Origin of the sequence: Pseudomonas laurylsulfativorans, from assembly GCF_002906155.1 — a bacterium.
In the GTDB taxonomy this organism is placed as follows: domain Bacteria; phylum Pseudomonadota; class Gammaproteobacteria; order Pseudomonadales; family Pseudomonadaceae; genus Aquipseudomonas; species Aquipseudomonas laurylsulfativorans.
The window spans coordinates 395758-453428 of sequence record NZ_MUJK01000005.1 but is presented as its reverse complement, the minus strand read 5'-3'; the positions used below and the strand labels follow the sequence as shown (position 1 = coordinate 453428).

General features: G+C 53.8%; 52 protein-coding genes (1 of these 52 running past the window's edge). 24 read left to right on the top strand and 28 right to left on the bottom strand.

From position 1 onward, the window contains the following. Positions 1–275: 275 nt before the first annotated feature. Complete coding sequence (locus B0D71_RS18860; protein ID WP_103396101.1) at positions 276–473, bottom strand: hypothetical protein; 198 nt, start codon at positions 471–473, stop codon at positions 276–278. Between the two features lie 190 nt (positions 474–663). Beyond that, the gene (locus B0D71_RS18855; protein ID WP_103396100.1) at positions 664–1005 is read right to left on the bottom strand and encodes a hypothetical protein; all 342 of its coding nucleotides are present in this window, start codon (positions 1003–1005) and stop codon (positions 664–666) included. Positions 1006–1148: 143 nt separating this feature from the next. Between B0D71_RS18855 and B0D71_RS18850 the strand changes: the two genes are divergently transcribed. Then, complete coding sequence (locus tag B0D71_RS18850; RefSeq protein ID WP_103396099.1) at positions 1149–2891, top strand: hypothetical protein; 1743 nt, start codon at positions 1149–1151, stop codon at positions 2889–2891. Positions 2892–3231: 340 nt separating this feature from the next. Here the strand turns inward: B0D71_RS18850 and B0D71_RS18845 are convergent, their stop codons facing one another. Then, entirely contained in the window at positions 3232–4560 is a 1329-nt protein-coding gene (locus B0D71_RS18845) for an anti-phage deoxyguanosine triphosphatase (protein WP_103396098.1), read from the bottom strand. A gap of 319 nt (positions 4561–4879) precedes the next feature. Here B0D71_RS18845 and B0D71_RS18840 point away from each other — a divergent pair, with 319 nt between their 5' ends. Next, positions 4880–5620 (top strand): DNA adenine methylase, encoded by a 741-nt coding sequence (locus tag B0D71_RS18840; RefSeq protein WP_240635714.1) that lies wholly within the window; start codon positions 4880–4882, stop codon positions 5618–5620. After that, a complete protein-coding gene (locus B0D71_RS18835; protein ID WP_103396097.1) occupies positions 5620–6453 on the top strand; it encodes an 8-oxoguanine DNA glycosylase in 834 nt (277 codons plus the stop codon). The genes B0D71_RS18840 and B0D71_RS18835 overlap by 1 nt, the downstream gene beginning before the upstream one ends. On the opposite strand, the gene B0D71_RS18830 is transcribed toward B0D71_RS18835, so the two are convergent. From B0D71_RS18830 to B0D71_RS31265, 4 genes are read right to left on the bottom strand one after another with little or no spacing between them, the layout of a single operon-like run. Continuing rightward, positions 6388–7068, bottom strand: coding sequence for a nitroreductase family protein (locus tag B0D71_RS18830; RefSeq protein WP_165798730.1), 681 nt, complete (start codon positions 7066–7068; stop codon positions 6388–6390). The two genes, B0D71_RS18835 and B0D71_RS18830, sit on opposite strands and share 66 nt — an antisense overlap. After that, the gene (locus tag B0D71_RS18825) at positions 7046–7651 is read right to left on the bottom strand and encodes a 7-cyano-7-deazaguanine synthase (protein ID WP_103396095.1); all 606 of its coding nucleotides are present in this window, start codon (positions 7649–7651) and stop codon (positions 7046–7048) included. The genes B0D71_RS18830 and B0D71_RS18825 overlap by 23 nt, the downstream gene beginning before the upstream one ends. Then, positions 7648–8859: a PfkB family carbohydrate kinase gene (locus tag B0D71_RS18820; RefSeq protein ID WP_103396094.1), complete on the bottom strand. Its 1212-nt coding sequence runs from the start codon at positions 8857–8859 to the stop codon at positions 7648–7650. The genes B0D71_RS18825 and B0D71_RS18820 overlap by 4 nt, the downstream gene beginning before the upstream one ends. Before the next feature lie 20 nt (positions 8860–8879). After that, a complete protein-coding gene (locus B0D71_RS31265) occupies positions 8880–9200 on the bottom strand; it encodes a hypothetical protein (RefSeq protein ID WP_133160948.1) in 321 nt (106 codons plus the stop codon). 217 nt (positions 9201–9417) lie between these two features. Here B0D71_RS31265 and B0D71_RS18810 point away from each other — a divergent pair, with 217 nt between their 5' ends. Beyond that, positions 9418–9816, top strand: a complete 399-nt coding sequence (locus tag B0D71_RS18810) for a hypothetical protein (RefSeq protein ID WP_103396092.1) — start codon at positions 9418–9420, stop codon at positions 9814–9816. A gap of 170 nt (positions 9817–9986) precedes the next feature. Here the strand turns inward: B0D71_RS18810 and B0D71_RS31885 are convergent, their stop codons facing one another. Beyond that, positions 9987–11123, bottom strand: a complete 1137-nt coding sequence (locus B0D71_RS31885; protein ID WP_240635713.1) for a hypothetical protein — start codon at positions 11121–11123, stop codon at positions 9987–9989. 237 nt (positions 11124–11360) lie between these two features. Between B0D71_RS31885 and B0D71_RS18800 the strand changes: the two genes are divergently transcribed. Then, positions 11361–11783 carry a hypothetical protein gene (locus tag B0D71_RS18800; RefSeq protein WP_103396091.1) on the top strand — a complete coding sequence of 141 codons (423 nt, stop codon included), beginning with the start codon at positions 11361–11363 and terminating at the stop codon, positions 11781–11783. Between the two features lie 87 nt (positions 11784–11870). After that, complete coding sequence (locus B0D71_RS18795; RefSeq protein WP_103396090.1) at positions 11871–12440, top strand: hypothetical protein; 570 nt, start codon at positions 11871–11873, stop codon at positions 12438–12440. A 130-nt stretch (positions 12441–12570) separates the two neighbouring features. Here the strand turns inward: B0D71_RS18795 and B0D71_RS18790 are convergent, their stop codons facing one another. The 5 genes from B0D71_RS18790 to B0D71_RS18770 form a co-directional block, all read right to left on the bottom strand. Beyond that, positions 12571–12780 carry a hypothetical protein gene (locus B0D71_RS18790; protein ID WP_103396089.1) on the bottom strand — a complete coding sequence of 70 codons (210 nt, stop codon included), beginning with the start codon at positions 12778–12780 and terminating at the stop codon, positions 12571–12573. Between the two features lie 157 nt (positions 12781–12937). Continuing rightward, positions 12938–13651, bottom strand: coding sequence for a hypothetical protein (locus B0D71_RS18785; protein WP_103396088.1), 714 nt, complete (start codon positions 13649–13651; stop codon positions 12938–12940). Positions 13652–13778: 127 nt separating this feature from the next. Further along, positions 13779–14972 carry a hypothetical protein gene (locus B0D71_RS18780; RefSeq protein WP_103396087.1) on the bottom strand — a complete coding sequence of 398 codons (1194 nt, stop codon included), beginning with the start codon at positions 14970–14972 and terminating at the stop codon, positions 13779–13781. Between the two features lie 82 nt (positions 14973–15054). Continuing rightward, a complete protein-coding gene (locus B0D71_RS18775) occupies positions 15055–16086 on the bottom strand; it encodes a helix-turn-helix transcriptional regulator (protein ID WP_103396086.1) in 1032 nt (343 codons plus the stop codon). A gap of 149 nt (positions 16087–16235) precedes the next feature. Then, positions 16236–18344 carry an AAA family ATPase gene (locus B0D71_RS18770; RefSeq protein WP_103396085.1) on the bottom strand — a complete coding sequence of 703 codons (2109 nt, stop codon included), beginning with the start codon at positions 18342–18344 and terminating at the stop codon, positions 16236–16238. Positions 18345–18533: 189 nt separating this feature from the next. Between B0D71_RS18770 and B0D71_RS18765 the strand changes: the two genes are divergently transcribed. Further along, positions 18534–18725 (top strand): hypothetical protein, encoded by a 192-nt coding sequence (locus B0D71_RS18765; RefSeq protein WP_103396084.1) that lies wholly within the window; start codon positions 18534–18536, stop codon positions 18723–18725. Between the two features lie 248 nt (positions 18726–18973). Here B0D71_RS18765 and B0D71_RS18760 read toward each other — a convergent pair whose 3' ends face one another. Beyond that, entirely contained in the window at positions 18974–20515 is a 1542-nt protein-coding gene (locus tag B0D71_RS18760; RefSeq protein ID WP_165798729.1) for a tetratricopeptide repeat protein, read from the bottom strand. A gap of 248 nt (positions 20516–20763) precedes the next feature. Between B0D71_RS18760 and B0D71_RS18755 the strand changes: the two genes are divergently transcribed. Next, positions 20764–20994 (top strand): hypothetical protein, encoded by a 231-nt coding sequence (locus B0D71_RS18755; RefSeq protein ID WP_103396082.1) that lies wholly within the window; start codon positions 20764–20766, stop codon positions 20992–20994. A gap of 11 nt (positions 20995–21005) precedes the next feature. On the opposite strand, the gene B0D71_RS18750 is transcribed toward B0D71_RS18755, so the two are convergent. From B0D71_RS18750 to dnaA, 14 genes are all read right to left on the bottom strand, one after another. After that, positions 21006–22052, bottom strand: a complete 1047-nt coding sequence (locus B0D71_RS18750; protein ID WP_103396081.1) for a reverse transcriptase family protein — start codon at positions 22050–22052, stop codon at positions 21006–21008. Positions 22053–22127: 75 nt separating this feature from the next. Further along, positions 22128–22382 carry a hypothetical protein gene (locus B0D71_RS18745; RefSeq protein ID WP_103396080.1) on the bottom strand — a complete coding sequence of 85 codons (255 nt, stop codon included), beginning with the start codon at positions 22380–22382 and terminating at the stop codon, positions 22128–22130. Positions 22383–22791: 409 nt separating this feature from the next. Then, positions 22792–27672: a DEAD/DEAH box helicase gene (locus B0D71_RS18740; protein WP_103396079.1), complete on the bottom strand. Its 4881-nt coding sequence runs from the start codon at positions 27670–27672 to the stop codon at positions 22792–22794. Positions 27673–28010: 338 nt separating this feature from the next. Further along, positions 28011–28523 carry an HAD domain-containing protein gene (locus B0D71_RS18735; RefSeq protein ID WP_103396078.1) on the bottom strand — a complete coding sequence of 171 codons (513 nt, stop codon included), beginning with the start codon at positions 28521–28523 and terminating at the stop codon, positions 28011–28013. Between the two features lie 958 nt (positions 28524–29481). Continuing rightward, complete coding sequence (locus tag B0D71_RS18725; protein ID WP_103396076.1) at positions 29482–30243, bottom strand: SIR2 family NAD-dependent protein deacylase; 762 nt, start codon at positions 30241–30243, stop codon at positions 29482–29484. A gap of 244 nt (positions 30244–30487) precedes the next feature. After that, positions 30488–30715: a BPSL0761 family protein gene (locus tag B0D71_RS32195; RefSeq protein ID WP_338066721.1), complete on the bottom strand. Its 228-nt coding sequence runs from the start codon at positions 30713–30715 to the stop codon at positions 30488–30490. A 29-nt stretch (positions 30716–30744) separates the two neighbouring features. Further along, a complete protein-coding gene (locus B0D71_RS18715) occupies positions 30745–32622 on the bottom strand; it encodes a TniQ family protein (RefSeq protein WP_103396074.1) in 1878 nt (625 codons plus the stop codon). Between the two features lie 80 nt (positions 32623–32702). Next, positions 32703–33644 (bottom strand): TniB family NTP-binding protein, encoded by a 942-nt coding sequence (locus B0D71_RS18710; protein ID WP_103396073.1) that lies wholly within the window; start codon positions 33642–33644, stop codon positions 32703–32705. Next, positions 33631–35595: a DDE-type integrase/transposase/recombinase gene (locus tag B0D71_RS18705; protein WP_103396072.1), complete on the bottom strand. Its 1965-nt coding sequence runs from the start codon at positions 35593–35595 to the stop codon at positions 33631–33633. Before B0D71_RS18705 ends, B0D71_RS18710 begins: the two co-directional genes overlap by 14 nt. Next, a complete protein-coding gene (locus tag B0D71_RS18700) occupies positions 35576–36214 on the bottom strand; it encodes a transposase (RefSeq protein ID WP_103396071.1) in 639 nt (212 codons plus the stop codon). The genes B0D71_RS18705 and B0D71_RS18700 overlap by 20 nt, the downstream gene beginning before the upstream one ends. An 899-nt stretch (positions 36215–37113) precedes the next feature. Continuing rightward, a complete protein-coding gene (gyrB, locus tag B0D71_RS18695) occupies positions 37114–39531 on the bottom strand; it encodes a DNA topoisomerase (ATP-hydrolyzing) subunit B (protein ID WP_095943029.1) in 2418 nt (805 codons plus the stop codon). A 5-nt stretch (positions 39532–39536) separates the two neighbouring features. Then, positions 39537–40640 (bottom strand): DNA replication/repair protein RecF, encoded by a 1104-nt coding sequence (gene recF, locus B0D71_RS18690; RefSeq protein WP_103396070.1) that lies wholly within the window; start codon positions 40638–40640, stop codon positions 39537–39539. 20 nt (positions 40641–40660) lie between these two features. Beyond that, positions 40661–41764: a DNA polymerase III subunit beta gene (gene dnaN, locus B0D71_RS18685; RefSeq protein WP_007969885.1), complete on the bottom strand. Its 1104-nt coding sequence runs from the start codon at positions 41762–41764 to the stop codon at positions 40661–40663. A gap of 39 nt (positions 41765–41803) precedes the next feature. Further along, positions 41804–43327 carry a chromosomal replication initiator protein DnaA gene (dnaA, locus tag B0D71_RS18680; RefSeq protein WP_103396069.1) on the bottom strand — a complete coding sequence of 508 codons (1524 nt, stop codon included), beginning with the start codon at positions 43325–43327 and terminating at the stop codon, positions 41804–41806. Between the two features lie 566 nt (positions 43328–43893). Here dnaA and rpmH point away from each other — a divergent pair. The 16 genes from rpmH to atpG form a co-directional block, all read left to right on the top strand. Further along, the gene (gene rpmH / locus B0D71_RS18675; protein WP_003213577.1) at positions 43894–44028 is read left to right on the top strand and encodes a 50S ribosomal protein L34; all 135 of its coding nucleotides are present in this window, start codon (positions 43894–43896) and stop codon (positions 44026–44028) included. A gap of 16 nt (positions 44029–44044) precedes the next feature. Beyond that, the gene (rnpA, locus tag B0D71_RS18670) at positions 44045–44446 is read left to right on the top strand and encodes a ribonuclease P protein component (protein WP_015097448.1); all 402 of its coding nucleotides are present in this window, start codon (positions 44045–44047) and stop codon (positions 44444–44446) included. After that, entirely contained in the window at positions 44439–44684 is a 246-nt protein-coding gene (yidD, locus tag B0D71_RS18665) for a membrane protein insertion efficiency factor YidD (RefSeq protein ID WP_010207715.1), read from the top strand. The genes rnpA and yidD overlap by 8 nt, the downstream gene beginning before the upstream one ends. A gap of 2 nt (positions 44685–44686) precedes the next feature. After that, the gene (yidC, locus tag B0D71_RS18660) at positions 44687–46366 is read left to right on the top strand and encodes a membrane protein insertase YidC (RefSeq protein ID WP_103396067.1); all 1680 of its coding nucleotides are present in this window, start codon (positions 44687–44689) and stop codon (positions 46364–46366) included. Between the two features lie 79 nt (positions 46367–46445). Next, positions 46446–47816, top strand: a complete 1371-nt coding sequence (mnmE, locus tag B0D71_RS18655; protein WP_103396066.1) for a tRNA uridine-5-carboxymethylaminomethyl(34) synthesis GTPase MnmE — start codon at positions 46446–46448, stop codon at positions 47814–47816. Between the two features lie 549 nt (positions 47817–48365). Then, positions 48366–50264, top strand: a complete 1899-nt coding sequence (mnmG, locus tag B0D71_RS18645) for a tRNA uridine-5-carboxymethylaminomethyl(34) synthesis enzyme MnmG (RefSeq protein WP_103396065.1) — start codon at positions 48366–48368, stop codon at positions 50262–50264. Next, complete coding sequence (gene rsmG, locus B0D71_RS18640) at positions 50261–50905, top strand: 16S rRNA (guanine(527)-N(7))-methyltransferase RsmG (protein ID WP_007969895.1); 645 nt, start codon at positions 50261–50263, stop codon at positions 50903–50905. Before mnmG ends, rsmG begins: the two co-directional genes overlap by 4 nt. Before the next feature lie 18 nt (positions 50906–50923). Continuing rightward, positions 50924–51721, top strand: a complete 798-nt coding sequence (locus B0D71_RS18635) for a ParA family protein (protein WP_007969897.1) — start codon at positions 50924–50926, stop codon at positions 51719–51721. Positions 51722–51730: 9 nt separating this feature from the next. Then, entirely contained in the window at positions 51731–52603 is an 873-nt protein-coding gene (locus B0D71_RS18630; protein WP_103396064.1) for a ParB/RepB/Spo0J family partition protein, read from the top strand. Between the two features lie 148 nt (positions 52604–52751). After that, the gene (locus tag B0D71_RS18625; protein ID WP_007985054.1) at positions 52752–53159 is read left to right on the top strand and encodes a F0F1 ATP synthase subunit I; all 408 of its coding nucleotides are present in this window, start codon (positions 52752–52754) and stop codon (positions 53157–53159) included. 16 nt (positions 53160–53175) lie between these two features. Further along, positions 53176–54045, top strand: coding sequence for a F0F1 ATP synthase subunit A (gene atpB / locus B0D71_RS18620; RefSeq protein WP_103396063.1), 870 nt, complete (start codon positions 53176–53178; stop codon positions 54043–54045). A 133-nt stretch (positions 54046–54178) separates the two neighbouring features. Then, positions 54179–54436, top strand: a complete 258-nt coding sequence (atpE, locus tag B0D71_RS18615; RefSeq protein WP_003097235.1) for a F0F1 ATP synthase subunit C — start codon at positions 54179–54181, stop codon at positions 54434–54436. 58 nt (positions 54437–54494) lie between these two features. Beyond that, complete coding sequence (locus B0D71_RS18610) at positions 54495–54965, top strand: F0F1 ATP synthase subunit B (RefSeq protein ID WP_008064601.1); 471 nt, start codon at positions 54495–54497, stop codon at positions 54963–54965. A gap of 12 nt (positions 54966–54977) precedes the next feature. Beyond that, a complete protein-coding gene (locus B0D71_RS18605; protein ID WP_103396062.1) occupies positions 54978–55514 on the top strand; it encodes a F0F1 ATP synthase subunit delta in 537 nt (178 codons plus the stop codon). A 21-nt stretch (positions 55515–55535) separates the two neighbouring features. Then, positions 55536–57080 carry a F0F1 ATP synthase subunit alpha gene (gene atpA, locus B0D71_RS18600; protein WP_030132553.1) on the top strand — a complete coding sequence of 515 codons (1545 nt, stop codon included), beginning with the start codon at positions 55536–55538 and terminating at the stop codon, positions 57078–57080. Positions 57081–57130: 50 nt separating this feature from the next. Beyond that, positions 57131–57671, top strand: partial view of a F0F1 ATP synthase subunit gamma gene (gene atpG / locus B0D71_RS18595; RefSeq protein WP_008045673.1) — the 5' portion only. 320 nt of this gene lie beyond the right edge of the window; the window shows 541 of its 861 coding nt (coding positions 1–541); the start codon lies at positions 57131–57133; its stop codon lies beyond the right edge, outside the window.

Genomic DNA, 57671 nt, shown 5'->3' with positions numbered 1-57671 from the left:
AGTCCCTTTATGAACGTAGTGAGCAATTAGTGACAGGTCTGCAGTTACGCGACAGGGCGGCGGATGTATTGCCGAACACAGCACCATGAACCACCCTAGCCTTTATGCAAAATCACCTTATCGAGTATCAGCCCGCCATTAAAGTGGAATTCATTCAGCTACGTGGGCGATTATGCATAATTGACCAAATTACATAGAGCAGATGTCCCACGCCCAGAACCTCAATACGAGCTGAGGAAGTATCTATGAAATCAGGGGCGATTTACTATTCGCCTCTATTGGCGACGTTTGGCTCCTTCAAGATCGCGCTCGCACTGAGCAATGTCCTCGCGTAGCGACTGCTGATGTTCCTCACGGCGGCGTTCTTGAGCGCCACTTCCGTCACGACGCTCACAATCGCGCTCCAACTCATTCAGGTAGGCAGCATTCGCAGCTTTCAGTGCGGCCTCAGCTTGTTCGACGGTTTTACTCATGAGTATTTCCTTCTCTTTTGGGGTCGCGAGAATCGCGCCTCTCCTACTGACGAAGCCCGCACATGGCGGGCAGAAGGGCAGCGATTTTTCCTAGTTGCTCGCACTGCGTGCCATAGCCGCCAATTTTTCACGGGCCTCTTTAACATCATCAGCCAACGTTGAAGGCGCGCTATGGCATGATCGTCCCTATTTAGGATGAAACCTTTTGTTTATCGCTACTCAGAGAAGCCGCCACCTCACCAAGCGTCGTCATCGCTTCAACGGCCTTGTCGACATAGGGAACAGCCCGGTAGCTCCCGTACCCAAACGTGCTGGCCGATTTCAGCCTGCGACCGCGCTCCATCGTAATGCTCAAATTGACATCGTTCTGAAGATTTTCCAGCTCCTCAATCGGAACAATGTGGTGTTTTTCGTTGAGCTTTCGCAACGTTTCATCGACGTCTACTGCGAGGCCCGTGCCTTCGAGGGCAATTAAATCCCGGGAAATTCTGGTAATTGCCGCATCCAGAAACACCCCTTTCAACTTTTTCATCTAGGTACGCTCCACGAGCTAGTTTTGCTGATTTTTCCCGCCAGCCACCGGCGTTGGGGCTTCCTTCGTCGACTTAGGCGAGCTGGGTTATGATGCTGTAGGGTATCCAGCTCGTCTCGCCGGATTTTCAAGGAGCCGCTGTCATGGACCGATCACCAGGGGAATTTCCCGAGATCACACTTCCCACGGTTGATGAATTCGTAGAGACCATCAGCCTGCTTTTTTGTGTAGGGCGTAGCCAGTCGGAAATGCTCTCAATTGCCCGCAGTTATTCTGCCAAGCAAGACCGCTACAAAAAGCTCGTTTCGGGTCATAGCTCTCTGTTCCGAGCCATGTCGGGTAACTCCATATACGAAACGGAAGACGACGAGTATTTGATCAAACTGTTCGACCGTTATTTCGCGAATATGCAGCAGTTAGTCTCTTGGCTGCGATCAAGTTTTGTATATCGCAGTAATAGTCAGGGTGAGCTTTATGAAGAGCTTAGCGTTATGATTGCCGCACCACAACTAGCCCAGCTTTTACTTGAAATAGAACAGCACCTTGAAACCTACAGCCCCTTGAAGCATGTACCTTTATGCTTGCAAGCATTAAAGATATACGGGAATGAGCCAAACCGGGCCTGCAAAATACTTCTGCGCTGCCTGCTTAACTATTCAATACGGAATAAGAAATCCCCTGAGTTAAGCTTCAGGAAAAGTCTAAACTCACTAGACCAGTCGTCGTCAAAGTTTACCGCCACGCAAACTGCCGAGCTTAAGACACTAGATTCAGAGCTGACCCAAACTCTCGATTATTCTGCGCGAAGACGTCTTATTGACAGCGTGACGGGAGTATATAGTGCCATGATGATTTTTAATAGATTAAAAAAAGTTATGGATGAATGGTCACCAAGAGCGTTTGAGTCATTTACCATAGCACTGTCAGATAGGATGTTCGGCTATAATTTTTCAGAGGGCGCTATAAATGAAATTTCCGCATTGAATGAGTACCTTCTTTTCGAACTCTACAAAGCAGAAGACATTAGGTATGGCATCCATCATGGCCCACTCACTAGCCCAGCATATCAGGGACTGTTGGATAGTACCTCAGCCTATTCTCCGCCTGAAAATACTTATCATTTGGATAGATTTTTAAAAAAAGGGGCGACCGGCTATCTGGGCAACGTGGAATTAATCGAGCTACATGAAGAATTGAAAGATTTCAGAAATGAGCCTTACTTCGAAGGGGTTAATGCGTTTTTAAAAGGCTTGCTGGCATTACATAATGGTGATAGAAATCTCGCCGACTTGCATTTTGCTAGGTGCCTGTCAGAAGCTGAAAAATGGCCATTAGGAATTTTAGAGCATCATGCTGCATTGTTTCGTATCGGTCTCGATATGTCAAAAGACCCGGGGGGCTCATCGACAAGAATAAATCCTCTGCTATCAACTTACCTAAAAAGCATGCCACAACTCCACACAATACAACCATATGATTTCTCTAGGGATATTGAGAACTTTAATTTATGCACGGCAATTTCTATATACAATGAATATTGCACAAAAATAGTAAAAAACCACTCTGCGCTTCTTTTTAACCCACTAATAAAAATAGAAAAGTACTTAAAAAAAATATTTGACTGGCTGGATAAAAACAAGCTAGACACCAGCGTACAAAGCCTTGGAAAAGCAACTCGTGCGGTGACTACCAAGCGAGACGTACAACGTGTCAGGCCTTATCTAATCAAACAGAATTTATTGGGATGGCTAACATCCGACTCACCCTGTGACCTGTTAGTTTATTTTCCTTCCACAGAGTCTTTGTTAACTATCCCTTCGACCTGTCGTTTGCTAGAGCTCGGTGACAGTCATCGCTTCGCCATAGCTCAAGCACTTAGAATCTAGTCGAGGAAAGCACGAATTGTTATTCGCTCAAAGCGCATCTACAACGGGCGAAACCGTCCCTATTGATGGCAGCTTGTTAGCTGCTGATGCAGTTTTGAGCCAGGCCACTTATTTAGCTGACCTATATGCAGCCTCTGAAATCTCGTGCAAGACCATTACTTGCTGAGCATTCGAATGGTCAATAATACCCGGCAGCTTGGGTCAAAACTGCATCAGCGCCTACAATTATACCAACTGCACCGTCCAAGCCAGCCATAAATACCCACTCAAATGTGCCCCCGGCAGATCCAAAAATCTAGCGGGGGTTCTGTCAGCAGAGAAAATCTAGCTGCGCACCAATTTACAACCTGTCAAAAATCGACCCTTTATGAGGGTAATAGATCTTTTCGTACAGTCGGGTTGCATATTCATCTGTCATACCAGAGATATAGTCACAAATAACTCGATTCTTTTGGCTGGCACTTTCTCCGCTGACATATCGTTTCCGCGTAGAAGATGGCAAAAGCCGCTCTGGATCAGAGCTCAGCGCATCAAAAAGTTCGATTACCAGTTTCTGACCTTTAAACTCCAACTGCTGAACATTTGGAGTCTTAATTACCTTAGTCTTTACTAGATCGAAGATATGATCCAACAGTGCTCTATGATCGTCATCCATATAGGCATTCCACTTGATAAGCGCTGTGGTCGCTAATGACATTCTGGATGGTTTTACCTCTGTATTGAGAATGAATTTGTGAACTAGACCACCGATTGCTTTCTTTCGCTCGTAACTTTCCTCTGAAAACAGTCTGTTCGCTAATTCATTGTTATCCAGTTCACAATTACTGAACAGATATTCTTTATCTTGATTCTGATCATCCCATGATTTTCTGGTGATCATTCCTAAAGAGATAGCATCTTCAAAGTCATGCAGGCTGTACGAAATATCATCAGCCAACTCCATAATCGACGTATCTAGCCCCTTGTATATTGGCTTCTTATGACCAGATTTGTGTTCTTTAAACGTTGTGAATTCAGTTTTTTCCGCCTCAGTTAGAGGTGCTAAAACCCAGTCCACCACATCACGCTCATCATCTAGATAACACTTTGGCGGGTGCTGCTCTTGAGCCTTACACAGCCAGCGCTGGGCTGGGACTTGGCCGTACGCAGTCGCGCCCACAAGTTCACTATACGGTGCGGGATATTTCAGGATGCCTAAAAGAAGGCGGCGAGTCGGATTTAAACCATGATGGGCAGTGTATTTATCCAATTTTGATAGGATGCGTAATGTCTGACCATTCCCCTCAAAACCACCGAAGTCTCGCATACACAAATTCAAGGCAACTTCGCCACCATGCCCAAAAGGGGGGTGCCCAATATCATGTGCCAAGCAAATAGAACTCATAAGCGCTGAACGAGGCAGAGCGTTGATGACTTCGTCGTCATCCTGATGGTGATCTTGAAGCCATCGCACAATCCCAACACCAATCTGCGCGACTTCCATCGAATGGGTAAGGCGCGTGCGGTAGAAATCGCTCTCCCCCAAGCCCAAGACCTGTGTTTTTGATTGCAAACGACGGAATGCCGATGAGTGAATCAGGCGTGCGTAATCACGCTCCCACTCCGAACGAACTTCACCACTACGGCGAGGATCTTCAGAGAGACGCATTTCCCAAATATTTTCAGTCATCAAAAACCTTCCCTGTCAGTTAATTTGAACTCTGCGATTGTCAACTGAGATTATTGCCGATCTAAGGAATTTTCTGGCCTCGATTGTACCAATGGCGCCCAACTGAATTAAATCGCCGCGGGTTAGTAGAGACCTCTGTTGGAGCTCATCGGAAGTTGCCCCCACTCTGCCGTTTGATATTCGACCCAAGGCAAGTTACTGACTCCGTATCTGATCAGCCTACGTTCTCCTGCTCAAAAGCTGAGCATGACCCGTTGAAAAGCTGGGGCAGGCCTGCGGGCCCCATCTACATTTCGTGACTACACCTTAACCGAATTCCATGCATGCTGGCCGTTCGGCGCTTCGCCTTGACATCATCGTCATTTCTGACGATGCTTGGCGCATGAGATATCCAGGCGGAAAAGGCAAGTGCTACCAGCGCTTGATCAACCTGATGCCACCGCATCAGACATACATCGAATCCCACCTTGGTGGCGGGGCCGTCATGCGCAACAAAAAGGCTGCGCAACGGAACATTGGCTTGGACCTCGACGCCCAAGTCATTGAGCGTTGGCGAACGGAGTGTCCAGATACCTGCGAACTCCACCAAGTCGACGCGGTTGCGTTCCTCGAAGGGTACTTGTTCGAAGGCCAGGAGCTGGTCTATGTCGATCCACCCTACGTTCCGGAAACCCGCCGTCGAGCGAAGGTCTATCGCTGTGATTACTCGGAAGAAGACCACACCCGCTTGCTGCGGTGCTTGGTCGCATTACCTTGCAAAGTAATGCTTTCTGGCTATGACTGTGATCTCTACAACCGCGAGCTCATCGGGTGGCGCAAGGTGAGTTTTCCGGCTAAGACCCATGTAGAGCTGCGCGAGGAGACGGTGTGGATGAACTTCGAACCTCCCAGCCGTTTGCACGACAGTCGATACATGGGCGAAACATTCCGAGACCGCCAAACCATTCAGCGTCGCCAAACCAGGCTCCGCACTCGTATCGAGAGCCTAGACCCCATTGAGCGACACGAGTTACTGCAATGGATGCAGGAACACTACGGCATTGCCGAGGAGGTAGCCTGATGCAATTAGGCGCTATTTTCATGGACCAAGCGGTCTTCAATGTCGAGCTGCCCACAGCAGACGCAGAAGTTATTCCGGGCGTCCCGTGGGGAGCCATGGAGGCGTTCCCAACTCCTGCCTACTGGGCCTACCAAGTGTACGCACGCCGTCTCACTGGCGATCGGATCAACTACAAGCTCGGGGCAACGCTGAAAGAAGAAGTTGGCGCGTGCTTGTTGGGGGGGCATGGCATCCCCGCTAGCGTCGGGCTCGCCGCCTTTCACCACGTCAAAGAACGCGGTGCCTTTGGTGACCAACCACCTTCAGAAGAAAGCCTTCTCGAGTGGCTGAAAGAGCCGCTAACTATCGATGGTCGCCAAGTGCGGTACCGCTTCGCCACACAGAAGGCTCGCTACCTCTGCGCGGCTCTTCAGAAGCTGTCTGCTGAACGGCCTCCATTAGGCTCCGGCAAAGCGCTGCGCGACTGGCTGCTGGATATTCCAGGCATTGGTTACAAAACCGCATCATGGGTTGCCCGTAACTGGCTGGATGCGGACGATGTGGCAATCTTGGACATCCACATTCTCCGTGCCGGTCTACTGGGTAGGTTCTTCGAGAGCAACTTGACCGTTGAGCGCCACTACTTGGAGCTCGAAGAGCAATTCATCCGCTTCAGTAAAGGACTTGGCGTCAGGGCATCGGAGCTCGATGCCTTGATGTGGTTGGAGATGATGTCATCGCCCGCAACGGTGCACAGCATCATGGGCATGGGGCACCACGCACCTGATTCAGGTTCTCGTAGCAGACCCAAGAAGAGCAAGGCCAACCCCAGCCAACTTTCCCTGATCGGCTAGGGTACTGGCCCAAGGCTCACCGGTGATGCCCAGCGGACAGAAGTTGAGTCCTTGGGCTGTCGCAGTTAATGCCATGACCGCGAGTAGCACCCCCGCGTCACGCCAAACAAGGCTGCAACCATCTTGGTATTTACCCAATGTTTTTCCGGGCTCGGCCAGAAACAGAATGCGTGTTGCCTCATCACCGCCCAGAACCCGCAGACTGAGCTCATAAAGGCCTGCAAGCTTGCCGGTCGCATGTCGGAGCTCCACCAGTTGGTGGGCCCTGGGCTCATACATCCACCATCGATCATCTTCGGGCCGCTTAACGACGATGTGTATAGGGTGGATCGCGCCAGCCGAGGGGGCCGCTCGATGCTCCAGATCAAAACCCAGGTTTGACGTACCGGATCCTCGAGTTCTGCAGGCATGCCAGAGGAAGGCTCCGAGCTGCTGGTCATGGACGACGCCGAACTCGCGATGCGACGCACGCGCATCCAAAACCTCGCCGAACGGCCAGTCTAATGCCTCCGAGGAAGCAGGGAGCGGGCAGACATCACCAATTTCCCACTCGAGAGGCTCATACCGCTCAGGAGCCAGCCTTGGAATAGGGTCACCCAAGTCGATCCAAGTCATACCCCACCTCTTGAAACACCTCCATGTATTTGTTGCAGCCACGGCAGTTGCCACACGCAACATGCGACTTGTGGCAGCTGTGCGCCCAGGCCAGAAGACTCGCAGGGATGCCAGATTTACGGACAAGCTCGGCAGTAGAAAGCTCAATTGCAGGTGCCTCCACCACCATGCCGCCCTCTTGCAGGGATAGCAGATGGCTGATCGCCGACATGAACTCGGGCGAGCCATCCCTATGGAAGCCATCCGATTTCACGGTGCCCAACCACAAGTGCGTCACGCCGAACGAGATTGCCTTCATCGCTGCCAGCGTAACCAGCATCTGGTTCCGGTACGGCCACCAATCCGAGGCTGGAGCCAGGCTGTCGGCTTGGCTACCTGCCATGTCTCCCGAGCCCAGCTGGCGGCAGTCAATCTCAATCACATGATGAGGGATTTCCAACTGTTGGCAGATCGTCCTAGAAGCCTCGATCTCGGCCTGCGCCGCAAGCTGACCGTAGTTCAGGGTGAACGCGATGTCCGGGCGCTTCCACCAGGCAATCGTCAAAGAGTCCATCCCACCAGACAACAATAATCCTGTCTTCATAGCACTACCGCTTCCCAGACCGTCTGATAGATCGCACTGACGTAGTCATCGGTGATGCAGCAGTCGGAGCCTTCCATCATTTTCTTGTCCTGTTCGGACTCATTTTCCGCGTAGAAAACGACAGGTTTGTTCAATGCCCGAGCGTAGCCAATCTCGTAGATGGTGCCCGAGTCGAGCCCATCACCAATTGCAAACAGAACGTCGCAATCGCGCACCCCTTCAAGGTCCTTTTCGACCACGTCCTCAGCAGAGCCAAGACCGACGTCATGGTATGGGGAAAATACATCCAGCCCCATTGCCAGCAGGTCTCTGCGAGCCTGCCCAACCATCCACAGCTCTGCGAGGGTGAAGAATGGCCCTGCAAGGTACACCTTAGGGGCGTAGCCATCGCGATACCGAGCTGACGGTTGCAGTGGGTACGGCTTGAAGCCAGCAAGCAAAGCCTGGTCGGGGAAGCCTTGATTTTCGCAATAAAAGGCCGTCGCAATGGAGGCAACCGAGGCTGCATCGTGAGCCGAAAGGCCGTTATCCATCCAGCCCAATGCGAAGTGGGCGGCGAAGGTATCTCCCGAGCCGATCTTCCATACCCGCTCAGTGCGGTATGCAGGTACCGTCGAGATTGCGCCGTTGTCATACACCAAGGCACCCAACGGCCCCATCTTGATGACAACCACCTCCGCGTTCTCCTGCTCGGCAAGCAAGATTGCGAGCTCTTGTGCGGTCAACCCACTGGAAGTGGGCACCAACAGATTGGCCTCGTGGCGGTTCAAGACCAGAGCCAGGTGCTTTGCTTCAGAGCCATTGGCCCTGAAGGACTCCGTACCGTCGGCATTCTGTGGATCAAATACCGCGTACTCAGCATCAACTACTGCCGTTCCATCGATCATGCCGAATCGAAGCACCTTCTCGGCGCTAACCTGCAGTTCCGATTTGACGTGAGTACCACGTCGAATATCTGGATTGGCGAGACCATGGATGTACTCGAAAGTCACCCCCGCCGGCGCAGCTGTGGCATTGAACTGGAAACCTTCCGCAGCTGCGCGGGCATCAACGACGATCTGGGTGCTGATATCTACATAAGCGTGTAATTCCGCCTGTCCACCGAAACGGGCAATCGCCGTTGCTGCCCTCCCTGCCGACCCATAAATATCGTCCCACGCCGGGCGCATGCACCGCTCTCGGTAGACCCCTCCTACGATGGTGATCATAGAGCTCTCCTTGCTCGCAATTAGATGTGGTAGACCCGAAGGCGTACTTGTCCGCCACCAACGTGCAGCACACGTGCCTGGTACTGTTCGCCCTGACTCATGCAGCTTCGCAATTGATTCAGATGGGGGTCGACAATCCCTCCTGCCTCAGCGCCGTTCCACAGTGCGGAGACGACCTGTTGATTGCCAGACTGCGAAAAGACAATGTCGAGGATGTCATTGACGCTCAACTGCCCAACTACCTGCGCCTTTGGTGAAGCAAGTTGGGTATCAAACTGAAGGGCCGCGCAGGAAGTGGTGGGTGTGGATGGACCCAGATAGCTACCGCCAGAACCAGACATTCGCATTTCCTTTCGCTAGTCAAATTGAGAGCAAAGCAATATCACATCCGAAAGGCAAAAGGCCATTCTGAATCGCCCTTCGTTTTTCTGGGCACATCCACCAGCATGGCTCGCCCCCTTCAAAAAAACTCCTCAACCACTGGTTAAATAGACAGGTAGCCCCCATCTTGTGTTGAAGGGCCAGCGCACCGCTGTCCCCCACACTGAGGAAAAATCTATGCGTTTGATGCTTCAGGCCGTGTTGTCGTTGGCTGTTCCTCTGGCTATGCTCGCTGGCACCAGTGAAGCGAGCGAAATCGCACGTGTTGAGTTTCCAGCGAATCAAGGGAATTACGTTCAGGCCTATGAGAGCGGTGGGACCAAATGGATCGAGCTTGTAATTGTCGATGCCAACGGCCACCGTCGTACTGCTAAGGGGACGGTTTCTCCCGGACAGGGTGCTGACTTTTCCAAGCGGCTTTACGAGGTCTCAGCTGATTTTGGTCCATGTGGTACAGGGAAACTGATGCAGCCGGACTACGTCAGTACAACTGTTTACTTTCAGGGCTTTAAGAATGGGACTGGTGAATGTGAGATCCAGAATCCTCCCTATGAACTCCAGCGGATCATCCGTTAAGTCGACTGAGAACTCCCCAGCTTCACTGACGAGAGTCGCTGACGGTTTGGGAACTTTTTAGTCAATAGCGACAAAGAGAAAGGGCGCAGCTTATAGGCGAACTCTTTCTCCTCGAGGCACGTTAGGCGCACATCGGAGCGACTAACGTGCCTTGCAGAAGCACACCTTGCCTATCGAGGAATCACAATCTCTTCGTCTAACACGTCCACCACATCCGGTTTGAGGGGATCAATCCAGTCCGCTTTGGCGTGTCCCCAACGGAGTAGTTCGAGTTGCTCCATAGAAAGCTCCTGCCGTTCGGCGCTTTGCTCCAGAGCATTGAGATACTCACGAATGACTTGCGCACGCTTCCAGTTCTGCGCATCAATTTCAAGTTTCGCCAACCGCTGCTTTTCGGCGTCCTGTCGACGTTTTCCCTCCAACGCAATGTCACGAACTCGCTGACGCTCGGCGTCTTCAACTGCCTGACGCTCTTCGCGGACTAAAAACTCCACCGCTCTGGCGGCCATTAGCCCAACCAGTTTATTGAGCTGCAGCTCCACTGGCCGGCTGTCTGAGTCAACAATTTTCCCTCCGTAACCTTCATTGACCAAAACCTGCAGCCTGCCGGAGGGTGTGAACTGCCATTTCGCCCAAAAGCTCCATTCCCCTTTGGCCTGGGCCGCTAGCTCCTTGGCGGTAGGCTCATATTGGGAGCGCAGTGACGCTTCAAACAAGCGCAAATGCAGGACATGGCCAAATATCAGAATCTCAACTCGGTGCTGCCCTTGTTGAACGGTATACCCCCGCTTCTCCAAGGCTTTTAGCAGCGTGTCCACCACTTTCAGTGCGCGACTCTGTAGCGCGGGAGAAACTGAAATATTCAGCCCGTTGCCGCGCGTCTGCGGCATGCCGCGCTGATCGATGAATGGTCGCAATAATGCCTCGCGAGCAGCAGTCACCACCGGATGCCATACCTTGATACGCTCGGGTACCACTATCTGGTTTTCCGGCTGCTGCTCAAAACTCAGCACGCGCTGAAGTCGGCTATCGACGACTCCGGCGGCCGGATCCTGAACAGAAGGTTGTGCGGAGGGGCGATATAAATAACCGGGATAGCCGGTGTATTCGCGCAGTTTGGGGCGCGGGGATACGCGCTTACTCGCCTTGACCTTGGCCCAATGACCGCGCGGCGGGGTGGGGATTTGCAGGCGCGTGCAGAGCTTTTTCAGCCCCACGTCGGACAGCCCGTAGCGGGGCGCCACCACCTGAACAGGCTCAGACCAAACCTCCTCCAGCAGCGTTGCCCGGTCATAGCGTTCCACCATTTAACCGATCCTCGATTATGCGCAGCGCGGTTCGACTCTGCCGGCCCCACCCAGAAGCGCACCGAGACAGCGGTCGAGCCCTCGGATCACACGCTAGGGCCCAAGCCTGCCTCGCACGTCACAGGGTAACCACTACACAGGTGTAAACCAACATGTTGATAAACAAGTGTTGACACACACCAACAGCTAAAGTACCGTGCCGACCATATCAACACTTTACCCAACAGGATAAGCCCCATGGTCGACACCATCCAAGCCGCACTGAGCCAACTCACCACCGAGGGTGACCTGATCCATGGCACCGCCGCATTGGTCGAGAGCATCAAATCTCACACCCACCTCTCCTACAAAAAAATCGGCGAAGAGGCAGGTGTCACCGAACAGGGCGTGCGCCGCTGGCGCGAAAACAACTCGGGCCAAGCCTCACGGGTCCAAGCCCTGGTGAACTTTGCCCAGACCCTCATCACTGCACCGGCGGGGGCTGCCGTCCGGCCCGCAGGCAACGCCGCCGATGCTTTGCGCGCCGTGACCCCATTGGCGGTGCAAACCTGTGTCAAAGAGGGACTGGAGGCCCTGTTAGGTATCGGCCTCAACGCTTGCACTATCGTAAAGCTTGAGACCTCCGATGGTAAAGTCACCATTGAGCTGGCCCTGGAATAGCCCATTCGCTCTCGGCACGGTGACCCGCTCACACTAAAGCGCGGTTGAACCGTGCTGCCTCACTCAACACCCTCAACGGAATGCGCCATGGCCCGTACATTGCTGGATATCCAACTCTCCCGACTGCTGTATCCGCTGCTCATTGAACTCGCCACCGCCCAGCAGATCCTGACCTACGGCCAGTTGATCGAGCGCGCTCAAGCCCGTTACCCGGATGATCAGCGGGTGGCCAATCTGATTCCGGTGCGGATGGGACGAATTCTCTGGGTGATCTACGATTTTGTGGCGGAGCGCGACCTGCCGCGTTTGACCTTGATCATCGTCAGCGCCGGAAATCAGTACCCCGGCAGTGCCATGTGGCAGCACGATTGCCCCGCCGAACAACATCGCTGTTTTGCTTTCGATTGGTCCACGGTCGATCAAGCGTTTGACCTATACGGCCAGCACAGCGAAAAAACGGTCACGCCCCTTCGTCGCATACCCCGTGAAAAAGCCAAACAGCTGATGGCTGCCCATTTCCACGACCCGGCGAACGTTTATCCGAGCGGCATTCGCACCCTGCGAGAGGCCATCATAGAAAACATCATGAACGGCTTGTCGGTGGAGGAGGCGTTTCAAATCGAAACGCAGTTGCTGACGCCGACAACGCAGGCGTGAGCCACGCGCCTTCGGCGTCTGAGTGCGCCCATCCGCTGCCTGTCGCGCGACCATAGGACGAACAGCCTTCTACTTGCGTGTCCGGCCTACCAAATGGACTGCTCTTCGGATCCGTTCGCGGAGAATTCAGTCACTCTGATGCCAGAGTCACAGCGAGCGTCATGTTGATGAACTCTTCGTTTCGGTCTATCGCAGCGAGAGCGCTGCGGATATTGTCCGCTACCTCAGCAGATCCGCGCTTCTCTACCCAATTTGTAAGCTCCATGATGGCCGCTTCCAGTGCGAGCTGATTTTCGTTGATCTTGAACAGCATTGAAGCCAGTAGGTCTGAGTTGGGCATTGTGCTTCCTCCGTGGAGGAAGCCGTAGGCACTCGGCAGTCTGCCGAGGAAGGGGGCGAACGACCAGCTGTTGAATCGAAGTACCGCCCGGCGCTAAAGCGCCGAGGAGCAGACACTGGATGGATAAGTCCCGAGCTGAAACACACAACACCATGCTTTATGCAGATTCATACTCTTGAAAAAACTCGTAAGCGTCCAAGACATCTTCAGTAACCGTTCGGGCCCGGTTGCCTTGTCCAGTAGCCTGCACGACGAACTGAATAGAATCCTCCAAGGTAACCGACGCTCCCTTGTAATCATCGCCAATCACAAAGGTTTTCGAAAAGGGGCTGAGGGCAGAAGCCAACTCTCCAATTACATTGTCCCGGTCACCAAAATCCTCGTCGTCCAACTCAAGCAGCGCGGCCATAATTGAGCAGTCAATCATGGTGCCCGTGAGCCATTCGCAACTGGAGGCATAACCTGCGCACCATTTAATGTTTGTGCCTTCGATGCAAACTTGAATGGATGTCGTTTCTTTTCCGACAAAACATGAGCCCAGCATGATTCCGGTGATATTGCTGGATTTCGAATATTTCCCAATTTCCAATAGCAAATCAAAGATATCAATACCCGCAATTTTCTTTTTGTAGCCGTGGGCTGCAATATATACCACGGTGCTCTCAAAGCGGCACTTGCACAGATATGCTAAAGCTTTCTTAAAACTACTCTTATCGTAAAAATTTGCGTGATAGACTTCAGTATCGCCGGCATACTTAGCAATCCCTTCGACAAAGGGCAGCACACTACTCCGGTTCGAGTCATCAGTGTCCAACTCCCATGGGCACTCTAATACCAGAATTGCACGATTTGACTTATGTTGCCGCTTCATAGTTAAAGCATCCTTTTGGAACCTACCAAAGTAATCTATGGTCACTTAATATAATACTGAGGCCGTTGATCTAGAGTACGATCAAGCCCAGCCTAACGAACCTAAAGGGTCTTAGAGTCGTGACACGTCATGTTGTAACAAAATCCTCAGGAAAGGCTTCCCGTATCCCCATCCACAGTAACAACCAACTGGTTTCTCTGGAGTCACTTTTTGACTTCGCCCGGCGTCGCGTCAGGATTTTCAACTCACTTTCTTTACGTTGCTTGGCTTCCACAGGAGAGACTTTCAACCACACAGGTTTCGAGTCACCCCACGGGGTTTTCCACTCAAGCGTGGTCTCCAGCTTGGCGGCCCGTATTGACACATGGGCAGGTGCGGAGTCTCGTCTGAGTAACAACCATGCCTTTAATGCTTTTCGGCACTCCACCTCGAGAGTCTTGTAGTTGTCGATTGTGAATTCGATGGCATAGTCATCCGCATCGACCAGGCGGACACGAAACCGTCGCGGTTTTCCTTCAGTCAGTCTGTGCTCACTATCTTTCTCGACATCCTGTGTAACAGGAGGTTGGTACTGCTCTGCCCAGGACAAACGCTTGCTACGGAGTTGCTGCCGGTGGCTGTACAGATAGCGGCCCAGAGCGACAGCCTGTTGCCGAACCTTATGCAGGTCGCGCTGCTCGCTGTCGACCGACACTTGGTCTTCCCGCAACATGTCGCCCTGAATGAGCAAGTCTGGCGTTTCGATACCCGCCATATTGGCATCCGCCAATAGCTGCGCGGCCCAAGCCATGTTGGCTTCACTGATGAGCCCCACATGCAGTGGAGTGTTGCCCCACATTGCATGGTTTTCATGGCCTTCACACGCCGAGTAGGTGAAACAACCTACCGCAGACAACCCTTTGACCAGCAGGGCAACATGCGTGTCGAGTACGGCGACAGAAATCTTCTGGCCATGCATACGGCGTTTGAAGTTACTTGGTCGTACCTCGAACAGATTACCGCCGGACTCCCGCTGAACATGCCGAGAGCAAAACAGCTTCTCGACTTGCCAAGGCACGAGGCGCTGATCACCTGCATCCAGACGTAACGGCCGGTTGGCGGACGATGTTCTTTTTAGGCCACCCAGATCGAGTTGTTCGAGCATTTCCCGAAGAAACTCACTATCCGACTGGTCGTGGCCGGCTGGAAGACTAAGGCGACTGCCGCTCTTGTAGTCGTGCAAATACGCATTATCAGTCAGGTAAATATCCTGTCCGACGGTTTCGATTAAAAAGCCCCGATCCAGTAGTGCAGACGAGAGGAAAGAGAAGAGTTCACTCATTGGACGCTCCAGAAAAAAGCCTTATGCCGCAGTAGAACGTATGGATCGCTGAAAGCGAGCCAATCGTGGCTGTACGTTAGGTTCAGGTTTCCAAGCTCACCTGGTGAGCGCACTCATACTGTGTCGACGCTTGCTTGAGTTTTTCGGCGATCTGCTGACGCAGACTTTGCGGTGCTTCAATTATCAAGGCGTCGCCTTGGGAAAGAATCCACCACTGCAATTGCCACGTATCACTGATCGTGGCCCGCAGACGGTAACCCTCCGGGAGTTTTTCCAGGGTCATATCGGACGACAAAGGCGTCTCCCGAAGCAAGCGCGCTAGGCTGTCACTAAGCCGGGCCTGCAGGCTGATTTTGACCGTACTGCCGAACTGCAAGGCATTGCTGGCCAGGTACTTCTGCAGATTGAAGTCATCCAGGCCCAGGGCAGGGCTCGGCAGAGTTTCGGCTTGGCGAAAACGATGGACAGCGTACTGGCGGACATCGGCATAGGGTGGCGACGTACCGATTAGATAGGTGATGGGGCCCCGCTGCACCAAGGCCAGAGGATTGAGCACCAGCTCCCGTTCCTTATCGTTGTGGGCCGAGTAATAGCGGCATTGCAGTTGTTTTTCCTGCAACAAAGCAGCCTGCAAGGTTTCCAGAATTTTTTCCGGCGTATTCGGTGGCAGCAGGCTCAGATCGGGGCTGACACTCGCTACTTTGCCCAGCCAGCGTATTGTCTGGTTGTCCTGCGCCAGGCTTTCCAGTTTTTTCCTGGCGAACCGAAAGCGCGGCTCCAATGCCCTCAACATGCTACTTGGCAAGAGCGGTCGGATCGCATCTTCGACCAAGACAAGACTCAGGGCCTCGCCCATGCTTATGCCTGGCAAGCTCACACTGGCCCCCTCGGCCCAATACCATCCATAAGGGGTGCCTTTATCGTTACACTGCAGGGGGAATAGTCTGGATAGCGCGACCAGGTCACGCTCGATGGTGCGCTTACTGACTTGGTAACCAGCCTCCTGCATTCCATCCAGCAATTCCGTCGTGGTAAGCCCAGGGCTACGAGAAGGGATTTTCTGCAGCAGATCCCATTGCCGGGTTGTGGCGTCGTGTACTGATGAAGATGGCAAGACTGGCTCCCTGTCAGTTGTAGTGAGGCAAGCATGATGATCCTCACCAATATACGTGGCAATTGGACATTATGGCGACCAGCTAACGCGGACATCCGCTCGCTCGACCATTCAACCTTTCCCAGTGGCAGAAGACCGGGTAGAAACAGCTAGTTCACGAAGCCGATAGGACGCTGCACAGGCATCTTGAGGCGGCTTTCCGCAAGCAGGGCTTGAGCAAGCTCTTCTGCGCTGGCAAATGGCTTGAAGCGCGCACGCCGAGCAATCAGGGCGAAATCACCTGGAGTCAGGTTGACCTCCCTCGAGAGCCGCAAGCCGCTGGTCTTGGCGGGATCCTTGAGTTTTAGGGTTTGTAGATGTGCATTGAACAGCGTCTGGATCTGAAGGGGTTTCAGAAAGCCAAAATGAATCTTCAAATCGAATCGGCGCAGCGAGGCTTCGTCGAGGTCGCGCATCAGATTGGTGGAGGCGATGAACAGCCCTCGATAGCTCTCCATCTGCGTGAGCATTTCATTGACCGCCGTGACTTCCCAGCTCTGGGTGGCTTTCTTCCGATCCTGTAGGAAGCTGTCCACTTCGTCGAGCAGCAATACCGCCTGCTCATCGCTGGCTTTCTCGAAGGCCTTGGCCAAGTTCTGCTCAGTCGTGCCCACAAAAGGTGAAACGAGATCGGACACCCGCTGCACCATCAGCGGTTTCTTCAGCTCTTGCGCGAGCCAGTGACCGAAGGCCGTCTTGCCCGTCCCCGGCGGGCCATAAAAACACAGGCGCGCCTCCGGGTGCTTGCGTAGGCCATCAATCAATCCGTCGAGGGAAATATCCGCATTGATCAGACTCGGGGAGTAGTAGCTCGGCAGCTGCTGCACCTGGTGACGACCGAGTTGTTCGAAGCCCTGGGCTTTCAGCGTCGCATCAACCAGGCACTCGACCGTGGCATCCAGGCGCTTTCCCGCACGTGGGTGCAGGTTACGTGCGATACGAGCCGCCCGGGCGATTACGGCGGGGGTCATCTCCTCATGCTCGACCAGTTTCTCCACCAGTACCTCGCCCAGCCGGTCGCCACCGCACTCTCGGACAATTTGTTCCCGTTGGCTCTTGGGTGGGTTGGGCAGTTCGATGACCACGTCAAAGCGGCGGATGTAGGCGTTGTCCAAGCACTCAATGTCGTTGCTCAGCCAGAAGCAGGGCAGACTGTTCTCTTCCAGCATGCGATTGATCCAGCCTTTCTGGGTTTTGCTCTTGCCAGAAAAAGGCAATGGCGAGGTGTCAAAGATGTCCTCAATTTCATCCAGCAGTAATAGGGCCTTCTGCGACTGCAACGCACTCATTGCCGAACGCAGGGCGCACAGGCGTTGATGGGCGCTGACTGGGTCGCCGTCGCTGTCGGTACAGGCGATCTCGTAGAGCGAAGCCCCGAGCAAGCGGGCAAGCAGGCGACTGAGTTGGGTCTTGCCGGTGCCGGGCGGGCCGTACAACAAAATGTTCACACCACGACGGCCTTCGGCTAAGGCTTTTTTCAGATAGATGGTGGCAATTTCAAGAGATCGTCCCAGATGGTGGTAATCCTTCTCGCTCAGATGACCGGGCGGGCTGAGACGGAAGGCATACTTGAACAGCTCAATGGGCTGCCCATGGCTGAAGCGCAACTGCTGGAGAAAATCAGAGCTTTCAATGACCAAGCGGCTGCTGAGGGTACTCACGGTGCAGGATCGCGCATTGACCTCAATCAGTCCGGCACGCGCTAACCGCCCCTCATTGGCCAGGTAGGGAGCAACATCCTGTTGAGGGATATCGAGAAGTGTGGACAGTACCCTCATCGTTCGGTTGAAACCGAGCGCACCGAGTTGGTCTGAGGCATCGTTGAGGCAGGGATCGGTATGCAGTAGTACGCAGAAAGCCAGTATGCGCTGCTCGATGGCATCTAACCCGATCAGTTGGCCCAGCGCCTGTACATTCGCCTGCAGCCTGTCTGGGTAACCTACTACAGGGAACGCCAAGTCGAAGGCGAGGCGCTCGCGCTTGAGTCGGCGCAAGGCCGGCGCCGGACTGAAATCATCGGCATCCACCAACTCTTGCAGGCCGAGTTCTGCAGCGATTTCATCGTCGTTGAAATGATGCCGCTGAATGAAGTTTCGGTGTCCGCCGAGATCGAGCATCAGCATAAACACCCATTTCAGGGACAGCGCACACGTATCGGAGGAGTGTGGCCCTGATGCGCGAAGGGTGGTAGAACTGGCCGAACGACGACGTATGGGCATGAGGCATATCCTGTACCGAATGTAGCGTCATTCTGGCGCAGGAGCGCGTCATCTTATGTCGCAACCATATGGAAGCAGCTCTAATCTCGTCTAGCGACAGCTTGCGATCATCTGTGCGTTGTAGATGGTTCAACCGTGCATATCTTTCTTGCTACCCTCCGAGTCACCTACGCCAAAAGGACATTGCCCGTGACTATCCCCACCCCCAGCCAAATTGCTCTGTCCACCTTGGAACAGGCGCAAGGCATCATGCTTCAATGGTTTGTGCCTGAAGGGATCTCCGCCGAGCAGGCCATGGAAAAACTACTCCCAATATTGGACAACCAAACACTGATGCACGCGATGCGCGAGCTCCGTAAAGAGATGGAAAAAAAGCCTTAGCTGCAGTGAGTTCAACCAACTATCCCTGCACTGTGCATGCTTAGTACCTGCCGGCCAGGAAGTAGACTCCCCACCTTTCAATCGCATCGTGATCTCGTTCTGATCAGGTGAATCGCTTGCTAGTTGGCGGCCGCATTGCACTGCAAAGGCGTTAAGCCGCGATCATGCGCTTAGTCCAGCCGATATACCTTCGCTGACATGAGCCATTCGTCTGTGTAGTGGATGTGCCGGCACGTCTGCCAAGCCGATCACCGACGAGCTCGATACAGCTCAAAATACTCGGCCAATACGCCTTTAGCCGTTTCAAACTGCGCAGTCGACAGTTCTTTGGCTACCGCGTCCCGTAACTTACCTACGCCATTCATAAAAACGCCATTCTTAATGGAGAGCGAGAGCCAAACATAGGCGCATTCATAATCCTGGGTAACGCCTTCACCATTCTTGTACAGCCCCCCAAGAACGTATTGGGCCCAGGCATGCCCCTGCTCAGCGGCTTTGCGGTACCAATCTGCGGCCTGTGCAAAGTCTTTCGGGACACCTCGTCCTTTTTTGTACAAGCGTGCGAGGTTGTACTTCGCCCAAACATAACCTTGCTCAGCGGCTTTGCGGTACCACACTGCGGCCTCTGCGAAGTCCAGCGGGACACCGCGTCCCTTCGTATATAACTCTGCAAGATCATGCTGGGCTAATTCATACCCCTGCTCAGCGGCCTTACGGTACCAAACTGCCGCCTCGGCAAAGTCTTGCGGAACACCTCGTCCCTCCGCATAACACTCAGCAAGGGAATGCTGGGCAGGTTCATACCCCTGCTCAGCGGCCTTACGGTACCAAACTGCCGCCTCGGTAAAGTTCTGGGGCTCAATTTTGCCGTAAAGATTCGCAAAGGAATTTTGAGCCCAGGCATCGCCCTGTTCGACGGCCTTGCGATGCCAACCCACGGCCTTCGCGAAATCCTGCGAAACCCCTCGTCCATGCGCGTACAAACGAGCCAGCGCAACTTGGGCCCACTCGTAGTCCTGTTCCGCAGCCTGTAGATACCACGATGCCGCTTGCGCGAAGTTTTCTTCCTTCTCATACAGACGGCCCAAAGCGTGTTGCGCGAAATAATTCCCTTGGTCGGCGGCCTTGTTATACCAAACCAATGCTTTGGTGGAGCTTTGCTTCACCCCATCGCCCTTCTCATAGAGCTCACCGAGAGAAAGTTGGGCCCAGGCATGTCCCTGCTCGGCGGCTTTACGGTACCAAGCGCCAGCTTTTTCAAAGCTTTGCCGGACGCCATCCCCCTGCTTGTATAGGTCGCCCAGGGAGTCCTGAGCAGAAGCATCACCTTGTTCAGCGGCTTTGCGGTACCACGCGGCGGCTTTGACCAGATCCTGAGTAATGCCTTCGCCATCTTCGTAAAGACGAGCCAAGGCATACTGAGCCTCCGCAAGTGCCTGCTCGGCGGCCTTTTGGTACCACGTTGCCGCCACTTCAAAACTTTGCGGAACGCCTTTGCCCTTTTTGTACAGATCGCCCAGCGCATACTCGGCCCAGTCGACGCCTTGTTCGGCGGCCTTGCGATACCAGCTGGCCGCTTTCGCCATGTCCTGCGGGACACCTTGCCCACACTCATAAATGCGTCCCATGGTGTATTGAGCCCATTCATCGCCCTGCTTGGCGGCCTTGCGGTACCAACTGGCCGCTGTCACAACGTTCTGCACGACACCCTCACCGTTTTCGTACATAGCTCCAAGGGTGTACTGGGCAGAGGCATCGCCCTGCTGAGCCGTTTGGCGAAGACTGTTCACGAATGACCGCTCCCTGATCTGCATTGAAGGTGCTTGAGCGTAAGCCCCAGCGATAAGTTGCAAAAGGCTATCACTTAGTGAAGGTGGCGCGCCTGCGATAACGCGCAACGTGTAATTGGCGATTATGGTCAATTGCCCCCCACGTCCGGCAGGGTGGTGGCAGCCACTCACCAGTTATCGGCCACCCACGCCGCCACCTGCGCTATACCGGACTACCGGGGACTGGTTAAGGCAAGCGAGGGCGGGTGATGAAACGGGCCATCGAGCAGGAGACGTTGCAGGCTTTGGTCGAAACCGGGGCGGCGCGCGAGTTTCGGGTGCTGCGGGAGGGCGAGGTCTGGCGCCTGGAATTGCGCCTCGGTGCCAAGTGGCTACCGGTACGCTCGCGGCGCGAACCGATCAGGTATTGGCGTTCACTGACGGCGGTGGGACGGTTCTGCGAAGGCGTGGGCATCAAGCTGCTGACGGTCGAACTCTAATGAAAGTCGCATTAACCAGGTATCTGACCTGTAACCGTCGCGTCTTGCAGTGCCGCCGCATAGCGATCCAATAGCGCCACCTGGCTGCGGGCTTTGAGTGCATGCAATCGTTGTTTCAGGCGGTCACCTTCGGGATGCGCACAGGCAATCAAGCGCCCCACACGGCCCATTACACGGCGAACCAAAGGCTCCAGCTCTGACCAAGTCATACCCTGCGTTGCCTGATCTTCCAACTGTTTCACGGCTGACCGAATCGCCTTTCGCTCGGCCTTAGGTATGCCTGGGACTGCGTTGAAGATCGTCAAGCCGGTAACGGTCAAAGGCTCGAATCCATTTTTGGAGAGCACCGTTTGTCCGCGCTTGCGAATATGCAGCTTTGAACGCTTCTGGTAGCAGCCCTTCTGCGCCAGCATGTTGGTGACTGCCGAGACGATGCTTGTTAGCGCTGATGAATCGAGGGGCTTAGTGGATGTGATGGTGATGTCATCCGCGAACCTAGAATAGTTGAGCCCCTGCGTATTCAACTTGGCCACCAATGCCGGCTCGATATCCCAGAACACGAGGTTGGCTATATAGCCACTGCTGCTGGCTCCTTGCGGCACCACGCCATGGCGGGTGGTCAGCAGCGCCAAGATGCCTGCCACCGTTTCGGAAAACCCGAACAAGCCCACGAACAATTGCTGAACATGCTGCGTCTTGATGGACGGAAAAAAGTCCTTAATGTCCTGCAGCACCACGCACTGAGCACGACCATGGATGTGCGCATTGGAATAAATACTGCGGCGTTTAACCGGATCCTTGATCCCGCCATGGAGATAGCCTGGAAAGCGAACGCGAGCCAGTAGTCGATCAACGATCTTGCGCTGAATGGCTTTCAACGGCTCGTAGGCATCATAGGTATCACGGGGAGTGCCGTCTTTCTTGGTTTGCGGCACATGACGGTACAAGTTGGAGCTGCGCTTGGCCAAACTTTCGAGGAGTTCGGCGGGTTCGCCAAGGGTCAACGACAGCGCCTTCAGGCTGTAGATCGGTTTGAAGGGATAAAGCGGAGCATCCATTTCCTGTCCCCGAAATGACGTGAGGCCGATCACTGGATCGGCCTCACTAGAATTCGAATGATGTGGTTTGTTGCGTCATGAGATTACCTCAAAAATTGTCTCTGCATTTTCGCAGATCCAATCCCAAGCAATCACAGCCTTTTCCAAAATCCAGATGTAGTACGGAATACGTTTGGCCACTTTGGCTGCCTTGACAGACAAAGTCTTTAGACGATTTCCCCACTTGTGATCTTTCTGCTGAGGGGCTGCTTCCACTTTAACGCGGGCATCTTCAGTGTTGTGCATGTGCTGATCGATACGAATACCGACAGCTTTCTTTACTTTCTTCATGGTTACAGTTCCTTACGGTGGATTACTCCGCCGCCAGGTATTCCGGGCCGAATGGAACTTTGAAGATGCCGCTACAAACCACAGTTCTGCTTATCAAATCCTTGATAAGCCGTCCGCCGCATTTCTGTCGATTAACCGAAGGAGCGTCGCTGACAGCCTCGTGACGTTTGCCACGAAACCCTCAGCGCTGAGCACATCGGGGTGACGACAGGTGTGGGGCGAAGGTAGCTCTGGAGAACACCAAAGCTGGTCAGTTTCCCGACCACCAACTGCAAACCCGATTCATAACCATGTTTAAAGAGCACCTGGGCGGTAACACCCAGCAATGACAGTTCTACAGAACAGGGAGAAGGTTTTCAACCTGAAAAAATGTCACCAGCCATGTCTAATGGCCGGTGACATATGCGAATCAGATGTCGAGGGGAGGGAGGGATTGCACGATTTTCATGGTTCCTAGGCTTACCGTCACCACGCGCTGGAACAGCTCCAGCGGGTATTTTGAATTGCCTATGGTCTCGATGGCCCAATCGTTGGCGTCATTGACGATGTTGCTGGTTTTATCTGTACGCACAGCTTGGCGCTCCATCACCCAGTCCAGTGCAGCCTTACCGTTGACCACATAATCCCACGCCGCCTCGGGGATCCCCTTGATGGTGATGCGGTGGTTGTAGATGACAGTGGTCTTGTCGCCCTTCTTGGCAAACTTCATCTTCTCCACGCGGTAATCCGCATTGGTCAGCGTGCCCTTGGCTTCGATGCTCAATGGGTACGGCTCGACGGTTTCGTAATTAAGGTGAAGGTCAGCCAGGTCGCGGCCCGCTTTGCTGAAAGCCCAGAAATCGAAGGCTTTCTTCACTGCTGGAATGCGCGGGAGTTCCTTGCTCAGGTTGTCGTTAAAGCGTTCGCGGTAGTCGGAGGAATGGAGGATACCGTAGACGTAATAGAACAGGTCTTCCTTACTGATTTGCTCGCCAGGATAAGCCCCTTGGAAGTGAGCCAGTCCTGAATCTGTGATGGCGTCACGACGGCGCAATCCACCTTCAGTTTGCTCGGCAAAGAGGTCGTCTTTTGAGGCTTGGGCGGCTTCGTCGTAAAGGTAGAGAGGGAAGCACTGCGCCCCTCCATCTGTCTGCTGCTCCAAAATAGAGTTGGTTATCAGCGCAAACTGGCCATCACCACTCCAGCGCTCTTTGAAAGTGATTATCAAATTCTGCGCAGACGGAACCGGGAATAGCCTCGGCATTTGCAAGACCATCTCATTCAAGCGTCTGTCGAAATACATCCATTGTTTCGTAAATGGCCTATACGTCGAGACTGTTATCCGTTCGGCATCAAAACCGAGTGGTTTGTTCTTGATGGCGTCAGCTCGTAGTGATCGTGACCAGCTGATAAGTGTGGAGTCCTTATCAAGGAAATCAGCAGCCACACGCTCTCTTGTATGCCTTTCGGCAACGGAATGAACAGCATTGAATCGAGATAACTCTGAACAATATTTTCCGATCAAACTGCCCACGTTGCGTATAAGCGATGTTTTTGAATAGTTAAAAACCCAAGCATCCCTGTTGGTTTGAACACCGCCAGAATAGTTGTCGAATATTTTGAGGCCGTCGCTTTTCTTGTCCCCGATTACAATAAACTGACCAAAGCTGCTATCACGCTGCTTCAACCAGTCTCCGTGTTCGTCGGGGGTGATATGACGCCACTGTTCGATACCGGCCAAGCTGGCGTAGTTAGCAATCTTTTCCAGCTTTTCTTCGCGGCTGAGATAGTCGCCTATATCTTGAAAATGAATCTGGCCTTGTTCAGTAGCGCTGGGATTTTTAACCAAAAGAGAAATGGCAATCGGGGCTCGGCTGCCCATGCCGAAAACATTGTCTTTTTCTTTGCGCCGCGTTTCACCCGAAGTACGAGCGTTTCCACGTAGGTGGAACACATAAAGGCTGGAAAACTCATCGGTTAAGCATTTACGCAGGCCGTCGGCGGTATTTGCCTCGATCCAACCGGCATTAGTGACAAACCCGATGATGCCAGCATTACCGATACGATCACTGGCCCAGCGGATGGCACGGATATAGCTGTCGTATAGGGCGTTTTTGTTGTTCGCACTGGAGCGTGCGGCATAGGTGTCACGAATACGTGCGTCCAATGATGGATATCCCACATTGGCATTGTTAGCGTTGGCATCACCCTGACCCACTGAATACGGGGGATTACCCACGATCACCCGAATATCCAGTTCCTTTTGCCTCTTACGGCGGGCGCTGTTGTCTTCCAGCAGGGCGTTTACCAGATCGTCCTTCTCATACATCTGGAAGGTGTCGGTGAGGCAGATGCCCTCAAACGGCGTGTACTCGTCGATCACTTCGCCGTGGTAGGCCGCTTCGATATTGATGGTGGCGATGTAGTAGGCCAGCAGTACCAGCTCATTGGCGTGAATTTCGTGCTTGTACTTGTGCGATAGCTCTTCCGGCTTGATCAACCCCGACTGGATCAGGCGGGTGATGAAGGTGCCTGTACCGGTAAAAGGGTCAATGATGTGAACGCCCTTGCTGCCGAGGGTCTGGCCGAATTCCTGTTGCAGTAGATGATTGACGCTGTGAAGGATGAAGTCCACCACCTCGACCGGTGTGTAAACGATGCCTAGGCGCTCAGTCATTTTGGGGAATGCGTTACGAAAGAACTTATCGTACAGCTCGACGATAATCTTCTGTTTACCCTGGGCGTTGTTGATACCGGCAGCGCGTTGACGCACGCTGGCATAGAACTTATCTAGGGTGTCGGCTTCCTTGGCCAGGTGGTGTTCATGGAGCGCGTCCAGCACACCCTGCATAGCCTTGGACATGGGGTTGTGATTGGCAAAGCTGTGTTCGTCGAAAAGCGCATCGAACACCGGCTTGGTAACCAGGTGCTGTGCGAGCATTTCGACAATCTCGCCATCGCTGACGCTGTCGTTAAGGTCGTCACGCAGCTCGGCGGCAAAGGCGTTGAAAGCTACCTTTTCCTGGGTGTTAACCGGGTTCTCCAAGATACCCTGGATGCGGTCGATGTGTGTACGGGCGATCTTGGCGATGTCGTTGGCCCAGTCTTCCCAGTGATGGCGGTTTCCGCACTTATCGACGATCTTGGCGTAGATGGCCTTTTCGATTTCCCCCACTTCGTAGGTCAACTCGGCTTGCTGGGTCATTTGGCCTTCGGCATCGTGTTTTGGGCGCTTTTCGCCAATGCCATACTGGCCTTTGCCGGCCTTGCCGCTGCTAGTACCGCTGGATTTCTTCGCTTTCTTGTCAGCCTTGTCCGTGATGGCGATGACTTCCATCTTGCGCGGGTCTGAGCCGATCAGGTCGAGCTTGTTGACCATTGCGTCGAAACTGTCGTCGTGGGAGCGCAACGCCTGGAGCACCTGCCAAACCACTTTGTAGGTCTGGTTGTCGTTGAGGGCTTCATGAGGCTCCATGCCAGCTGGAATGACCACAGGCAGCACCACATAGCCGCGCTTCTTGCCCGGTGCGTTGCGCATCACACGGCCCACCGATTGCACCACGTCCACCTGTGAGTTACGCGGAGTGAGGAAGAGCACGGCATCCAGCGCCGGAACGTCCACCCCCTCTGACAGGCAGCGCACGTTGCTGAGAATGCGGCAGGTATTAGCTGGAGCTTCTTCCTTTAGCCAATTGAGCTTGGCTTCCTTCTGGCTGGCATTCATGCCGCCATCGACGTGTTCGGCCTCACAGATGATTCGCGAAGCTTCGTCGATTTCTTCAGACTCCTGGTAAGCCTCCACCACCGACTGAAACATGCTTGCGATGTTGATCGAGCTGACCTTGTGCTTGGTGCCCTTGTAGTTGGGCGAGATGACTTGGCAGAACGCCACAGCGCGCTTCATTGGCTCGCCGTCACCCACCAACTGCTCGGCTAGCCCCTGTTTGGCCAGCGCTTTCCAACAGCCGACGATTTTGGCCGCGTCGTCGACCTTGAGCTGGTTGTCTTCGTCTCTCAGCAAGTCCTGGAGACGGCGACTGATGGCGCTTTCTTCGACGGTGAGTACCAGCACTTTGTAGTCGGTGAGCAGGCCGCGCTGAACGGCTTCAGAGAAGTTGATGACGAATAGCTCTTTGCCATACAGCGCATCGTCATCCATCGAGCAGAGGGTGACTTCGCCGGACTCGGCCTTAATCTTTGCATTGTCGCCATAGATACGAGGCGTGGCAGTCATGTACAGGCGCTTGGCGGCGCGGATGTAGTCTGCATCATGGATGCGCACGAAGGTGCTTTCATCATCCTCGCCAAATGTCGCGCCAGTGGTGCGGTGCGCTTCATCGCAGATCACTAGATCGAAAGCTGGTAGACCGTGCTCATGCTGGGCACGGCTGATCACATCGATGGAGTGATAGGTTGAAAACACTACGCTCATGTGTTCCGCATCGTGACGTTTAGGCATTTCCGCAGCGAGACGATCAGCCTTAGTAGTGGCCGGATAACGCAGCTCGTGAGTGAAGACTTGAACGGCGTCGTCTTCAACCTTGCGCTTCTTACCAACGTCGCTGTCCGAGCAGACGGCAAAGCTGTGGAGCGGGGTTTCGCTTTCCTGCGTCCACTCGGTAAGCGACTGCGACAACAGCGACAGGCTGGGCACTAGGAAAAGTACGCGCTTGCCCTTGCCAGCCTGCTGCTCGGCAATCTTCAGACTGGTGAAGGTCTTGCCAGTACCGCAGGCCATGATCAGCTTGCCACGTTCGGCGTCCTTGAGGCCTGCTGCCACAGCATTAAGCGCTGTTTGCTGGTGCTCGCGTAATTGCTTCTTGGCCTTTATCACAATCCTTTGCTTGGGCTGATACTTCGCCCAGTCAATCTGACTGTCTTCCAGTGCTTGCAGGTCGATTTTACTGACAGGGGGCTGCTGGCCCTGCAAGGCATCCTCGGCGTGCTCACTCCAGTTGTTGGTTGTGGTGACGATTACTCTGTGCGTGAACGGCGCTTTGCCCGAGGCGGTGAAGAAGCTGTCGATGTCCTTCTTCTGGACTTTATAGTCCTCTGCATACAGCTTGCATTGGATGGCATGGTACTCGTCTGTGCCTCGGGTTTTGGCTACCAGATCGATACCAGCATCCTTGCCACTCAGGCCTCTTTCTTTGGCCCACTCTGCATACGTCCACACCTGGTCGTAGAGGTCGCGGTAGGTGGCCTCGTTGCGCAGATAGGCGCAGATCAACTCTTCGAAGTAGGTGCCTTTTTCACGTTCGGTGACGGAGGCTGAACGGTAGGTGCCGAGCAGGGCAGATAAGGCGGACATGAAGAATTCCTTTTAATTACTGCTAGCGCACGTCTGGGCGCAAAATTTTTCCAGTCTACCAATAGACGCCTCTATCAGCAGCCAAAAAACCCCAGGAGATACGAGATCTACTGGGGTTTTTTAGCCACTAACTGTGGTCGAACCACTTAACTTTGACCGATGTGACAAATAACTTTGCCCACCTACAGCAGCCAAGCAGCCAAGCAGCCAAGCAGCCAAGCAGCCAAGCAGCCAAGCAAGGATGCGATTTGTTTCGATGAAACCGCAAGGTTGTCCCATTAGGTCGCCCATCAAATCATTGGAGACTGGCCCCGAGCCAGACATGCGTTGTTGCTTGGCTACCCTTGGAACGAACACATTTCCCTCAGACATCTTTGAAGCTCTGTTTGGGTCTGGGCGGAGCTGAGCCCAAGGTCGGGTACGCAGGCAATGAGATGTTGCGCTGCCCCCTCTGCCCATCCTTGTACATCGTCATCAAGGGCGATCCAGTGCCGAAGCTTTGAGCGGGCAGCGTAGCGGCAGATCTGGTCGTATCTTGTCCTCCCGTCCCATTGGTTTTCATCCACCCAGCCTTTGGCCATCGAGCTATGCCACGTGGCACCGATAACTCGCTCTCGCAACTCAAGAGGTAGAAAGCCAAGTGCTCGCTTATAGCCAAGATGCCGGACCCAACCAGTGCTCAATACCAACGAGATCATTGGAAAATCGTCGAGTAGTTTGGCAAGAATTGGCGCCCACATAAAAAGCGTACCTTCGGCTTTCAGTGTCGGCCCTTGGCGTGACAAGTAGACGGCGTCGGGGTGTAAGACGCCATCAAAATCAAGAAAAAGGATGTGCGTACTCCTCTGCACCGATGCTTCTCCCGTAAATGGCCCTCACCAAATGGCTTGAGACCGATGGATCATGGCGTGTTCTCCACTCACTTTGCTTTCTCCAGTGGTTTCTGTGGGTGAGGAGTTATTCGTCAAAAATCAGCGCCTGGGGCCGGCAGTGCCTGTGATAGCCTCAATTTTGGTGTAATCACCGAAGGCCTGAAAATGATAAAGATAGCGCGGTCACTCGAAGAGCAAGAGTTCCTGCACGCGCTGGAAATTAGAATGCACGCTCGCAATCGCCTCATAGCAGCTGTTTATGCTGCATCCCCTGCGGAGCTTGAGCGTGCGGCGGATACCATAAAGGCAGCACTTCGCGGGTCTGGCCCACCGGCCCGCCCCAGAAGCTTTAAATCGCTAGAGGACGAAGAGAGGAATTCGAAACCTTTTGATTGAATGGATTTCAACCGATCATCGTGCTACATGTTTCTCTTCGTGAAAGCATCTCGATACGGCATCCAGCGAGGTCAAAGCTTTGCCTGAAGAAACACAGCGAGCGCTCGGGAGGAATAGTCTTCGGTTTCCGAGCCCTTTCCCTTTGTTCATCGGTCAGAAGTGACCAACGGCCGATTCCGGATTGAGCTACTTCCTGTCAGAACCTCACTTCGGGTGGGTATTTGAAGAGGGGGGGAAATTGGGTCTGTGATACATCGGGGCTACGGGTAGACCTATATCAGCGGCGCAGTGCCAGCCAGTACCACTCTATAATCGCTCTATAATCGCTCTATAATCGCTCTATAATCGCTCTATAATCGCTCTATAATCGCTCTATAATCGCTCTATAATCGCTCTATAATCGCTCTATAATCGCTCTATAATCCCCTATAAAACCCCTATTCGTAAGCGTCCAACACACTTTCCTACGCCTGTCGTGGACTAAACGAGCGGATCAGAAATCTGCGCTCGACACGCAGCGTCACAGCTCAAATCTCCAGGATTAACCCGTCTCTATCCTTCTGAGCAGCATCGGCAGTACGTCGGCGGCAGCCCCCATCAGCATGAACTCCTTATGCTCACCCATGGCGACGTCAGCCTTGTTCACATGTATAACCGAAGCGCCAGACGCCAACGCAAGGTCGGGAAGGCCAGCGGCAGGCATAACGATCCCAGAGGTGCCAACGGAGATCAGAAGATCGCATTCCTTAACCAGGTGGACTGCGGCCTTCCAAGCTTGGGACGGCAGATCTTCTCCGTACCAGACCACCGCAGGACGCATTTTTCCGTTACAACGCTGACACCGTGGAGGTTCGATCAGAGCTCCGTGATCCGGCAAAGCGGATTGATCGGGTGAAATTACCGCAGTCCGATGGCAGGCGAAGCACTTGGGGAATGCCAAACTGCCATGCAAATGCACGACATTCAACGAGCCGGCTCGCTCATGAAGGTCGTCAATATTCTGAGTGATAACAGAAACTTGACGTTGTGAGTCAGCTATGCGGGATACCGCAAGATGTGCCGCATTGGGCTCTGCTTGAGCAACCCGGAGACGCCGCCACAGATACCATCCCCACACCAATGCTGGGTTTTCCCGAAAGGCCTTGGCCGTCTCTAAATCCCGAGGATCGTAGCCTGTCCAGATCCCAGAAAGTTTTTCGCGGTACGTGGGGATACCGCTATCGGCGGAGATACCGGCGCCCGTGAAAAAGACCACCTTTTTGGCCTTCTGCAATGCGTCTACAGCTTGCTCTATGACAGTCATTGTACCAATCGTCTCCTACCTACCCGCTTTGCATTACAGGGAATGGCGCGGCTCCTGAGCTTTCCGTTGATCCCCTACCTAATGCATCCTGGGCATAACTCCGCGCAACAATTGCTCGAGATCGTCAAGCTCCGGCAGGCCTGCTAGCCCGACGCCGTAGCGGTAACCGCGCCTGGGTTCAGGCCAGCTGAAAATCCCACTTTTTCAACAGAACCGGTAGGTAGCGACCCGTCGTGATGGCAGTCTACCAATCTTCGGTTGATGAGCAAAAAACGGGACCAAATGTACCTATCCCTAATTTTTTCGCTTGCTCTTCAATACGGCCAGCCTGCAGAACATCCTGCTTAGTGGGAAAGTGACGTAAAAGGAAATGAGCGTTTCGTCTAATGCGTTCGGGCACTTCTGTGTCGCGAGCAAGCTCCGTCAGGAACGCGTGAGTTTGTGCGACGGACCTGGTCCGTTCAAATGGCATCGTCATTTAATACTCCACGAGTGAGATCGTCAGTCCAGAGCAAGGCGAGGCGTGAGTGTGTGGAGCTCAAGCGGGTCGCAAAGCGAAGCTGTAGAGGATAGAAAAGCTACGAGTTTTTTGCTTCGACGCCATACATACTGCCGGCAGTGTGCATCTGAGAGAGAAGGGCCAACGACGGGAAAAAAACCTCTTTTTCGCAAATGAGATAAAGCATTAACGACTGATACCCCCAAGACCTTCGCCACTTCCGGGGCAAGAATATAGTTACGCTTGAAATGTTGTACTGCTCCGAGCGTTATGACCTTTGCCGCCCGCCTAGAGCATTGAACAGTTTCGCTACGAAGTCGACCGATACGGACGAGGGCGTAACACACTTCGGATTTTACACCCAGCATCTTCGCCGCTTCGGTGACGGACATGCTCCGTGTGTGTGATGAAATAGAGTGTTTGATAGCTTTTCGTCCAAGCTCGCCAGGATCAATGAGCCATTTGCCAAAATTCAAAAACTCAGATTCCTCTTTGCAAAAAACTGAAATTTCACCTGACTTAATCGCGTTAGCTAATTCTACCAAACCACCAGATGTCGGAAGGTAGTATTTTGCGACTTGAGATATCGTTTTGAAGTCATCGCGTGCGAATGTTAGAAACTCATCAGGAGCTAGAGCAGCTATCGAGGCATAGTCGATAAGCCATCTTTCACCAGCTTGCGGTACTCCACCGACAAACTTTAATAATTTAGCGGTTATAAGTTGTTCAACGCGCTTTTTGCTAAGGCATAATAAACGAGATACCTCACGCAAATTTAGGGGCTCACGTGCAATTGAAGAGAGCTTCCGTGCCTCTTCAATATCTACCACCGTAACAGTTTTACCACAGGAATAGCTAAATTCACGAGCGTCGAGTTCACCTGAAGAATACATTCTTCGAAGAAAATTTTTGGGGAGACCCGTTATCTCCGCCGCTTTATTATATGGAAGCCAGCGATGTTCAATCAGCGTACATTCGCTCAACCGCCGATTCCGCATCGCCAGGGGGCCCGTCCAGTTTTTAACAACGTAATTCTCGAATTCAAGACGAACAAAATCATAACATCGGTCAGTCAGTGATAAAAAAATGTCATTGTAGATTAGCCCAAATGCAGCACCTAATTTTGATGATAGATTTGGTCTACGACGTTGCATTAGATCAGTAAGCAAATCATGAAATGCTTCGGGCCAGCCCATCAAAATCTGTCCAGCCGACTTGGCTAGAACAGGAACTACGATTTGAGAGGCCATTGATGCAACTGTCATGTTCATATGGCATTTACGACTTAACGCTCGCACTCCAAAGCGAACAGCTAAAAAATGGAACTGACTATATGTTAAGGAATTCATATTTATCGAAACTTCATTAAACCTATTCTTCAAACGCCTTTTAAGTTCCTTCGAAAGCCATAATTTCGATTCATCTACTTCAGTAATAGCTGACTTTTCTGAAAATACAGATGACCCACAGTTTTCACAGGTCCTCGTATAAAGTATTTTTGGCGTAACCCTTGCTTGACAAATCGGGCATTCATACAGAAGTTCAACTGCATGGATTGTACAGACCGTATAGAGGGTGAAGTCCCATACCTCACGCCAATAACAACTAAAAGCTAGGCAAGCAGGACAATATTTAGAATACGATAACGTCCAAACTTTTTGATTATTGAATTTTGGCTTTCTGATTTCCTTAATTACATCATACCAACTTGGTGGCTTACGACATTGACCCAACCACGAGCTAACTTCCTCATCTGTAAGACCTTTGAATAGCTTAACGAGCTCACCATTCCATAGGCCATTACATATCCCTAAGCGATGCAGGTAACCCAGCAAACTTTCGTCATGCTCCGGCTCAGGATTTATCAAAAGGCCAAACATGGAATATTTTCCTCATTTTGTATTGACGATAAATTTTCAAGCTTCAGCGCCGGGAGCTAAATTCCTGGCGCTGAATTTAATCAAGCTGCAATGGTGTCAAAGTTCTCGAAAGGCTCACGCTGGCCTGTTAAAGCCTTGAAATCAAATGCTGGATCAAATGGATTGCGCTCGTTCGTCGCAGAGCTCCAAACCTCATCCTTAAAAGCTTCCGAAAGTATTTCCAAGTTAATACCCTCGGCATGGCGATGCTGGACCAGCCATACAGAACGATCTACGACCTTAATTAGATAGTCTATCAATCCAAATGAACCTAGATAGAAACGTTTAATCATTTCATTAGTTGAAAAACTAATGGACTTCACCGGCAACAATTCTTGAATTACCCGGAGCAGCGTTGCAAAATGGGCCCAAGAAGTTTCAGTAATCATGAACCGGTTGTAATCGACTGTAGCGGAGAATCTTCGCCGTAGTTGTTCGTTCGCCAAAAGTAAGCGTTCAGTTCGCTTTAGGCCAACGAGGACAAACGTAATGCTTGTTTCATTCATCAAACTCTTGATCCAATCCGCCGCCTCGTATGCATCATTACGCTTGTAATCCACGAGATGCTGAGCCTCGTCCAAAACGACGACCTCAACGCCGAGACTACTCAAAAGCAGAACAATCCTTGAAAATTTCGTTTCCGCAGAATGGCTACGGGAATCTGCGTAAGGATCGTTCATTGCGGTCAGCAAAGCCGTTGCCAAATTCTTCTTGGTTGGAGAGGAGGGAATTTCGACGCTGAGCACAGCGCGGTGGCCAGGTTTAGGCGGGTTGGTAGATTCCAGTTCCCTGACATATTCTGTGATCAATGTGCTTTTCCCCACACCGCTCGGCCCCTGGATAACAAGTCCCTTGCTGGCACCTGTGCGAAGTGTGTCTCCATGTACCTCCATAAGCCTGGTCAGGGCCCGCTCCGCTTGCGGACTAACGATGAAGTGATGCCTCAACGAAAACTGGATTTGATCTTCCTCACGACGGCTCATTATTCAGTCTCCCAGCAGGTTGACGATGAACAACTCTGAATGTTGTGCTTACATCAGTCGCAATGGGCATATCCAACCATTCCATGCTGACTGAAGAGAGTGGCAACTTAACGTTTGGGAGTTTCCAACCATCTTTATCTAACTTGGCACGAGTTACTGCCCGGCGTTGCCGTAGCTTTTGAGAATGGCGAGCGTAGTCCACGTCTTTTTCCAAATCGCGATAGCACTGATGTATCTTTTCAAAACTTGGTTTATCGTCACCTTTCGCTCGCAATGCATTTTTTGCCGATTTCCATAGATCACGGCTCACTCCAAGCATGCGTTTATCTTTGACTGGCACTTGTAAAAAGACATTTCTAAAACGATCGTGCACCCAAACATGGCTTAGTTCGTCACGAAATCGGACACTGATTTTTTCTTCAGGTGCCATACGCATACTCAATTGCGCAAGTTCAAGTGAATGGTAACCGTGACCGTCTACTTCAATGCCATAGTGATGGACACACACCGACCTCCGGCGCGCGAGAATGCATTCAAGTTCATCTAGATCAACGGGTAGTTTGATGAGCCGATCTGCCTCTGCCGAAGCCCAAACTTGGGCAGGGGTCCTTGCGTCAAGAGAACGGTGAGGGGTTTGATGATATCCGTCGACAATCCATTTCACGATGCTTCGTTCAATCTGCTCAAATGTGAAGCAAGCATGCTTCTCCGAATCGTAGTCTCCCTTTTCTTGAATATTCGAAAACGTCGTTCCAGGTAAACCATGAATCAATCCAGTATTCAGTGTACGGAAAAATCTTTCGACCGAACCTTTCATCTCTGGACCTCTAGATCGGGGATACATAATCTCAATCCCTAGTTCGTTAAACCCAGCAATCAAATCATCGGCATGGAATTCAGCTGCATTATCAGGAACGACTCGCGTGGGTAGTCCATGTGCTCGCCACTCACCCTCTACCTCCGGGAAGCGTTTTAGCAATTCCGCTTTAGGACGAATGGAGCGTTCGATGACGCGAAGAACGGTCTCAGTATTTGGAGCTGCGAGATGAATCAGGTAACCCATGATCATTCGCGAAAACTTATCCAGCACGATAGAGATGTAGGGACGACCAATAATTAGTCCTGTTTCTTCGTCCACTAACAATACATCCATAAGCGTATGATCAATCTCCCATCGATCAAGAATGTCAGTTACTGTGAGCACTCCGATTGCCGTTCTGTGTTTTTTTTTCGCGGCGTGTTTACCCAATCGATGAACATCAACCTCATACGGATCAAGTTTTGCAATGTACCTACGAATGGTCATACCACAAGGTATTTTCAGGTGGCGAGAGGGAAGGCGAGTTGCGTTTTTCTCATCTACACGTTTTTGATACTCGAGAACTACCTTCGAGATATCTGGGCGTTCAGGTTTGAGATAAATCTCATCAATCACGCGCGTCAATATTTCTTCTAGCTCACCAGATATAACGGAGACCCTTCCTTTTTTCGAGTGTTTTGGAACTAGCTTTACAACGTTTCGACCTGAGAATTTTGAGAACCATCTTCTAATTGTAGATATTGACGGGACTCGAATATCTTCCAAGCCTTTTGCTATTTCTAGTATTTTTTCTCGTAAAACGCTTAAACTCGGTAACATATCTTGTCCCTCTGTAAGGCTTTCTAAATATTTACGCCGACGTATAGCTTCTTTACTATGCCTTGGTGGAAAACAAGTCAGATCCGGTGCTACGTTTCTGATAACTGGAATTTCTCCGAGATAAGGTTGGTCATCGCAGATTTCTATCTCACGGCGCTCATAACCGATATAGAATTCGCTTTCCTTTAACTTCGTTGGCTCTCCGAGTTCATCAACGAAAAGTAAGCGTCTGTCCACAAGGCGCCGTTGTAATGTCATTCTCGTGTGGTTGATAACCACAACTAATCTCAACTTAAGCGAAAATGTTTGCATGACGATGTCCTCCTGAAAGAAAGACCTGTGACTCTTCGACCAGGGTTTCTTCTAGATTTATCCCGATAACGCACAGCCCCAACAAACGCCAAGCTTCCATTCGCCCAAATAATGAAATAACGTCGTGAAAAACGTGAGGTTTGTATTTATTGAGTTTTGAGCAAACTTCCGCGTGCTGCTCCGACGAAAGCAATGGTCCACGTCGGTGATATAGAATTTTCTGCAGATTTGTCGCTAATGGCTCTCGCCAAATAAGCTCGTCCGTAACAACTAAAAAATTTCGATTGGTGGCAGGGAAATGTATTGAGGCTGCGCTCAGCTTTTGCTTAACGCTAAGGATTGGAAGCTTTCTCGATGGCTTGACTTCGATCCACCACTCGCTCCCATTTGCTAGAAACACACGCAGATCGGGAACGTAATCTAGGAATGTATCGCCCAAAGGAAGTCGTTCCCTAGAAGGTTGTACTTCATAGCGGAGAACGAACGGAGACAGCTCTAGCAGACGGAAAAAACCGCCCTCTAACTGGGACTCCCAGGCCACAGGATGACCGTTTTTCAGGGATGGGAAATACCCCCTGAAATGACATGAACTGCGGGTAACTACTTTACGTACTGCCATCGAACACCTCCACAGACGTGCACCATCGCTGCGCCTAGAAACCAGGTACAGACCGGTGCTCGAGATCCACAATCGACAGGCAACACTTCCCCGTCGAGCGGCCTCGATAAAGTCGAAATGATGGGAGGGGATTGACAGGCGCTGAAAAAAAGCCGAAATTGCGGTTCTCAAGCCTGCAATATCGCTTCAGATCTGCGCGGTCAAAACCCCTTGGTTTTGGTCGCGTTTTACATTTCACACCTCCAATTGTTCATATTTTTATCCTCTTTGGGCTTGATAGCTTTTTAATTTAAGCTGATTTTTTTTATAGGGTTACGCTCTAAACCTGCGGACTTCAACTGTTGCCGAGTTACGGTTCACTCGAGCACCTTCAAATAACGTCTTGATTTACCTTATAAGATTGCGATTTTTTGAGACAGTTGCGTCTTCAAATAGTATTCCACGGTACGCGTAAAATCTACGATTTGCCACCGAAAAACCTGCACTTTTTTGGCGTTCGGCAGGCAACTTTTGCATTCTTCCTAAGTTAGCAATGTATAGTATTACTCAAAATAGCTAACTTCCTTTAGGTGCTGTTTTTCAACAAAACCGTGCATTTCTTCAAATCAATTTTTTCGATTCACATATATCCGTAATTGAAATTCTTCGCTTCTTAGTCAATTAATACGCTCAGACTTTCAACGCCCTTGGATTACTAATTCTCGGAGATATTTGTTTGACCTGCGGTTTTGTTACTTCTTTTTGAGTCCAAGACTTGCCAAATCGATAGCTCACCCTTTACCGGGGCAAAAAAAACCCGCTTTCTTAGCGGGCTTTCTTTGTAATGGCTACCTGATAAACAGATAGCGCACCATCTATTTGTGAAAATAAGCAACTATTCTGTGATCCTACAACCGGGATCAGAAGTCCAGGTTGGACACTGCGAGGGCGTTGCTTTCGATGAAGTCACGGCGAGGTTCGACCGCATCACCCATCAGGGTGTTGAAGATCTGGTCTGCGCCAATGGCATCTTCGATGGTCACTTTGAGCATCCGGCGCTGACTTGGGTCCATGGTGGTTTCCCACAGCTGATCCGGGTTCATTTCGCCCAGACCTTTGTATCGCTGGATGGTGTGACGCTTGGTGCTTTCCGCCATCAGCCATTCAAGGGCTTCCTTGAACTCCGTCACCGGCTTCTTGCGCTCGCCACGCTGGATGTATGCGCCGTCGTCGAGCAGTGTACTCAGTTGAGCGCCTAGCGAAACGACAGTCTTGTAATCGTTGCTGCCGAAGAAGTCGCGGTTGAAGGTGACGTAGTTCGACAGGCCGTGGGAGATCAGTTCGACCTCTGGCAGCCAGACGTTACGCTCACGGTCTTCACGCAGGCTGGCTTTGTAAACCAGGCCGGACTTCTCGACGGTGCGCAGGCGAACTTCGTACTGAGCCAGCCAATCTTGCATTGCTGCGTGATCGGACAGTTGCTCCATGCTCACTGCTGGAAGGTAGATGAAGTGCTCGGTCAGTTCCTGTGGGTACAGGCGCGACAGACGCTTGAGAGTCTTCATCACCAGACGGAAATCAGTCACCAGACGCTCAAGCGCTTCACCGGAAATGCCAGGAGCTTCTTCGTTCAAGTGCAGGCTCGCATCTTCCAGGGCCGACTGCGTCATGTACTCTTCCATGGCGTCGTCGTCTTTGATGTATTGCTCTTGCTTGCCTTTCTTGACTTTGTACAGCGGTGGCTGAGCGATGTAGATGTAGCCGCGCTCGATCAGTTCCGGCAACTGACGGAAGAAGAAGGTCAGCAACAGGGTACGGATGTGCGAACCGTCGACGTCAGCATCGGTCATGATGATGATGTTGTGGTAACGCAACTTGTCGATGTTGTACTCGTCACGGCCGATACCGCAGCCCAGCGCGGTGATCAAGGTGCCCACTTCTTGCGAAGAGATCATCTTGTCAAAGCGCGCCTTCTCGACGTTCAGGATCTTGCCCTTCAGCGGCAGGATGGCCTGGGTCCGACGGTTACGTCCCTGCTTGGCGGAGCCACCAGCAGAGTCACCTTCCACGAGGTACAGTTCGGAAAGGGCAGGGTCTTTTTCCTGGCAGTCGGCCAGTTTGCCCGGCAGGCCGGCGATATCCAGCGCACCTTTACGACGGGTCATTTCACGGGCTTTACGCGCCGCTTCACGAGCACGCGCCGCATCGATCATCTTGCCGACGACCAGCTTGGCTTCGTTCGGATTTTCCAGCAGGAAGTCGGAGAAGTACTTGCCCATTTCCTGTTCGACCGCGGTCTTCACTTCGGAAGACACCAGCTTGTCTTTGGTCTGGGAGCTGAACTTCGGATCCGGTACTTTCACCGAAATGATCGCGGTCAGGCCTTCACGAGCATCGTCACCGGTGGTCGCGACTTTATGTTTCTTCGCCAGGCCTTCGGCTTCGATGTAGGTATTCAGGTTACGCGTCAGTGCGGAACGGAAACCCACCAGGTGAGTACCGCCATCGCGCTGTGGAATGTTGTTGGTGAAGCACAACAGGTTCTCGTTGAAGCTGTCGTTCCACTGCAGGGCGATTTCCACGCCGATGCCGTCTTCGCGCTGGATATTGAAGTGGAACACCTGATTGACCGCGGTCTTGTTGGTGTTCAGGTATTCAACGAACGCACGCAGGCCGCCTTCGTACTTGAACAGTTCTTCCTTACCGCTGCGCTCATCCTTGAGGACGATGCCGACACCGGAGTTGAGGAACGACAGTTCACGAATCCGTTTTGCCAGGATGTCCCAGCTGAAGTGGATATTCTTGAAGGTTTCAGCCGATGGCTTGAAGTGAATCTGAGTACCGGTTGTCTCGCTCTCACCGACGATTTTCATCGGTTCTTGCGGAACACCGTGGACGTAAGTCTGTTCCCAAATCTTGCCGCTGCGGCGCACCGTTAGAACAAGCTCTTTGGACAGTGCGTTCACCACCGACACACCTACACCGTGCAGACCGCCGGATACTTTGTAGGAGTTATCGTCGAACTTACCGCCAGCGTGCAGCACGGTCATGATGACCTCGGCTGCCGAAACGCCTTCTTCTTTGTGCACGTCTACCGGGATGCCACGACCGTTGTCACGAACGGTAATGGACTCATCCGGGTGAATGATGATGCTGATGTCGTCGCAGTGGCCGGCGAGAGCTTCGTCGATCGAGTTATCGACCACTTCGAACACCATGTGGTGCAGACCGCTGCCATCGTCGGTGTCACCAATGTACATACCGGGACGTTTGCGTACGGCATCCAGGCCTTTCAGCACTTTAATGCTCGTTGAGTCGTACGTATTTTCTTCGCTCAATGCCTTCACTCCCGATGGTCGTGGGTCTGGGTGATACGGCCCTGTTCCACGTGGAACAGAGCGACTGGCGTTTCCGTCTGCCAGCCTTCCCTCAATAATTCGTGATCTACACAGGTGATAAAAACCTGGCAGCGTAAGTCTTCCAACAAGCGGCAAAGCGCGCGGCGGTGTTGCTCGTCCAGCTCGGACGGCAAGTCATCCACCAGATAAATACACTGACCGCGTCGAGCCTGGCTGACCAGGTGACCCTGGGCAATCCGCAATGCGCAAACCACTAACTTCTGCTGGCCACGGGACAATATGTCCGCGGCGTTGTGTGCGCCCAGTCTAAGGCGCAAATCAGCACGTTGTGGTCCGGCCTGGGTATGTCCCATTTGCTGGTCCCGATGCAGAGACCCGGCGAGCACAGCACTCAGTTCACGATCCTTGTCCCAGCCGCGGTAATAGCTGAGCGTCAAGCCTTCAAGCTCAACCAGTTCGCTCAAGGTCTGTTCAAAGACTGGTTTCAAAGCTTTGATATAAGCGCGGCGGTATTCATCAATTTCAGCGCTGGCCTGGCACAGTTCCCTGTCCCAAACCGCTTGCGAAACGGCGTCAAGTGTACCATGCCGCAGCCAAGAGTTTCTCTGACGCAGGGCCTTCTGCAAGCGCTGCCAGGTTGACATGAAGCGTGGTTCCACGTGGAACACGCCCCAGTCGAGAAACTGTCGGCGAATCTTGGGCGCACCCTCTAGCAGCCGGAAGCTGTCGGGGTTGATCAGTTGCAGTGGCAAGATCTCGGCCAGTTGCGCGGCGCTGCGCGCATTCTGCCCATCGATACGGATCTGGAATTCGCCTTGGCGATCCCGTGAAATGCCCAAGGCGTTATGTCCACCCTCTGCCAGTTCAACCTGGCCAAATACCGTACAGGCAAGCTGTTCGTATTGAATGACCGGCAACAGACGGGTGCTGCGAAACGAACGGGCAAGCCCCAGCAGATGGATGGCTTCCAGAACACTGGTTTTGCCGCTGCCGTTGGCGCCGTAAAGAATATTGATGCGGGGGGAGGGGGAGAAGGTCACCGGGTGCAGATTGCGCACCGCGGTGACCGAGACGCGACTTAAGGACATCTAGCTTCTGCTGAGCATGATTACAGACGCATCGGCATGACAACGTAGGCCGAGTCGTCATTGTCGGACTCTTGCACCAGCGCACTGCTGTTGGAGTCGGACAGGATCAGACGAACCTGCTCGGTGGTCATCACACCCAGTACGTCGAGCAGGTAGCTCACGTTGAAGCCGATTTCCAGAGAGCCGCCGTTGTATTCAACGCCCACTTCTTCTTCCGCTTCTTCTTGCTCCGGGTTGTTCGCCTGGATCTTCAACTGACCGCTGGCCAGTTGCAGACGGATACCACGGTACTTCTCGTTGGACAGAATCGCGGTACGGCTGAACGCTTCGCGCAGCGCCTGGCGATCACCCAGTACCAACTTGTCGCCGCCCTTCGGCAGAACGCGCTCGTAGTCCGGGAATTTGCCGTCGACCAGCTTCGAGGTGAAGGTGAACTCACCGGTGGTGGCGCGGATGTGGTGCTGCCCCAGCACGATGCTGACATTGCCGTCCGGCTCGGTGAGCAGGCGTGCCAGTTCTAGGATACCTTTGCGCGGCACGATGACCTGGTGACGATCCGGCTGACCGATATCGGCCTGCATCGAGCACATGGCCAGACGGTGACCGTCGGTGGCCACGGCGCGGATCACGCCAGCGGAGACTTCCAGCAGCATGCCGTTGAGGTAGTAACGCACGTCCTGCTGGGCCATGGCGAAGCTGGTGCGTTCGATCAGGCGGCGCAGCTTGCTTTGCTCCAGGCTGCAGGTCAGCGAACCCGGGCCTTCTTCCACGGTAGGGAAGTCGTTGGCCGGCAGCGTCGACAGGGTGAAGCGGCTACGACCAGCCTTGACCACAAGCTTCTGCTCGTCGACCTTGATATCGATCAGCGCATCGTTCGGCAGGCTTTTGCAGATGTCCATCAGCTTGCGCGCCGGCACGGTAATGGAACCCGGATCCGCTGGCTCTTCGAGTTGAACACGACCAACCAGCTCGACTTCCAGGTCGGTACCGGTCAGCGACAATTGCTGGCCTTCGACAACCAGCAGCACGTTGGAAAGCACCGGCAAGGTCTGTCGGCGTTCGACGACGCCTGCGACCAGTTGCAGGGGTTTCAACAGGGCTTCGCGTTGAATGGTGAAATGCATGGTCTAGTCCCTTGCCTTAATAAGCTGCGCTGGTGTTCATCAAGTGGTCAGCGTACGCAGCAGGTTCTTGTAGTCCTCGCGGATGTCCGCGTCGGATTCCTTAAGTTCGTTGATCTTGCGGCACGCGTGCAAGACCGTTGTATGGTCGCGACCGCCAAACACATCGCCAATTTCTGGCAGGCTGTGGTTGGTGAGTTCCTTGGACAACGCCATGGCGACCTGACGCGGACGAGCGACCGAACGCGAACGGCGTTTGGACAGCAAGTCGGAGATCTTGATCTTGTAGTACTCGGCGACAGTGCGCTGAATGTTATCCACAGAGACCAGTTTATCCTGCAACGCCAGCAAGTCCTTAAGGGATTCGCGAATCAGCTCAATGGTGATGTCGCGCCCCATGAAGTGCGAATGGGCGATCACACGTTTGAGCGCGCCTTCCAGCTCACGGACATTGGAGCGAATGCGTTGGGCAATGAAGAACGCGGCGTCGTGAGGCAGCTCGACTTTGGCCTGATCGGCCTTCTTCATCAGGATCGCCACGCGGGTTTCCAGCTCCGGCGGCTCGACCGCTACGGTCAGGCCCCAGCCAAAGCGGGATTTGAGGCGCTCTTCAAGGCCTTCGATTTCTTTCGGGTAGCGGTCACTGGTGAGAATGACCTGCTGGCCACCTTCGAGCAGGGCATTGAAGGTGTGGAAAAACTCTTCCTGGGAACGCTCCTTGCGGGCGAAGAACTGAATGTCATCGATCAGCAACGCATCCACCGAACGGTAGAAGCGTTTGAACTCGTTGATCGCGTTCAGTTGCAGGGCCTTGACCATGTCCGCCACGAAACGCTCGGAATGCAGGTAGACCACCTTGGCATTCGGATTCTTCTTTAATAGATGGTTACCCACAGCGTGCATCAAGTGGGTTTTACCCAGGCCGACGCCCCCATAAAGGAAGAGCGGGTTGTAACCGTGCTTGGGGTTGTCTGCCACCTGCCAGGCGGCGGCGCGCGCCAACTGGTTGGATTTACCCTCAACGAAGTTCTCGAAGGTAAAGGTGCGGTTCAGGTAACTGGTGTGCTTGAGCGCACCTTCGACCTGCACGGTACGTTGCTCGGCGCGCACAGGGGCCTGTTGCGAACTGGCACCGGCCATGGGGTCGAAGCTGTCGCGGGAAGGTTCTTCCTCGGTGACTTCAGCCACTTTTTGCGTGGCACGCTTGGTCGAAGCCGCGGCAGGTGCCGGCGACGGTGGACTGACGGGCGCTTGAGCTGCCTGTGCCTGGGAAGCCGCGGCAGCCAGGGGAGCATTGGGCGCGGCACGCGGTGCCGAGCTGCGTTTGCTGCCTATTAATAAGGAAAGCGCAGGTGCCATGCCATTGCCGTGCTCATCGAGCAATTCAAGAACACGGCCCAGGTACTTTTCGTTGACCCAGTCCAGAACAAAACGATTGGGTGCATAGACACGCAACTCGTCGCCTTCGGCTTCGACCTGTAGTGGACGGATCCAAGTGTTGAATTGTTGGGCAGGCAGCTCATCGCGCAGAAGCTCCACGCACTGCTGCCAAAGTTCCACTGACACGGATATCCCCTAAGTTGAAAGCCGGTGAGGCAAAAACAAGCGGCCATTGTAACGACCAGACGCCGACTTATCCACACGTAGGTGGTTCATCAACCAAGAAGAATCACCGTTTCATACGCAAAAAAGACGACCAGTGGTCTGTGCATAAGCTCTGTGGATAACCTGGGTTAAGGTCATTGCACAAGTGGGGGCGAAACTCGGTGGATAACCGGCCTGTGGATAAACCGCCGTTCCACACACAGGTTATCCGACAGCGCAGCACAGGCTGAACACTGTTTTCCACTGTAGTTGTCATTCTCTGTACAGCTTGTGAAACAAGGGCTGAATCGACTTATCCACAGAAGGTTGCGTGCCTAGCTTTTATAAGCTTTATAGAAAAGCTTTAAATACTTTCCTTTCTTATTTTTATATTTACCCACGGTTAGTTCAGCGCAAAACGTCTGGAGATCTATTTATAAGGAAACGCTGGTTGGAAATTGACCTGAGGGCTTGCTTTCTCTAGAATCCCCGGTCTCTTAAAACGGGGGCCATTCCGGCCCGTTGTGGACGAACCAGGTAACACGACAATGAAACGTACTTTCCAACCAAGCACTATCAAACGCGCTCGTACCCACGGTTTCCGTGCTCGCATGGCTACCAAGAACGGTCGTGCCGTTCTGTCGCGTCGTCGCGCCAAAGGTCGTGCGCGTCTGGCAGTTTGATAAGTCGGCACTGGAGGTGAGTCAGGACTTCAGTCGGGAAAAGCGTCTGCTTACCCCCCGGCATTTCAAGGCAGTCTTTGACTCCCCTACCGGCAAGGTTCCGGGGAAAAATCTCCTGCTCCTTGCGCGCAACAACGATCTTGATCACCCCCGTCTCGGGTTGGTTATCGGGAAAAAGAGCGTAAAGCTCTCCGTCGAGCGCAATCGCCTCAAACGTCTGATGCGCGAATCGTTTCGCCTGAACCAGGATTCTCTGGTCGGTTGGGACATTGTTATCGTCGCGCGCAAAGGTTTGGGCGACGTAGAAAACCCCGAATTGATTCAGCATTTCGGCAAACTCTGGAAACGCCTGGCTCGCAGTTCGCCGGTACCAGCAGTCAAAACCGAAACTGTAGGGGTAGACAGTCCCGATGCGTAAACTGGCACTCGTTCCGATCCAGTTTTATCGCTATGCCATTAGTCCCCTGATGGCCAGTCACTGTCGTTTCTACCCCAGTTGTTCCTGCTACGCGTTAGAAGCCATCGAAAATCATGGCCTTCTTCGCGGTGGCTGGCTGACCTTTCGTCGTTTAGGTCGCTGTCATCCGTGGAATCCCGGTGGTTATGACCCGGTTCCACCTATCCCTACCTCCCGTTCTTCTTCGATGGCCGAGTAATCATGGATATCAAACGCACGATCCTGATCGTCGCCCTGGCAATCGTGTCCTACGTTATGGTTCTTAAATGGAACCAGGACTATGGCCAGGCTGCCCTGCCGACTCAGAATGTTGCCACCAATACGACTGCATCGGGCCTGCCGGATACGGCATCTGGCTCCAACGCTTCCGCCAGTGACGACATTCCACGTGCTGCAAGCGACACCAGCGCACCTGCCGAAACGCCGGTAGCTGTGAGCAAGGACCTCATCCAGATCAAAACGGATGTACTGGACCTGGCTATCGACCCACAAGGTGGCGATGTTGCCCAGCTGACCCTGCCGTTGTATCCGCGTCGTCAGGATCACCCGGAAATTCCGTTCCAGTTGTTCGATAACGGCGGCGAACGTACTTATCTGGCGCAAAGCGGTCTGATCGGCACCAACGGTCCGGACGCAAGCCCGGCCGGTCGTCCGGTTTATTCCTCGGAGAAGAAGGTTTATCAACTGGCTGACGGTCAGGACCAATTGGTCGTAGACCTGAAGTTCAGCAAGGACGGCGTCAACTACATCAAGCGTTTCACACTGAAACGCGGCCTGTATGACGTAACCGTTTCCTACTTGATCGACAACCAGAGCGCCCAGCCCTGGACCGGTGCGATGTTCGCCCAGTTGAAGCGTGACGCCAGCGCCGATCCTTCGTCGACCACGGCTACCGGCACCGCGACTTACCTGGGCGCTGCCCTGTGGACAAGTTCGGAGCCGTACAAGAAAGTGTCCATGAAAGACATGGACAAAGCGGCGCTGAAAGAAACCGTTACTGGTGGTTGGGTTGCCTGGTTGCAGCACTACTTCGTAACGGCGTGGGTTGCACCGAAGGGCGAAAACAACATCGTCCAGACCCGTAAAGACAGCAAAGGCAACTACATCATCGGCTACACCGGCCCATCGATGAGTGTTGCACCTGGCACCAAGGCCGAGACCAGCGCTGTTCTGTACGCCGGTCCGAAAAGCCAGGCCGTGCTGAAAGAGTTGTCCCCAGGTCTGGAACTGACGGTCGACTACGGCATTCTGTGGTTCATCGCCCAACCGATTTTCTGGTTGCTGCAACACATCCACGCCATTGTGGGTAACTGGGGCTGGTCGATTATCTTCCTGACCATGCTGATCAAAGGGATCTTCTTCCCGCTGTCGGCTGCCAGCTACAAATCCATGGCACGCATGCGTGCAGTGGCACCGAAACTGGCCGCGCTGAAAGAGCAACATGGCGACGACCGGCAGAAAATGTCGCAAGCCATGATGGAGCTGTACAAGAAGGAGAAGATCAATCCGCTGGGTGGTTGCTTGCCAATCCTCGTGCAGATGCCGGTTTTCCTCTCTCTGTACTGGGTTCTGCTGGAAAGCGTCGAGATGCGCCAAGCCCCGTTCATGCTGTGGATCACTGACCTGTCGATCAAGGATCCGTTCTTCATTCTGCCGATCATCATGGGCGCAACCATGTTCATCCAGCAGCAGCTGAACCCGACTCCTCCGGATCCGATGCAGGCCAAGGTGATGAAGCTGATGCCAATCATCTTCACGTTCTTCTTCCTGTGGTTCCCGGCTGGTCTGGTACTGTACTGGGTAGTGAACAACTGCCTGTCGATCGCCCAACAGTGGTACATCACTCGTAAGATCGAAGCGGCTACCAAAGCAGCTGCCTGATTTACACTGTGGATAACCACTCAAAACGCCCCCTAGTGGGGCGTTTTGCTATCTGTCACTTTTGTCTGGATACCGGTTTATGAGCGCTCCTCGTGAAACCATCGCCGCTGTCGCCACCGCTCAAGGTCGCGGCGGTGTAGGCATCGTGCGTATTTCCGGGCCGTTGGCCAGCGTTGCGGCCAAGGCCTTCAGTGGTCGCGAGCTCAAGCCGCGATTTGCCCACTACGGTCCGTTTTTCGGTGAAAACGACGAGGTACTGGACCAGGGCCTCGCGCTGTATTTTCCAGGGCCAAACTCGTTCACCGGCGAAGATGTGTTGGAGCTGCAAGGTCATGGTGGCCCGATCGTTCTGGATATGTTGCTCAAGCGTTGCCTGGAATTGGGTTGCCGACTCGCTCGACCGGGGGAATTCAGTGAGCGCGCCTTCCTCAATGACAAACTGGACCTCGCCCAGGCCGAGGCAATTGCCGACCTGATTGAAGCCAGTTCTGCCCAGGCTGCGCGAAACGCGTTGCGCTCCCTGCAGGGGGCTTTCTCGTCACGCGTGCATAACCTCACCGAGCAACTGATCGGCCTGCGGATCTATGTCGAAGCGGCCATCGATTTCCCGGAAGAGGAAATCGACTTCCTCGCCGATGGCCACGTCCTGAGCATGCTCGACAAAGTGCGCGACGAGTTATCCACCGTCATCCGTGAAGCCGGGCAGGGCGCCTTGCTGCGCGACGGCATGACGGTAGTGATTGCCGGTCGTCCGAATGCAGGTAAATCCAGCCTTCTCAATGCACTGGCAGGGCGTGAAGCGGCGATCGTGACCGAAATTGCCGGAACCACCCGTGACGTACTTCGTGAACATATCCACATCGATGGCATGCCATTGCATGTGGTGGATACCGCCGGTCTGCGCGATACCGATGACCATGTGGAGAAAATCGGTGTCGAGCGTGCCTTGAAAGCCATCGGCGAAGCGGATCGGGTATTGCTGGTGGTCGATGCCACGTCGCCGGAAGCCCTCGATCCGTTTGCACTGTGGCCGGAATTTCTCGAAATCCGTCCCGATCCGGCGAAAGTCACCCTGATCCGCAACAAGGCTGACCTCACGGGCGAAGCCATTGCCCTGGAGGTCAGCGAGGACGGCCATGTCACCATCAGCCTGAGCGCCAAGTCTGGTGGTGTCGGTTTGGAGCTGTTGCGTGATCACCTCAAGGCCTGCATGGGCTATGAACAAACGTCCGAAAGCAGCTTCAGCGCTCGCCGGCGACACCTTGAGGCGCTGCGTCATGCCAGTGCCGCCCTCGAGCATGGTCGTGCCCAATTGACCTTGGCCGGTGCTGGCGAACTGTTGGCCGAGGATCTGCGCCAGGCTCAGCATTCGCTGGGAGAAATCACCGGAGCGTTCAGCTCTGATGACCTGCTGGGGCGAATCTTCTCCAGCTTCTGTATCGGCAAGTAGCTTTCTCGCAGTTCACAGACAGGCCATTCGCGCCTGTCTGTCCCTTCCTTCCTGAATAAACACACCAGTGCTGAGCGGATTTTGTCTGCTTGAGCGGAATACTCGTGCCTGAATTTCGACCGAACGGCACTTTTCTGTGGATTAAGCCCTGTGAATAACCGCCGCTAAGCTCAGTTGATAACAGGGCCTGAAAACTGAACATAACCGCTACTGTGGATAACCACCTCTTTCATCCACAGGCTTACACCGGTTATCCAAGGGCCTCATTGGCACATGAACACAGGGTTTTGAATCTCTGTACACATTGAAAATAAAGGCCTCCACCAATCTATCCACAGAAAGTCGTATGCATAGAAATAAACATAAAAACAAAGATTTAATATATTTCTCTCTTTTTAATTTCTATAACTCCGACTTTTCCACAGCTGGTTAAATTTTGTGCAAAGGGTTCTTTAGGAAGGGCGAAGTCCCTATACTTGTCGACCAGGTCCAAAAACCTGAGCTCAAACTATTCCTGAATTACCTACTTAAGCAGGCACGAGGTGCGTGGTGGATTTCCCTTCCCGTTTTGAAGTGATCGTCATCGGCGGCGGTCATGCCGGTACCGAGGCAGCACTGGCCTCAGCACGTATGGGGGTCAAAACCCTGTTGCTGACGCATAACGTGGAAACCCTCGGTGCCATGAGTTGCAACCCGGCCATTGGTGGGATCGGCAAAAGCCACCTGGTCAAGGAAATCGACGCCCTCGGCGGCGCGATGGCCATCGCTACCGATAAAGGCGGCATCCAGTTTCGCGTGTTGAACAGCCGCAAAGGCCCGGCCGTGCGTGCAACCCGTGCACAGGCTGACCGGGTTCTGTACAAGGCAGCTGTCCGAGAAATCCTGGAAAACCAGCCGAACCTGTGGATATTTCAACAGGCTGTTGACGATCTGATTGTCGAGCAGGAGCAGGTCCGTGGTGTTGTCACGCAAATGGGTCTGCGTTTCTTCGCCGATTCCGTGGTGTTGACCACCGGTACGTTCCTCGGTGGACTTATCCACATCGGTCTGCAGAATTTTTCCGGCGGCCGTGCCGGTGATCCGCCATCGATCGCGCTGGCTCACCGTCTGCGTGAACTGCCATTGCGTGTGGGTCGTTTGAAAACCGGTACTCCGCCGCGTATCGACGGCCGGTCTGTGGATTTCTCGGTGATGTCCGAGCAACCGGGTGATACGCCGATCCCGGTAATGTCGTTCATGGGGTCCCAAGAGCAGCATCCGAAGCAAGTCAGCTGCTGGATTACCCACACGAATGCCCGCACCCACGAAATCATTGCCGCGAACCTCGACCGTTCGCCGATGTATTCCGCTGCCGGTGAGATCGAAGGCATCGGCCCGCGTTATTGCCCATCGATCGAAGACAAGATCCATCGCTTTGCCGACAAGGAAAGCCATCAGGTCTTCATCGAACCGGAAGGTTTGACGACAAACGAGTTGTATCCGAACGGGATATCCACATCCTTGCCGTTCGACGTGCAATTGCAGATCGTGCAATCGATCCGCGGCATGGAAAACGCGCACATCGTGCGTCCGGGCTACGCCATCGAGTACGACTACTTCGATCCGCGTGACCTGAAGTACAGCCTGGAAACCAAAGTCATCGGCGGCCTGTTCTTCGCCGGGCAAATCAACGGCACAACCGGTTACGAAGAAGCCGGCGCCCAGGGTTTGCTCGCCGGCACCAACGCGGCACTGCGCGCCCAAGGCAAAGAGGCCTGGTGCCCGCGTCGCGATGAGGCCTACATCGGTGTGCTGGTCGACGACCTGATTACCCTCGGTACCCAAGAGCCGTACCGGATGTTCACCTCCCGTGCCGAATACCGTTTGATCCTGCGTGAAGACAACGCCGACCTGCGCTTGACCGAAAAAGGTCGCGAACTTGGCCTGGTGGATGACGTGCGTTGGGCAGCTTTCTGCAAAAAACGCGAAAGCATCGAACTTGAAGAGCAGCGCCTGAAAAGCACCTGGGTCCGCCCGGGCACCGAACAGGGCGATGCGATTGCCGAAAAATTCGGCACGCCGCTGACTCACGAATACAACCTGCTCAATCTCTTGAGCCGTCCGGAAATCGACTACGCTGGTCTGATCGAAGTGACCGGTGGTGGAGCAGACGATCCACAGGTCGCCGAACAGGTCGAAATCAAGACCAAGTACGCCGGTTACATCGATCGGCAACAGGATGAAATCGCCCGCTTGCGCGCCAGTGAAGACACCAAACTGCCTGTGGATATCGATTACACGAATATTTCCGGTCTCTCCAAAGAGATCCAGAGCAAGCTCGGCGCGACCCGTCCGGAGACTTTGGGCCAGGCCTCGCGTATCCCGGGCGTAACGCCGGCAGCCATTTCGCTGTTGATGATTCATTTGAAAAAACGCGGCGCGGGCCGTCAGTTGGAGCAAAGCGCTTGAGTTCGTTGGTCACTTCGCAACACGCAGAAGAGTTATCCACAGGTGCCCGCCAGCTTGGCGTCACGCTGACCGAAACCCAGCACGCGCAACTGCTGGGTTATCTGGCCCTGTTGATAAAATGGAACAAGGCTTACAACCTCACTGCCGTACGTGATCCGGACGAAATGGTCTCCCGCCATCTGCTCGACAGTCTGAGCGTGATGTCATTCATCGAAAACGGACGCTGGCTCGATGTCGGCAGTGGCGGTGGCATGCCTGGCATTCCACTGGCCATCCTGTTTCCCGAGTCCCAGGTGACTTGCCTGGACAGCAACGGCAAGAAAACCCGCTTCCTGACCCAGGTCAAACTCGAACTCAAGCTGGATAACCTGCAAGTTATCCACAGTCGCGTCGAAGCCTTCCAGCCTGCCCAGCCGTTCAACGGAATTATTTCCCGGGCGTTCAGCAGCATGGAGAACTTCAGCAACTGGACTCGCCATCTTGGCGATAGCGAAACACGCTGGCTGGCAATGAAGGGCGTTCACCCCGCCGATGAACTGGTAGCATTGCCGGCAGACTTCCACCTCGATAGCGAACACGCCCTGGCCGTACCTGGTTGCCAAGGCCAACGCCATCTGCTGATACTGCGCCGCACGGCATGATTGGGAACAAAAGCAAGAATGGCTAAGGTATTCGCGATAGCGAACCAAAAGGGTGGCGTGGGCAAAACCACCACCTGCATCAACCTCGCAGCATCCCTGGTCGCGACCAAGCGCCGGGTGCTGTTGATCGATCTTGATCCACAGGGCAACGCCACCATGGGTAGCGGTGTGGATAAACATGGCCTGGAAAACTCGGTCTATGACCTGCTGATCGGTGAATGTGATCTGGCCCAGGCCATGCACTTCTCCGAACACGGTGGTTACCAGTTGTTACCGGCCAACCGCGACCTCACCGCGGCCGAAGTGGTGCTGCTGGAAATGCAGATGAAGGAAAGTCGCCTGCGCAGTGCGCTGGCGCCGATCCGGGAAAACTACGATTACATCCTGATCGACTGCCCGCCGTCGCTGTCGATGCTGACCTTGAACGCACTGGTTGCCGCCGACGGGGTCATTATCCCCATGCAGTGCGAGTACTTCGCACTTGAAGGTTTGAGCGACCTTGTGGATAACATCAAGCGCATCGCCGAACTACTGAACCCGAACCTCAAGGTCGAAGGCCTGCTGCGTACGATGTACGACCCGCGCCTGAGCCTGATGAACGATGTCTCGGCGCAGCTCAAGGAACATTTCGGCGAACAGCTCTACGACACCGTCATTCCGCGCAACATCCGTCTGGCCGAAGCGCCAAGCTACGGCATGCCGGCGCTGGCGTACGACAAAGCATCGCGAGGCGCCGTTGCCTATCTGGCATTGGCGGGCGAAATGGTTCGTCGTCAACGCAAAAACTCACGCATCGCCGCTGCTCAGGCAACTTAAGGAATCCCCATGGCCGTCAAGAAACGAGGTCTCGGACGTGGACTGGATGCTCTGTTGAGTGGTCCGACTGTCAGCTCGCTGGAAGAACAAGCGGCGCAAGCTGATCACCGTGAGCTGCAACACCTTCCCCTGGATCTGCTCCAGCGCGGCAAATACCAGCCGCGCCGCGACATGGATCCGCAGGCGCTCGAAGAGCTGGCGCAGTCGATCAAGGCACAGGGCGTCATGCAACCCATCGTGGTTCGCCCGATCGGAAGCGGCCGCTTTGAAATCATTGCTGGTGAACGACGCTGGCGCGCCAGCCAGCAAGCCGGGCAGGAAACCATCCCGGCGATGGTCCGCGATGTACCCGATGAAACCGCGATCGCCATCGCGCTGATCGAGAACATCCAGCGCGAAGACCTGAACCCGATTGAAGAAGCGGTGGCCCTGCAGCGTTTGCAGCAGGAATTCCATCTGACCCAGCAACAGGTTGCCGAGGCGGTGGGCAAGTCCCGGGTGACCGTGGCTAACCTGCTGCGGCTGATTTCCTTGCCGGAAGTCATCAAGACCATGTTGTCCCACGGCGACCTGGAAATGGGTCATGCCCGTGCTTTGCTCGGTCTGCCGGAAAATCAACAGGTCGAAGGGGCGCGACATGTTGTCGCACGCGGGCTGACCGTGCGCCAAACCGAGGCACTGGTTCGCCAGTGGTTGAGTGGTAAACCTGAGCCTGTTGAACCGGCAAAAACGGACCCGGATATCGCCCGCCTCGAGCAGCGCCTGGCCGAGCGCCTAGGCTCTGCGGTGCAGATTCGCCACGGTAAGAAGGGTAAAGGTCAGTTGGTCATTGGATACAACTCCCTGGATGAGCTTCAAGGCGTACTCGCACATATCCGCTGAAACATTTCCTCATGTAGCGCGCAGTCGGAAATCACTACCTGACAGTTGAATAGGGGCTGAACCGCCCCTATACTCTGCGCGCATTTTGTCGGCACAAATTATGCCAAGTTATTGAATTTCGGCAGCCGACCATTGGAGAGTAAAAGTGATGGAAACCCGCACGCCAAATCGCTTGCCGTTCCATCGCCTGGCAGTTTTTCCGGTGTTAATGGCTCAATTTGTCGTTCTGCTCATTGCCGCTTTGGCGCTCTGGCAACGGTATGGAGTCGTTGCCGGGTACTCGGGACTTTGCGGAGGCCTGATAGCCTTGCTTCCCAATGTTTATTTCGCTCACAGGGCATTTCGGTTTTCCGGCGCCCGGGCAGCTCAAGCCATCGTCCGGTCATTTTATGCCGGCGAGGCGGGCAAACTGATTTTGACGGCGGTGCTTTTTGCATTGACGTTCGCAGGTGTGAAGCCACTGGCGCCGCTAGCTGTATTCGGCGTCTTCGTGCTGACCCAACTGGTCAGCTGGTTCGCTCCCCTGCTGATGAGAACAAGACTTTCGAGACCTTAGGGCGTTTGAGGCAACCATGGCAGAAACAACCGCTTCGGGCTATATCCAGCACCACTTGCAGAACCTGACCTTCGGTCAGCACCCTACCGGCGGCTGGGGCTTTGCCCACACCGCAGCAGAAGCCAAGGAAATGGGCTTCTGGGCTTTCCACGTCGATACTCTCGGCTGGTCGGTTGCATTGGGTCTGATCTTCGTTCTTCTTTTCCGCATGGCGGCAAAGAAGGCGACTTCGGGTCAGCCAGGTGCTTTGCAGAACTTCGTTGAAGTTTTGGTCGAATTCGTCGATGGCAGCGTGAAAGACAGCTTCCATGGCCGTAGCCCGGTGATTGCACCGCTGGCACTGACCATCTTCGTCTGGGTGTTCCTGATGAACGCCGTCGACCTGATTCCGGTCGACTGGATTCCTCAACTGGCCATCCTGATCTCCGGCGACCACCACATCCCGTTCCGCGCCGTGTCGACCACCGACCCGAACGCGACTCTGGGCATGGCGCTCTCGGTTTTCGCACTGATCATTTTCTACAGCATCAAGGTCAAGGGTATCGGCGGCTTCATCGGCGAACTGACCCTGCACCCGTTCGGCAGCAAGAACATCTTCGTTCAGGCCCTGCTGATCCCGGTGAACTTCCTGCTGGAATTCGTGACCCTGATCGCCAAGCCGATCTCCCTGGCTCTGCGTCTGTTCGGCAACATGTACGCCGGCGAGCTGGTCTTCATTCTGATTGCTGTGATGTTCGGCAGCGGTCTGCTCTGGCTCAGCGGCCTGGGCGTCGTTCTGCAGTGGGCGTGGGCTGTGTTCCACATCCTGATCATCACCCTGCAGGCGTTCATCTTCATGATGCTGACCATCGTCTACCTGTCGATGGCGCACGAAGAAAACCATTAAGACCAGTCTCGACTAGTCTGATGTCCTTCCCGGTCAAACGGGAAGGGGCTCCTAACGGGGCCTCTGAAACGATTTGTTTTACCGCTTTAATCTAAAAAACCTAAACCATACGACGTAAAAGTCGGGAGGAAAGATGGAAACTGTAGTTGGTCTAACCGCTATCGCTGTTGCACTGTTGATCGGCCTGGGCGCACTGGGTACCGCAATTGGTTTCGGCCTGCTGGGCGGCAAGTTCCTGGAAGGCGCAGCGCGTCAGCCAGAAATGGTTCCAATGCTGCAAGTTAAAATGTTCATCGTTGCCGGTCTGCTCGACGCCGTAACCATGATCGGTGTTGGTATCGCTCTGTTCTTCACCTTTGCGAACCCGTTCGTTGGTCAGATCGCTGGCTAATTACTCGGATCTTCCGGGTAATTTGGTGTGATGGACAACGTAACTGCGAGGTGTTGGCGTGAACATTAATGCGACCCTGATTGGCCAGTCCGTTGCGTTCCTGATTTTTGTACTGTTCTGCATGAAGTTCGTATGGCCTCCGGTCATTGCGGCTCTGCACGAACGTCAAAAGAAGATCGCTGATGGTCTGGACGCTGCCAGCCGAGCAGCTCGCGACCTGGAGTTGGCCCAAGAGAAAGCGGGTCAACAACTGCGCGAAGCGAAAGCTCAGGCAGCTGAAATCATCGAGCAAGCCAAGAAACGCGGTAACCAGATCGTTGAAGAGGCTGTTGAAAAAGCCCGTATCGACGCTGACCGTGTGAAGGTTCAGGCTCAGGCCGAGATCGAACAGGAACTGAACAGTGTCAAAGACGCGCTGCGTGCCCAAGTGGGCTTGCTGGCAGTCGGCGGCGCCGAGAAGATCCTGGGTGCCACAATCGATCAAAACGCGCACGCAGAGCTGGTTAACCAACTGGCTGCTGAAATCTAAGCGAGGGCGATCATGGCAGAACTGACCACGTTGGCCCGACCTTACGCTAAGGCGGCCTTCGAGCACGCTCAGGCCCACCAGCAACTGGCCAATTGGTCAGCCATGCTCGGCCTGGCTGCGGCGGTGTCGCAAGACGACACCATGCAGCGCGTGCTCAAGGCCCCGCGACTGACGAGCGCAGAAAAGGCCGCCACGTTCATTGACGTGTGCGGCGACAAGTTTGATGCCAAGGCACAGAACTTCATCAATGTCGTTGCCGAAAACGACCGTCTCCTGCTGTTGCCGGAGATCGCCGCTCTGTTCGACCTGTACAAGGCCGAACAAGAGAAGTCGGTAGACGTTGAAGTGACCAGTGCTTTCGCATTGAACCAAGAACAGCAAGACAAACTCGCCAAGGTTCTCAGTGCACGACTCAACCGGGAAGTGCGCCTGCAAGTTGCGGAGGACGCTGCCCTTATTGGTGGTGTCGTCATCCGCGCCGGCGACCTGGTTATCGATGGCTCGATTCGCGGCAAAATCGCGAAACTTGCCGAAGCATTGAAATCTTGAGTTTGAAGGGGCAGCAGAGCAATGCAGCAACTCAATCCTTCCGAAATAAGTGAAATTATCAAGGGCCGCATCGACAAGCTCGATGTGACCTCCCAAGCCCGTAACGAAGGCACTGTCGTCAGCGTATCTGACGGCATCGTGCGGATTCACGGTCTGGCCGACGTAATGTACGGCGAGATGATCGAGTTTCCGGGCGGCGTCTTCGGTATGGCCCTCAACCTGGAGCAAGACTCCGTAGGTGCCGTTGTATTGGGCGCTTACCAGTCTCTGGCTGAAGGCATGAGCGCCAAGTGCACTGGCCGCATCCTGGAAGTTCCGGTTGGTAAGGAACTGCTGGGTCGCGTAGTCGACGCACTGGGTAACCCTGTTGACGGCAAAGGTCCACTGGGCAACACCGAGACCGACGCGGTCGAGAAAGTTGCTCCAGGCGTGATCTGGCGTAAGTCGGTAGACCAGCCTGTACAGACTGGCTACAAGGCTGTCGATGCCATGATCCCTGTCGGCCGTGGCCAGCGTGAGCTGATCATCGGTGACCGTCAGATCGGTAAAACCGCTCTGGCGATCGACGCGATCATCAACCAGAAGAACAGCGGCATTTTCTGCGTCTACGTAGCAATCGGTCAGAAACAATCGACCATCGCCAACGTGGTTCGCAAGCTGGAAGAAAACGGCGCCCTGGCCAACACGATCATCGTGGCTGCCAGTGCTTCGGAATCTCCTGCGCTGCAATTCCTGGCACCGTACTCCGGTTGCACCATGGGTGAATTCTTCCGCGACCGCGGTGAAGACGCGCTGATCGTTTATGACGATCTGTCCAAGCAAGCAGTGGCTTACCGCCAGATTTCCCTGCTGCTTCGCCGTCCACCAGGCCGTGAAGCTTACCCAGGCGACGTGTTCTATCTCCACTCCCGTCTGCTGGAGCGCGCATCCCGCGTTTCGGAAGAATACGTAGAGAAGTTCACCAACGGCGCAGTGACCGGCAAAACCGGTTCCCTGACCGCACTGCCGATCATTGAAACCCAGGCTGGCGACGTTTCCGCGTTCGTTCCGACCAACGTGATTTCCATCACCGACGGTCAGATCTTCCTGGAATCGGCCATGTTCAACTCGGGCATCCGCCCTGCAGTGAACGCCGGTGTTTCGGTATCCCGTGTGGGTGGTGCCGCTCAGACCAAGATCATCAAGAAGCTGTCCGGTGGTATCCGTACCGCTCTGGCTCAGTACCGTGAACTGGCGGCATTCGCCCAGTTCGCTTCTGACCTGGACGAAGCGACCCGTAAGCAACTTGAGCATGGTCAGCGCGTTACCGAGCTGATGAAGCAGAAGCAATACGCACCAATGTCGATCGCTGACATGGCGCTGTCGCTGTATGCCGCTGAGCGTGGGTTCCTGACTGACGTTGAAATCGCCAAGATCGGCAGCTTCGAGCAAGCGCTGATTGCTTTCTTCAACCGCGATCACGCCGATTTGATGGCGAAGATCAACGTGAAAGGTGACTTCAATGACGAAATCGACGCTGGCATGAAAGCCGGTATCGAGAAGTTCAAGGCCACCCAAACCTGGTAAGCCGCAGCGGGAGCCGCAAGGCTCCCGCTTGCTAACCTGATAGGTGTTACATGGCAGGCGCAAAAGAGATTCGCAGTAAGATTGCGAGCATCAAAAGCACGCAAAAGATTACCAGCGCCATGGAAAAAGTGGCGGTCAGCAAAATGCGCAAGGCACAAATGCGCATGGCTGCTAGCCGTCCTTATGCGGAGCGTATCCGCCAGGTAATTGGGCATCTGGCCAACGCCAACCCGGAATACCGCCACCCGTTCATGATCGACCGTGAAATCAAGCGTGTTGGTTATGTCGTAGTGAGCAGTGACCGTGGTCTGTGCGGCGGCTTGAACACCAACCTGTTCAAGGCCCTGGTCAAGGACATGGCGGTAAACCGCGAAAACGGCGTCGAGATTGATCTGTGTGTCGTTGGTAGCAAGGGTGCGGCCTTTTTCCGCAACTTCGGCGGTAACGTCGTTGCAGCTATCAGCCACCTGGGTGAAGAGCCGTCGATCAATGATCTGATCGGCAGCGTCAAGGTGATGCTGGATGCCTACCTGGACGGCCGTATTGACCGCCTGTCCGTGGTGTCCAACAAGTTCATCAACACCATGACGC

Coding starts and splice junctions, on each gene's coding strand:
- B0D71_RS18860 (WP_103396101.1), bottom strand. CDS start 473: ATGAGTAAAACCGTCGAACAAGCTGAGGCCGCACTGAAAGCTGCGAAT.
- B0D71_RS18855 (WP_103396100.1), bottom strand. CDS start 1,005: ATGAAAAAGTTGAAAGGGGTGTTTCTGGATGCGGCAATTACCAGAATT.
- B0D71_RS18850 (WP_103396099.1), top strand. CDS start 1,149: ATGGACCGATCACCAGGGGAATTTCCCGAGATCACACTTCCCACGGTT.
- B0D71_RS18845 (WP_103396098.1), bottom strand. CDS start 4,560: ATGACTGAAAATATTTGGGAAATGCGTCTCTCTGAAGATCCTCGCCGT.
- B0D71_RS18840 (WP_240635714.1), top strand. CDS start 4,880: ATGCATGCTGGCCGTTCGGCGCTTCGCCTTGACATCATCGTCATTTCT.
- B0D71_RS18835 (WP_103396097.1), top strand. CDS start 5,620: ATGCAATTAGGCGCTATTTTCATGGACCAAGCGGTCTTCAATGTCGAG.
- B0D71_RS18830 (WP_165798730.1), bottom strand. CDS start 7,068: ATGACTTGGATCGACTTGGGTGACCCTATTCCAAGGCTGGCTCCTGAG.
- B0D71_RS18825 (WP_103396095.1), bottom strand. CDS start 7,651: ATGAAGACAGGATTATTGTTGTCTGGTGGGATGGACTCTTTGACGATT.
- B0D71_RS18820 (WP_103396094.1), bottom strand. CDS start 8,859: ATGATCACCATCGTAGGAGGGGTCTACCGAGAGCGGTGCATGCGCCCG.
- B0D71_RS31265 (WP_133160948.1), bottom strand. CDS start 9,200: ATGTCTGGTTCTGGCGGTAGCTATCTGGGTCCATCCACACCCACCACT.
- B0D71_RS18810 (WP_103396092.1), top strand. CDS start 9,418: ATGCGTTTGATGCTTCAGGCCGTGTTGTCGTTGGCTGTTCCTCTGGCT.
- B0D71_RS31885 (WP_240635713.1), bottom strand. CDS start 11,123: ATGGTGGAACGCTATGACCGGGCAACGCTGCTGGAGGAGGTTTGGTCT.
- B0D71_RS18800 (WP_103396091.1), top strand. CDS start 11,361: ATGGTCGACACCATCCAAGCCGCACTGAGCCAACTCACCACCGAGGGT.
- B0D71_RS18795 (WP_103396090.1), top strand. CDS start 11,871: ATGGCCCGTACATTGCTGGATATCCAACTCTCCCGACTGCTGTATCCG.
- B0D71_RS18790 (WP_103396089.1), bottom strand. CDS start 12,780: ATGCCCAACTCAGACCTACTGGCTTCAATGCTGTTCAAGATCAACGAA.
- B0D71_RS18785 (WP_103396088.1), bottom strand. CDS start 13,651: ATGAAGCGGCAACATAAGTCAAATCGTGCAATTCTGGTATTAGAGTGC.
- B0D71_RS18780 (WP_103396087.1), bottom strand. CDS start 14,972: ATGAGTGAACTCTTCTCTTTCCTCTCGTCTGCACTACTGGATCGGGGC.
- B0D71_RS18770 (WP_103396085.1), bottom strand. CDS start 18,344: ATGCCCATACGTCGTCGTTCGGCCAGTTCTACCACCCTTCGCGCATCA.
- B0D71_RS18755 (WP_103396082.1), top strand. CDS start 20,764: ATGAAACGGGCCATCGAGCAGGAGACGTTGCAGGCTTTGGTCGAAACC.
- B0D71_RS18750 (WP_103396081.1), bottom strand. CDS start 22,052: ATGGATGCTCCGCTTTATCCCTTCAAACCGATCTACAGCCTGAAGGCG.
- B0D71_RS18745 (WP_103396080.1), bottom strand. CDS start 22,382: ATGAAGAAAGTAAAGAAAGCTGTCGGTATTCGTATCGATCAGCACATG.
- B0D71_RS18740 (WP_103396079.1), bottom strand. CDS start 27,672: ATGTCCGCCTTATCTGCCCTGCTCGGCACCTACCGTTCAGCCTCCGTC.
- B0D71_RS18725 (WP_103396076.1), bottom strand. CDS start 30,243: ATGACTGTCATAGAGCAAGCTGTAGACGCATTGCAGAAGGCCAAAAAG.
- B0D71_RS32195 (WP_338066721.1), bottom strand. CDS start 30,715: ATGCCATTTGAACGGACCAGGTCCGTCGCACAAACTCACGCGTTCCTG.
- B0D71_RS18715 (WP_103396074.1), bottom strand. CDS start 32,622: ATGTTTGGCCTTTTGATAAATCCTGAGCCGGAGCATGACGAAAGTTTG.
- B0D71_RS18710 (WP_103396073.1), bottom strand. CDS start 33,644: ATGAGCCGTCGTGAGGAAGATCAAATCCAGTTTTCGTTGAGGCATCAC.
- B0D71_RS18705 (WP_103396072.1), bottom strand. CDS start 35,595: ATGCAAACATTTTCGCTTAAGTTGAGATTAGTTGTGGTTATCAACCAC.
- B0D71_RS18700 (WP_103396071.1), bottom strand. CDS start 36,214: ATGGCAGTACGTAAAGTAGTTACCCGCAGTTCATGTCATTTCAGGGGG.
- recF (WP_103396070.1), bottom strand. CDS start 40,640: ATGTCCTTAAGTCGCGTCTCGGTCACCGCGGTGCGCAATCTGCACCCG.
- dnaN (WP_007969885.1), bottom strand. CDS start 41,764: ATGCATTTCACCATTCAACGCGAAGCCCTGTTGAAACCCCTGCAACTG.
- rpmH (WP_003213577.1), top strand. CDS start 43,894: ATGAAACGTACTTTCCAACCAAGCACTATCAAACGCGCTCGTACCCAC.
- yidD (WP_010207715.1), top strand. CDS start 44,439: ATGCGTAAACTGGCACTCGTTCCGATCCAGTTTTATCGCTATGCCATT.
- yidC (WP_103396067.1), top strand. CDS start 44,687: ATGGATATCAAACGCACGATCCTGATCGTCGCCCTGGCAATCGTGTCC.
- mnmE (WP_103396066.1), top strand. CDS start 46,446: ATGAGCGCTCCTCGTGAAACCATCGCCGCTGTCGCCACCGCTCAAGGT.
- B0D71_RS18635 (WP_007969897.1), top strand. CDS start 50,924: ATGGCTAAGGTATTCGCGATAGCGAACCAAAAGGGTGGCGTGGGCAAA.
- B0D71_RS18630 (WP_103396064.1), top strand. CDS start 51,731: ATGGCCGTCAAGAAACGAGGTCTCGGACGTGGACTGGATGCTCTGTTG.
- B0D71_RS18625 (WP_007985054.1), top strand. CDS start 52,752: ATGGAAACCCGCACGCCAAATCGCTTGCCGTTCCATCGCCTGGCAGTT.
- atpB (WP_103396063.1), top strand. CDS start 53,176: ATGGCAGAAACAACCGCTTCGGGCTATATCCAGCACCACTTGCAGAAC.
- atpE (WP_003097235.1), top strand. CDS start 54,179: ATGGAAACTGTAGTTGGTCTAACCGCTATCGCTGTTGCACTGTTGATC.
- B0D71_RS18605 (WP_103396062.1), top strand. CDS start 54,978: ATGGCAGAACTGACCACGTTGGCCCGACCTTACGCTAAGGCGGCCTTC.
- atpA (WP_030132553.1), top strand. CDS start 55,536: ATGCAGCAACTCAATCCTTCCGAAATAAGTGAAATTATCAAGGGCCGC.